Source organism: Vibrio sp. S9_S30, assembly GCF_014694455.1.
GTDB lineage: Bacteria > Pseudomonadota > Gammaproteobacteria > Enterobacterales > Vibrionaceae > Vibrio.
In genome coordinates this window covers 1-57,671 of sequence record NZ_JAAUWT010000002.1, presented here as the reverse complement: position 1 = coordinate 57,671, position 57,671 = coordinate 1, and the positions used below count along the sequence as shown (strand labels likewise).

The following is a 57,671-nucleotide window of genomic DNA, read 5'->3' as shown; positions in this document are numbered from 1 at the left end:
CCAAGGAAATCGTAGGGTAGATGCGCCCAGTGCGCCGTCATAAAATCGATGGTTTCAACTGCACGCAGTGACACAACCCAATCGTACTTACGGCCATCCCCCATCACGCCAACAGAACGAACAGGCAAAAATACCGTAAACGCTTGAGAGACTTTATGGTACAAGTCAGCGGCATGCAGTTCTTCAATGAAGATAGCATCAGCGCGGCGCAGCAAGTCACAGTATTCTTTCTTGATTTCACCAAGAACACGAACACCTAGACCAGGGCCTGGGAATGGGTGGCGATAAAGCATATTGTATGGGAGCCCAAGCTCAAGACCAATCTTGCGAACTTCATCTTTGAAGAGTTCACGCAATGGCTCAACTAAGCCCATTTCCATGTCATCGGGTAATCCACCAACATTATGGTGAGATTTGATGACGTGTGCTTTACCTGTTTTAGAAGCGGCAGATTCAATGACATCTGGGTAGATAGTCCCTTGAGCAAGCCACTTCGCATTTTCCAATTTCTTAGATTCTTCATCGAAAATATCGACGAATACGTGACCAATGATCTTACGTTTGGCTTCTGGATCTTCTTCGCCTTTCAGCGCATCCAAGAAACGGTTTTCTGCATTGACGTGGACAATATTCAGACCGAACTTATTCCCGAACATATCCATCACTTGTTCGGCTTCGTTCAGACGCAGCAAACCGTTATCAACAAATACACACGTCAATTTGTCACCAATCGCTCGGTGAGCCAGCATTGCGACAACCGAAGAATCCACACCACCGGATAAACCGAGGATAACTTCATCGTCACCCACTTGCTCTTTAATTCGAGCAATGGCATCTTCAATGATGGATTCAGAGGTCCATAAACGCTCACAACCACAAACACCAAGAACGAAGTTCTCTAGCATCTGTAGACCGTTTTTCGTATGCGTCACTTCTGGGTGGAACTGAACACCGAAGTATTTCTTCTCATCGTTCGCCATTGCAGCGTAAGGACAAGTCTCTGTCTCACCGACTTTTACGAAACCTTGTGGGATTTCTACAACTTTGTCGCCATGACTCATCCAAACGTCTTGAGTGGTCTCAAGATCTTTAAAGATAGAAGATTCACCAGACACTTCTACAGCTGCGTAACCAAACTCACGCTCGTTCGAAGTCGATACCTTACCACCAAGCTGTTCTGCCATGGTCTGCATGCCGTAACAGATCCCCAATACCGGTACGCCAGAATCGAACACATATTGCGGGGCACGAGGAGAGTTATCTTCTGTTACGCTTTCAGGACCACCAGAAAGAATAATGCCATCTGGGTTGAATTCGCGAATGTCCGCTTCTTCCACATCCCAGCTCCATAGCTCACAATAAACACCAATTTCACGGATGCGTCGAGCAACAAGCTGAGTGTATTGAGAACCAAAATCGAGGATCAAAATCCGTTGGTCATGAATGTTCTTAGTCATTTTCGTCTCTTAAGATCAAATAGGTTAAGCGATGAAGATGCGCCTTTATACGCCTCTTCAAGGTTAATTCTTTAGGGGTAATTACTGACCAGTACGGTAGTTAGGCGCTTCTTTTGTCATCTGCACATCATGGACGTGAGATTCTTTCATACCGGCACCAGAAATACGCACAAATTCGGCTTTAGTGCGCATATCGTTGATCGTTGCACTGCCAGTCAAACCCATGCTTGAACGCAAACCGCCCATTTGCTGGTGAACAATTTCTTTCAAACGACCTTTATAAGCGATACGACCCTCAATGCCTTCTGGAACAAGCTTGTCAGCAGCGTTATCCGATTGGAAATAACGGTCAGAGGAACCTTTAGACATCGCACCCAGAGAGCCCATGCCACGGTAAGATTTGTATGCACGACCTTGGTAAAGTTCAACTTCACCCGGAGCTTCTTCAGTCCCCGCTAACATAGAGCCAACCATCACACAAGATGCACCAGCTGCAATGGCTTTACAGATATCGCCTGAGTAACGAATGCCACCATCAGCAATGACAGGAATGCCGTATTCAGCGGCCGCGTCTGCGGCATCCGAGATCGCCGTGATCTGCGGTACACCCACCCCCGTAACGATACGAGTTGTACAGATAGAACCAGGACCAATACCCACTTTAACCGCACTCACACCGGCTTCAATTAGGGCTTTCGCACCTGATGCTGTTGCAACGTTACCACCAATGATATCAAGGTCAGGGTAAGCCGCGCGAGTTTCGCGAATACGGTTAAGCACACCTTCAGAGTGACCATGAGAAGAATCGATGAGTAAAACGTCTACACCCGCATCAACAAGTGCTTTTACACGCTCTTCATTACCCGCGCCAGCACCAACAGCGGCTCCCACACGTAAACGACCTTGCACGTCTTTACAGGCATTAGGCTTGCGCTCTGCTTTGTGGAAATCTTTCGCTGTGATCATGCCTTTTAGTTGGAACTCTTCGTTCACAACCAAGACTTTCTCCACACGGTGCTCTTGCATCAACTTTTGCACTTCTTCACGAGAAGCACCTTCTTTCACTGTCGCAAGGCGAGCTTTGGGTGTCATTACATCTTCAACTTTCTTAGTAAGATCAGTAACAAAACGCACATCCCGCCCTGTAATGATCCCCACTAATTCATTGTTTTCAGCAACAACAGGGTAACCGGCAAAACCGTTTTCTTCTGTTAGCCCTTTTACATCTTCAATAGTCGCTGTTGGCTCAACAGTAACAGGCGCAGTAACCACACCTGCTTCGAAGATCTTAACAAGATGCACTTGATGAGCTTGTTGCTCAATCGACATGTTTTTGTGGATAAAGCCGATACCACCTTCTTGCGCTAACGCAATGGCTAGGCGAGCTTCCGTTACGGTATCCATAGATGCCGAGATCATTGGGATATTCAAAGTGATGTTTTTAGTCAGCTGAGTGCGAAGATCAGCGGTATTCGGAAGAATAGTGGAGTGTGCTGGGACGAGTAGAACGTCGTCAAAAGTTAAAGCTTCTTTTGCGATTCGTAGCATTTGCAATATCTCACAACAAGGTATTAATAGGAGTAAATCCAAGCTTTATCGTTTCGCATAATAAAGTGATTTGGATTTGATATTGCAGACGGATTATACGCACAGGGCAATCGTTTGACCACACATTTTTTCACTTTTTATTTGCAATCACCCCCTTGATATGTATTATATTGCCGCTAATTTCCATACTCACGCCTTAGAGATTATTTGTGTCTTCTCTGACCAATAATAATATTTTCACCGTTTCTCGCTTAAACTCAGAAGTCCGCCTATTGCTCGAAAATGAAATGGGCGTAGTTTGGCTTGTGGGTGAAATGTCTAATTTCTCTGCCCCCGTGTCCGGTCATTGGTACTTCACACTTAAAGACTCTCGTGCTCAAGTAAAATGTGCGATGTTTCGAGGCAACAACCGCCGAGTCACATTCAAGCCACAAAATGGAAATCAAGTATTAGTCAAAGCTCGCTTGTCTCTTTATGAGCCGAGAGGTGACTACCAACTTATTATTGAAAGTATGCAGCCCGAAGGCGACGGCCGACTTCAGCAAGAATTTGAAGAGCTGAAGATGAAACTTGCCGCTGAAGGTCTGTTTGCTCAAAGTACAAAACAACCTTTACCAGAGAACCCAACTCGAGTGGGTGTGATCACATCCAAGACGGGTGCCGCTCTGCACGATATTCTAGATGTACTAAAGCGCCGTGACCCCACTCTTCCTATTGTTATCTATCCCACCATAGTTCAAGGCGATACTGCCGCTATCTCAATTGCTCAAGCCATTGGCAGAGCAAATGAACGAAACGAGTGTGATGTGCTTATTGTTGGTCGTGGTGGAGGTTCATTAGAGGACTTATGGTGCTTTAACAACGAAATTTTAGCACGTACCATTGCCGCAAGTCAGATCCCCATTGTCTCGGCAGTGGGGCATGAGGTTGATGTGACTATTGCTGATTTTGTGGCAGACATGAGAGCACCAACCCCTTCTGCCGCGGCAGAACTGGTCAGTCGAGATAACCACCACAAAGTATTGTCACTGAAGCAAAAACGCCAACGCTTGCATCAGGTAATGCAGCAATATCTTGCTGAGCATAAATCTGCGCTCAACACGTTAGAAAGAAAGTTGGAAAGAAAGCACCCAAGCTACCAACTTCAACGGCAAAATCAACGTTTAGACGAATTAGAACAACGATTACACATTGCAATCAACAATAAGTTATCAGCCAATCGCGTAGCAATAGTGAACTTGGAGCATAGGCTTGCATTGCACAATCCTCAGCGCAAGCTAAATCAACTTCAAAACCATCTCACCAACAGTCAAACAAAGTTATTTGATTCGATGGATAGACAGTTATTACTGTCACGACACCAGCTAGCACTAGCAGCAGAAAAACTGGATACCGTTAGCCCACTTGCCACCTTAAGACGCGGTTACAGTATTACTCAGCGAGAAAATGGCGACGTCGTCACCGATACGAAAAAAGTAAAAACGGGTGATATCCTTATCACTCGCCTTGCTGATGGGAAAATTCGCTCAACCGTTTCTGACTAACTTCAACTTGGGTTTTAGACCACTTAGCCGGAATGAGCATCAAGCTACATTTGATTGTTTTTTGTAGACGAAAGTCACCCTAGACTTGGATTTTAGCTCGTTACAACTTAGGCAAAAGTAGTTAACCGCTCCACATGCTTGAAGCTTCTCAAGAGATTGTTCGCAGTCGGGGCAGAAAACAAGCTTCTGATACTCTTCAGAACAGAAATCGCAGTGATATAACCCACCATTCCATCTCAACTCGCTGTCACACTGCTTACACACATTACCATTCATTACCTTCCCCTTTTTACCAACGAAGTCCATCTTGATAATGCGTTCATAGTCTAATGCATGCTTTGATCTGCATCAGTTGTTAATCCAAACTGAAATTTTAGAGAGATTGATCTTTTGCGATTAAATGTTTATTCAAGTTATATACGTTTCCATCACAGTGTAAGGTGTGTATTCATGCTATTTTTCAATAAGGTTGCAATGGTCTAACCGCTAGAAGTAGAACAAAGAGACTAATACAGATCTTTCCCGATCTTCTGCACTAGGAGAACTGATCAGCGATCAGCGTCAAAAAGAACATTTATATCACCACACCCCGAAAGCATAAGTTACATATCCTGCATTTGCATTTTACACAGTCAATAGTTTTGATATTACGGATAAAAAAAGTCATTTTTAGAATTTAATATTCGATCTAATTTCAATTGTTTTTCAAATGTAAGTGAACATTACCATGTTTACAATTCCACCTAACTTTTTGTTTTTTCTTATTAAAGCAATACAAGGCATCTTATCGCCCGAAGATCGAATAAATGAAAAAAGGGAAAAACTCAGAATACAAAAAAAACGCCTTTCGGCGTTTTTTAGTTGTTTATATCGATTCTTCGTTATTTCTTTCGATTTTTCATCATCGACATAAGGCGTTTGCGTTTTCGCTCTTGTGATAACGTCAATTTATTAGACTTGCCTTCAAATGGGTTATCACTGCTTTGAAACTGAATTCGAATAGGTGTACCCATAATTTCCAAAGAACGACGATAGTAGTTCATTAAATAGCGCTTATAAGAATCTGGTAATTCATGCACTTGGTTACCATGAACAACGATGATTGGTGGGTTGTAACCGCCTGCGTGCGCGTATTTCAATTTTACACGGCGACCACGTACCATTGGAGGTTGGTGATCATCTTGCGCCATTTTCATGATTCGAGTGAGAACAGATGTACCAACTCGAGTTGTTGCCGATTTGTACGCTTCCTGAACCGATTCAAACAAATGCCCGACACCGGTTCCATGCAGCGCAGAGATGAAATGAATGCGTGCAAAATCGACAAAACCTAGGCGACGATCAAGCTCTTTCTTCACATGTTCTTTGACATCGGTGTCTAGCCCGTCCCATTTATTCACGGCAATGACAATTGAGCGACCGGAATTTAACGCAAAACCCAATAAGCTTAAATCTTGATCCGAAATGTTTTCTCGAGCATCAATAACCAACAATACAACATTAGCATCTTCGACTGCCTTCAGAGTCTTAACAACTGAGAACTTTTCTACCGTCTCATTAATACGAGTACGACGACGCACTCCCGCGGTATCAATCAGAACGTATTCACGTTCATCTCGCTGCATGGGAATGTAAATAGAGTCGCGAGTGGTTCCGGGCATATCGAATACCACGACTCTTTCCTCACCAAGAATACGGTTTGTTAGCGTTGATTTACCTACATTAGGACGACCAATGATCGCCAACTTGATTGGCTGGTCTTGCAAGCGCTTGAATTCGGCTTCAGCTTCTTCTTCTGTGAAGTCCAGTTTTTCTTCTGGGTCTTCAAATTCTGTAAGGTCTTCTAATTCACCTTCGGCATTGGCAATCAGCTCTTCTGCAAATGGATTAAGAGCACGATCAATCAATGTTGCTACACCGCGACCATGAGATGCCGCAATTTGATACATGTTTTCAACACCGAGCTTCCAGAAATCGGCACACGCGGCATCGGCATCAATACCGTCGACTTTGTTTACCACCAACATAGCTGGCTTTTCAATTTTTCGAAGGTGCATCGCAATGGCTTCGTCTGCTGGTGTCAAACCCGCTCGACCATCTACCATGAAGAGAACCACATCGGCTTCATCAATGGCTGCAAGCGATTGCTCTGCCATTTTCGTTTCTACGCCTTCTTCCGTGCCATCAATACCGCCGGTATCGATAACGATGAAGTCATGTTCACCTAACTTTGCTTGACCGTATTTACGATCCCGAGTTAATCCAGGAAAGTCAGCCACTAACGCATCACGCGTTCTAGTCAGACGATTAAAAAGCGTCGACTTACCAACATTAGGGCGCCCTACAAGAGCAACGACAGGAATCATATGTACCTCTACAATCTCATTTCTTAATGTAGCTATAGGTAAGTCATTAGCACTAGAACTTACCTATAACCACACTTGCTTAATTATCAATAAAACGGCTCTTGACTGAGAGCAGCCAAGAGCCGATTGTGAATTATATCACGTTATTTACTGGATCTGCAGTTTCTTTACCGCACCTGAACGTGTCACAACAACGTAACCATCATCAACCACCAAAGGGCCAACAGCAAAGCCACTGTTATCGATTAATTGCTGAGCCACAAACTTACCCGTGTCCTTATCCAGCCAATGGAGATACCCTTCTGTGTCTCCAACGACTATCTTACCGTTGATAATGGAAGGAGCCGTTAATAAACGGTACTCTAACTGTTTATTACTCCAGATCTCTGTTCCACTTCGTGCATCAACGGCGACGAGATGATCTTTATCTGTCACTAAGTAAAGATTGCTGCCATCTGTCACCATATCCGTTGCAGATGAATAAGTTCGTTTCCAAGAAGGCGCACCTGAACGTAAGTCAATCGCCACAAGCTGCCCATTGATACCAACACTGTATAACGTGCCACCAATAATGATTGGGGAGGCATCGGCATCGACTAGGCGATCAATTTCCGTAGATCCTTTAGGGGTTCCCACAGGTTGCTGCCAAATCAGTTGCCCACGAGCAATAATTGCCGCCGCAATTCGACCATTCGCGGTTCCCCAAAAAACACCACCTGAAATAGTGACAGGAGAGCTGTCTCCACGCAGTGTTAAGCTCGGAACTTCAGAACTCACCGTCCACTCTTGAGATCCATCCTCTTGGTTTAGCGCAACCAATATGCCGCGAGAGGTATGAACCAACACAAGATTGGCGTCGGTTGCAGGTGTAGCAAGCACTTCCCCTTCTACTGAAGAACGCCAAAGTACCTCACCATTCTCAGCAGAAAGCGCTATGAGTTCGCCATTTTCACTGCCGATAAACAACTTGCCAAACGCGGCGGCAATACCACCAGATAGGCGAGCCGAGTTTTCCGACTCTACTGTGGTAGACCATTTTGCTATACCCGTATTAGGATCTAGCGCTTTGACCTCTCCATCACGGCTGGCAACAAATACATTGTCGTATGCGTAGACAGGTTTCAGTTTGGAAAAATAATGCCCAACACCATCGCCAATCGAAGTAGACCAATTACTCGATGGTGTGAATTGACTTTCAACTACAGGCAAAGGTGCCATTACGATGGTGTCTTCTTCCCCTGCACATCCAGCTAAGCCAGCGACAGCCAAGGCACACATCACAGCTCGGTTGAGCATTTTCTTCATTCGATATAACCCTTACTTCGCCAGATCGTCCAGCTTCATTTGCAGAGCCTGGCTCGCATCTGACTGCTGCTGTGCTTCTGAGTAGGCGGCATAAGCGCCTTCAGTATTCCCCTGTCGAAGCAAGATATCACCTTTGAGTTCAGCAACACGACCAGCCCAACCCGCTTCTTTTACTGAGTCTAGCTGAGTAAGCGCTTCATCGTATTTCTCTTGTTCTGCGAGTACGCGAGAAGTACGTATTGTTAGCAGAGAAGTGATCGCCGTATCTTTTGTGTTCGTTTTAGCCCAGTTTAACTGCTCCAAAGCTTTGTCCAGCTCTCCGGCTTCAACAAAGGCTTTTGCTAATTGAAGTGAGGCTAATACAGAATATTGGGATTCTTTATTCGCTTCGATAAAAGCTAACGCGTCAGAAGACGACTCGGCACCAGAATTTTGTATTTGAGTCAGTACTTTATCATACGCTTGAGAAGCAGCACTTTGTGCTTCGGCTTGCGAGTCCTGATAAAAACGCCAGCCAAAGATACCGCCTAAGCCAACCACCGCACCTACGATGACCGCTTTACCATTCTCTTTCCACCATTCTTTAATGGCTTCTACCTGTTGTTCTTCAGTATCGTAGAGTTCCACGTCCTGTCCTCTTTAGATCAAATGCTTAAGTTGCTCGGCAACGTCTGCCTGTGCAACTGTTGTTTGTTCGCCGCCAGTTAGGTTTTTGACGACGACAGTGCCTTCCGCGACTTCGTTTTCACCAAGCACCAAGGCAACAACCGCGCCAACTTTGTCAGCACGCTTAAATTGTTTCTTGAAATTACCGCCCCCGAAGTGCGTCATCACACGTAACCCCGGTAATGACTCTCGCAGTTGTTCGGCCAATTTCATGTTCGCCATTAGTGTGCCGTCACCTGCGCTAACCATGTACACATCGACAGCACGACGCGTTTCTGCTAGGTCAAGCTCCTCTAACATAAGCACTAAACGTTCTAGCCCCATCGCAAAACCAACGGCGGGAGTAGACTTACCACCCAGCTGCTCGACCAGCCCGTCGTAACGACCACCACCACACACTGTTCCTTGAGCCCCTAAACTTTCGGTAATCCACTCAAAAACAGTACGATTGTAATAATCCAACCCACGAACAAGGCGCTGGTTAACTTGGTATTCGATACCAGCCGCGTCAAGAAGTTCACACAACCCAGCAAAATGTGCTTTGGATTCTTCGTCAAGGTAATCGGACAACTGTGGTGCATCAACTAGAATCGCTTGAATATCTGCATTTTTGGTATCCAGAACACGTAGCGGGTTCGTATGCATACGGCGTTTACAATCTTCATCCAAAATATCGATGTGCTGCTCAAGGAATTCAATCAATGCTGTACGATAGTTAGCACGGGCGTCTAAGGAACCAATTGAGTTCAACTCTAAACGTACGTGCTTTTCGATACCGAGTTCTCGCCATAGACGCGCCGTCAGCATGATCAGCTCAGCATCAACATCGGGACCATCCAAACCAAAAACTTCCACACCACACTGGTGGAATTGACGATAGCGACCTTTTTGAGGGCGCTCGTGACGGAACATAGGTCCCATATACCATAAGCGCTGCTCTTGATTATAAAGCAAGCCATTTTCAATACCTGAACGAACACAGCCAGCTGTGCCTTCTGGACGCAAAGTCAGGCTGTCACCATTTCGGTCTTCAAAGGTGTACATCTCTTTTTCAACCACATCGGTCACTTCACCAATGGCACGGCTGAATAGATGCGTCATCTCAACGATAGGCATGCGTACTTCACTGTATCCGTACGCACTGATTACATGTTTAACCGCACCCTCCACTTTTTGCCAAAGAGGAGATTGCGTTGGGAGGCAGTCATTCATGCCTCTGATTGCTTGTATCGTTTTTGCCACAGTTATTACCGTCGAGATTATTGTTTATCGATAAAATTGATGTCGATGCGATTGCTTTCATCAAGCATCGACGCTTTTGCACGAATTTTCGCTTCGAGCTTACTAACCAAATCATCATTATCAAAGCGTTCTTTTTGACGTTTACCATCTTCGTAGAAAGCGCTTTTCTTGTGACTTCCAGCTAGCCCTAAATGGGAGACTTCGGCTTCACCAGGTCCATTGACTACGCAGCCAATGATTGAGACATCCATAGGTGTAATAATGTCTTCTAAGCGCTCTTCTAACGCATTAACCGTGTTAATCACATCGAATTCTTGGCGAGAGCAACTTGGACAAGCTATGAAGTTGATACCACGTGAGCGGATACGCAGCGACTTCAAAATATCAAAGCCAACCTTGATTTCTTCGACAGGATCAGCGGCAAGAGAAATACGTAGTGTATCGCCAATGCCTTCCGCTAACAGCATGCCCAAGCCAACAGCCGATTTCACTGAACCTGCACGCGCACCGCCTGCCTCAGTAATACCCAAATGCAGTGGCTGATCAATTTCTTTTGCAAGCAGACGGTATGAGTCTACAGCCAAAAAGACATCGGATGCTTTTACACTGACCTTGAATTGATCAAAATTCAAACGATCAAGATAGTCAACATGTCGCATTGCTGACTCTACAAGCGCTTCAGGAGTGGGTTCCCCGTATTTGACTTGCAGGTCTTTTTCTAAAGAACCGCCATTAACACCAATACGAATAGGGATGTTTTTATCGCGAGCACAGTCAACAACCGATTTTACTCGCGCTTCATTACCGATGTTACCGGGGTTTATTCTCAAACAGTCAACACCATATTCCGCTACTTTTAAAGCAATTCGGTAATCGAAATGAATATCGGCTACTAACGGAACATTGACTTGCTGCTTGATGAGTTTAAAGGCTTCTGCCGCTTCCATGGTTGGAACAGAAATACGTACAATATCAGCACCAACGGTTTCCAGAGACTTAATTTGAGCCACTGTTGCCTCAACATCCGTTGTTCTGGTGTTGGTCATGGACTGCACCGCAATAGGGGCACCGTCACCGATCGGAACATCACCCACATATATGCGGGTCGATGCACGACGTTTAATAGGGGATTCGTGTTGCATAATGGCTTTAGACTTACTCAGCTTCTAGGGTAATTTGAATCTTGCTACTTTGCCCGCAGTATACCCAGAAAGGTCCACGGCTTCACCAGCAAATGTCATCGAGACACCTTCAGGTGCACCTAATATGACGCTATATGGAGCCTTACCACTTACAGTCAGTTGTTGTCCCGCTTTTTTTACGCCAGTGGCAAGTACCTTGCCTTCTGCGTCTTTTATCTGAATCCAACAGTCAGCCGAAAACGACATTGAAACTGAATTAGCAGAAAGCGAACTGCCCGAAGCCTGAGAGTCTGAAGATGCAAGCTCATCACTCTCGGACGACTCAGCGGCAGATGGCGTGTTAGATGAAGAAGGCGAAACATCATTTGTTGCTAAGTCGGCAACTCGGCTCTCAGTCTTTGAGGAATCAACAATCGAAGAATCCGTAACTTCTGCGTTGACTGGTTTCGTTTCTTCAGTTGAAATGGCGACATCAGTAGCTCGCTCTGCCTCTTCGATATGTGGAACAGGCTGCACAGAGGCGGCATTCAGTTCTCTCTGCGCCTCAAGCACAGCTAAATCGGCTTCCGATTCTTGAGAAAGGGTGTCTGATGACGCAGTCAGTTCAGATACAGAAAGTGTGTCTAAGCTTTGATTCTGCCACCACCACACAGAAGATATGCCAACCAGCACAACCAAAACACCCCATGTAATTAGCATGATTCGGCTGTCGTGCTTTTCTCGATTGGTTTTTCTCGAAAAGCTCTGCATGGATTGCTCTTTATGATTGACCTCTTCTTCTAGAAGGGGCAAAACATCATCATCACTCAATCCAACGGCCTTAGCGTAAGATCGCAAATAGCCACGGGTAAAAGTGGCTACTTGATCTGACTTGAAGTTGTTATCTTCAATGTTTTGTATCACCGCCAAGCGGAGACGAAGACGGTCAGCGATGTCTTTTTGCGTTAACCCCAACTTCTCTCGCTGCTGGCGCAGTACATCGCCAGGAAGTGGCAATGTTGAAATAGTCATATTTTCTGCTGTTTGTTCAATACTCATTCGCTATGTACTTCTGATATTGAATCGAGTCTGGGTATTTATCTTTTAGTACGCTTGTGTACTTACTTGCAAGAGTGTTATTGCCTGCTTGTTTTTCTAATTCAATTAACAGACCTAAACTCGAAGCTTTATACCCATATCTATTATGAAATTTTAAAAGTCTAACCCTAGCTTCTCGATACTTTGCTTTTTGTATTTCTATTTGTGTTAGCTGAAGTATAGAAACAATACGATTAGGGTCATGATCCAAAGAACGGGCAAAATAATATTCAGCTTTATCCTGATCGCCGCTTTTCAGCGCACACATAGCCGCATTTTGATAGCTGGCTGCAATCAGGTAGTAATATGGCTGTTCAATAGCACGGTTAAAGAATGCATCGGCTTCATCGTATCGACCGATTTTACAAAGAAACGTACCGTAGTTATTGAGCACATCACCGTTCTTAGGTGACTCCCTAAGTGCCTTTTTATAGGCTTGCTCTGCCTGACCAGTCTCGCCAACTTCTTGATAAAAGTGAGCCATTGCAATCAGTGAGCGATAATAATCGGGTGCGTAGCTTAATGCGGTTTCAAGATTTTCTCTCGCCCGAACCATATCTTTGGACTCAAGATAACTTAAACCTAAGCTTATACGCGCCTCTGCCGCCTTTATCTTATCAAACTGATTATTAGCGGGTTGTTCAGTAACTGTAACACAACCTACTAACAAACTAACCAGAAATATGTTCGCAATTCTCACTAACATCACACTCCCTTACTATCTGGGGTGCCTTTCTGGTCAATTATCAACTCAGATTGACTTCACCTCGATTGGTTCCCCGTGCTGTTTAAGTTTTGTCCGTTTTGTTCGGTCGATCACATCTCCAACTAACTGACCACAAGCTGCGTCAATGTCATCACCACGAGTTTTACGCACAGTGACCGTGTAATCGTATTTCATCAACGTTTTCATAAAACGGTCAATGCGTGAGTTACTCGGCTTGCGGTATGGTGAACCAGGATAAGGGTTAAAAGGAATCAAATTTATCTTCGACGGAGTATCTTTTAACAGTTCTGCGAGTTGTCTAGCATGTTCCATATCATCATTCACGTGATCAAGCAGAACATACTCAATCGTAACTTTGCCACGATTGGCATTGGACGACGCGATATAACGTCTAACTGAATTAAGAAAATCTTGGATGTCCCAACGATCGTTAATGGGCATGATCTCACTTCGAAGTTTATCATTTGGGGCATGCAAAGAAATAGCCAGTGCAACATCAATGTTACCTGTCATTTGATCAAGGCCTGACACCACACCGGAAGTCGAAACGGTCACGCGGCGCTTTGATAGACCAAAGCCCAAGTCGTCGAGCATGATCTCCAGAGACGGAATCAAGTTTTTCATGTTGAGCAACGGCTCACCCATTCCCATCATTACCACATTGGTAATTGGGCGGCGCCCCGTTTCTTTTTGTAATCCAATTTCTCTTGCTGCGCGCCATACTTGACCAATGATTTCCGACACTTTCAGATTACGGTTAAACCCTTGCTGGGCAGTAGAGCAGAATTTACACTCAAGCGCACACCCCACTTGGGAGGAAACACAAAGTGTCGCTCTGTCTTCGTCGGGGATGTACACGGTTTCTACATCCTGATCACCAACTCGCATTGCCCATTTTATCGTACCATCGGAAGAGTACTGTGCATCAGAAACATAAGGCGCACGAATTTCTGCAACACGTATAAGTTTCTCTCGAAGCTTCTTATTGAGATTGGTCATGTTCTCAAAATCGTCTACACCAAAATGGTAGATCCACTTCATGACCTGATCAGCACGAAATCCTTTTTCACCTAATTCATCGGCGAAGTATTTTCGTAGCCCTTTACGGTCAAAATCCAGTAGATTTACTTTTTCGCTGCTCATGTTGCCTCTCGCAGGTGGAACGGTATTTAAGGGCGCGAATTGTACAGCCTTTACCCAGTGACAACAAGGGGGCAAGAGTAAGGTTATTTATAAAGGATTCATTTCAAAGTGATTAAATTTTAAACAGAAAAAGGATAACCAGAATGAAGCTTGATATTGAAGGAGAGCGGGTAAGGACGTGGAAAACATTGCACCTACGAATAACCATAAGTGCAATGATAATCTCATACTCTAAAAAGACTCATCTTCTCTAGGGCAAATTTCAGATGCAGGGAAGAAAAACTCAATTTCGCGCGCTGCGGATTCAGGGCTATCGCTCCCATGTACTGAGTTGTAACGCATGCTGACTGCGTAATCAGCACGGATAGTGCCACACGCAGCTTCTTCAGGGTTTGTTTTCCCCATCAGTTCGCGGTAGCGGGCGATCGCGTTTTCACCTTCAAGCACTTGAACCATGATAGGTCCAGATGTCATGAACTCTTTCAATCCCTCAAAGAAAGGCTTGCCTTCGTGCTCAGCATAGAAACCACTCGCTTGTTCATTGGATAAATGAACCATTTTAGCGGCAATGATCCTCAAGCCCGCTTTTTCGAATCGATGGTAGATTTCACCCACAAGGTTTCGCTTTACTGCATCGGGTTTAATGATGGAAAACGTTCTTTCTAGAGCCATAAGATGTCCTTTGTTCTTTCGTTATAATAGTCGAAAACAGCAAGCGAGTTGCGCCCTCGATTTTTTAAATTGAATTCAATTTATTTTGATTGTTCTGTCAAAATTCGAGCGAGTGTACGCACCCCCATGCCCGTTGCACCGGCAGACCATTTGTCGCTGGCACTCTTACGATACGTGCCTGCGCAGTCGAAATGCAACCAACCTTTCTTGTAATCATTCACAAAGTACGACAAAAAGGCCGCAGCAGTACTCGCACCTGGAGAGTATTGACCGCTGCTGATGTTCGACATATCTGCAAAGTTAGAAGGAAGCATGGAACGGTGGAAATCCGCCAAAGGAAGAGGCCAGAGCCCTTCACGCTCTTCAGCGGCATACCCTATGGCTTTAGATGATAGTTGCTGATCAAATGAAAGAAGTGCGTGGTAATCATTACCTAATGCATTCTTTGCAGCACCAGTGAGGGTGGCGCAATCGATGATGAGCTTGGGATTTTGTTCACTTGCATACAGAAGACCATCCGCAAGAACCAAACGACCTTCTGCATCGGTATTCATGATTTCGACAGTCTTACCATTTTTGTAAGTGATGATATCGCCCAACTTGAAAGCTCGCCCTGAAATCATGTTTTCGGCACAACAAAGAATCAATTTTACGCGTTTGTTAAGCCCACGAAGGATAGCCAACCCAAGACCACCGGCAATCGTGCCCGCCCCTCCCATATCAGCCTTCATGGCGTCCATGAACCCAGAGGGCTTAATACTGTAACCGCCAGAATCGAAGGTAATCCCCTTACCCACTAAACAAGCGAAAACGGGTGCATTTTCATCACCTGTTGGGTTGTAATCCAACTGAAGCATTGCGGAAGTACGTTCTGAACCACGACCAACGGCATAAATCCCTTCCCACCCCTCTGTGAGTAAGTCTTTATCTTTTATGATTCTGTACGTCACATGCTCTGGCGCAAGAGATTTAATGAACTCTCCAGCCATCGTTGCAAGTTGGCGAGGAGCGACTTCTTCTGCACTTTTGTTGATGATATCTCGGACCCAGTTTCCTGCTTTGATGCGAGAACTCAGTTCATGTTGTTCATTCTCTTCGAGATCAGCCCACTCAACAGAATTGGTATTTTTAGGATCACGATAACCTTGGTAAAATGCCCAGATGCTTTCTACATCCCAACCTTCACCTTGCAAAAATACGGATTTGATTCCTTGTCCATCCAGCTTGCGCCCAGCACGCTGAATCACATCAACTAACTCACCATCGGTGTGATGAATCGTTGTACCTTGATCTGTAAAAGATAAAATTGCTTTGTCGCCCCATTGAGGGAGTGCCACTTGTGAGGAAATGAATACTGGCATTTGTGTAGACATGATTTCTCCTTGTCTTATCATCGTAATCTTCGCTGAATTCTATTACGACTTTGTTTCTTTTCACGAGTTAAGGAATGTTAGCATTATGTTCGTAGAAAATATCACTCTCATAAAAAAAACGGGCATCAAAGCCCGCTTTTTTCAGTAAATAATGTCAGACTACGTAAATAAACCAACAGATAACTCAAGTTACTTGATGTGACTTGATCATTACGTTTTCATTCACTTAATCGATCTCATCCATCCAGCAGAGGATGATCGCTTCTAGGATTTTTTCGTTTGAACGGCTCGGCTCATCGTCAAACTCTTCAAGCTCACAAATCCAGCGGTGCAAATCCGTGAAGCGCACCGTTTTAGGATCGGTCTCGGGGAAAAGGTCACATAGCTCAATGGCGATATCTCGCGAGTCTGTCCATTTTAAACTCATTGTTCTTCCTTATTAGTGATCTTCTGCCGCATGATTCAGCGTGTATTTCGGAATTTCGACAACCAAATCTTCGTCGGTGATCACCGCTTGGCAACTTAAACGAGACTCGGGCTCTAGGCCCCATGCTTTATCAAGCATGTCATCTTCAAGTTCTTCACTCTCATCTAATGAATCGAACCCTTCACGTACAATAATATGGCAGGTGGTACAAGCACAGGATTTCTCGCAGGCATGTTCGATTCCGATGCCATTTTGTAAAGCAACATCAAGAACAGTCTGACCAGTTTGTCCTTCTAATACCGCACCTTCTGGGCAAAGGTCTTCATGGGGTAATACAATAATCTTTGGCATTTTAAACTCTCAAACTAATAACTGTTATATGTCATCAACGGATTGACCAGATAGGGCGGTTCGAATCGATTTGTCCATACGGCGAGCGGCAAAATCCTGACTGGCTTTGTCTGTCTCTTTGATGCCTTGCTCAATCGCGTCAGCACTATCTTGGTTACGCAAAGCAATCAAAGCTTCTATTGATTTTAGTAACACTTGCTGTTCTTCTTCGGAAAGCAGCGCATCGCCATCGGCTTGCAAAGCAGAAACCAAACCTTCAATAACGCGATCCGCTTCGACCCTTTGCTCCGCAAGAGCCCTTGCTTGCATGTCCTCTTTTGCGTAAGCCATGGAGTCTTTTAGCATATTTGCGACTTCATCATCACTCAAACCATAAGAAGGTTTCACTTGGATTTCAGCTTGCACACCTGTACTCTTTTCCATCGCAGTGACTGACAGCAAACCATCCGCATCAACCTGATAAGTGACACGTATATGCGCGGCACCCGCAGCCATAGGCGGTATGCCTTTTAGTGAGAACTTGGCTAATGAACGACAGTCGTCAATCATTTCGCGCTCACCTTGCGTAACATGGACGAGCATGCCCGTTTGCCCATCTTTAAACGTCGTAAATTCTTGTGCTTTGGCAACGGGAATTGTGGTGTTTCTTGGGATGATTTTTTCAACCAAACCACCCATGGTTTCAATCCCCAATGAGAGAGGGATCACGTCAAGTAGCAGCATCTCGGAATCTGGCTTATTACCCGCTAAGATATCGGCCTGAATGGCTGCGCCAATAGCAACAACCTCATCCGGATTGATGCTCGTGAGTGGCGTTCGCCCAAAGAACTCACCAACCATGTCACGAACATGGAGTGTGCGCGTCGAACCACCAACCATCACCACTTCTTGTATTTCATCCGCAGAAACCCCAGCATCTTTCAATGCTCGGCGACAAGAAAGCAGCGTTTTTTTAACTAGAGGCTGGATAAGTTCATTGAACGTATCGCGAGACAAAGAGCCAGACCATGCCCCAAACGTTACTTCTGTAGACTCAGTGCTTGATAACTCGATTTTTGCTTGAGTTGCCGTATCCAGTAACACTCGTTGCTGTTCATTAGAAAGCTCAGCCTGAATACCTGATTGTTCTTTGATATAGCTTGCCACTATGTGGTCAAGGTCATCACCACCCAAAGCAGAATCGCCGCCAGTCGCAAGGACTTCAAAAACACCTTTGGATAGACGCAGGATGGAAATATCAAACGTTCCGCCCCCTAAATCATAAACAGCGATCACGCCTTCTTGAGCGGAGTCCAGCCCATAGGCAATCGCTGCTGCCGTTGGTTCATTCAGTAACCGAAGGACCTTCAACCCTGCCAACGTAGCCGCATCTTTCGTACCTGCACGCTGCGCATCGTCAAAGTAGGCAGGAACAGTAATCACTACCCCTGTGAGCTCTCCACCAAGCGACTCTTCTGCACGCTGACCTAATGCTTTCAATATTTCTGAAGACACCTGAATCGGGTTGACGTTACCTTTCGATGTTTCAACTAATGGCAGCCCATTTTCACTTTCGATAAAAGTATAAGGAAGAGAGGGGTATCTGGTTTGAATATCAGCAAGAGAACGACCGATAAGCCGTTTAGCCGAAATGATCGTTTGCTCGGGCTCGGATTGAGCGTGCTCACGCGCTTTTTCTCCGACTAATATCGTGTCAGAACCATAATAGACAACCGATGGCAAAATGCTTTCATTCTGCTCATCGACTAATGGCTTTGCCGTTCCGCTAAGAACAGACGCCACAAGTGAGTTCGTCGTCCCCAAATCAATACCAGCCGCCAAACGATGCTTGTGCGGGGCTGAACTTTGACCCGGTTCTGCAATTTGAAGTAATGCCATTGAAAGTCCTTTATTATCCGAGCAGTTTATCTTCTAACTGCTCTATTTCATTTTGTAATTTGGCAATAAATTTTAGCTTACGAATACCATTCGCAGCGTTTTCCAGTGTGTTGTCAGTTAATGCCTGAACCATGTCGCTCAAATGCGACTGGTACAGTTTACTGACCTTTTTCTCAAAATCGAAGAGTTCAGATTCTGGATCGGATGACGACTCAATGTCTTCTAATGCTTCCCTCAGCTCCATCTGTTCCATTAGAAACATAGGATCTTGCATCGTATTTTGCTCATTCCGAATGTCTACTCCTTTCAGAGAAAGTAGGTATTCAGCACGAGAAATAGGGTGTTTCAGGACTTGGAAAGCATCATTGATTTGTGCCGCTTTTTGCACAGCAAGAAGACGATCTCGCTCGGATGCAGTCGCGAATTTATCAGGATGGAATTGACGCTGAAGCTCTCTGAACTGAGTAGATAACGCAGCAACATCGAGATCAAACTGACAAGATATACCAAACAATTCAAAATGATCCATTTTCTGACTCTCAGTAAAATCTGGGCAAAAAATAAAGATAAAGGGGAAAGTACAAAACGCAGTCTTCACTGCGTTTTAATTCGATGTACTTGTTGAGTCTATTCTGTCAGACGTTGAAGCTTTCTCCACAACCACACTCGCCTTTGACGTTAGGGTTGTTAAACTGGAAACCTTCATTCAAGCCTTCTTTTACGAAGTCCAACTCAGTCCCATCTAAGTAAACTAAGCTTTTAGGATCAATGATAATCTTCACATTGTCCTGCTCAAAAATTTTGTCTTCTTCATTAAGAACATCAACAAATTCGAGAACATAAGCCATTCCAGAACAACCTGTGGTTTTCACCCCAAGCCTTAAACCGATGCCTTTGCCTCGATTATCCAGAAATGATCTAACCCGGCTTGTCGCCGCTTCCGTCATGGTAATGGCCATACTGCAACCTGCAAATCTTTAGTGACATTAAAACGGAAGAAGCATGAGCTCCTTCCATTTACAATTTATAACTCGTGTTTCTTTTTGTAGTCAGAAACAGCGGCTTTAATTGCATCCTCAGCAAGGATTGAACAGTGAACTTTTACTGGCGGCAGTTCTAGTTCTTCTGCAATTTCTGCGTTTTTAATAGCAGCGGCTTCATCGATGCTCTTACCTTTCACCCATTCAGTGACTAAAGAACTGGAAGCAATAGCGCTACCACAGCCATAAGTTTTAAATTTCGCGTCTTCAATGATGCCTTCAGCAGACACTTTGATTTGCAGTTTCATCACATCGCCACATGCTGGCGCACCAACCATACCACTGCCAATAGATGGGTCATCCTTATCGAAGGAGCCAACGTTGCGTGGGTTCTCGTAATGATCAATTACTTTTTCGCTGTATGCCATAATGTTTACCTTGTACCCTCTATACCCTTGAGATTAGTGGTGAGCCCATTCAACTGTGCTCAAATCTACACCTTCTTTATACATATCCCATAGAGGAGACATGTCGCGCAGTTTATCCACTGCAACACGAATCTTTTCAACGGCATAATCAATGTCTTCTTCTGTCGTTAGTCGACCAAAAGAAAAACGAATAGAACTATGTGCCAGCTCGTCATCCAACCCTAAAGCACGTAGAACATACGAAGGCTCAAGGCTTGCTGATGTGCAGGCAGAACCAGAAGAAACAGCCAGGTCTTTCAATGCCATAAGTAGGGACTCCCCCTCTACAAATGCAAAGCTGATGTTAAGGTTGTGTGGCACACGCTGTTCTAGATCACCATTGATCGTCAACGCCTCCATTCCCTCAAGACCTTTCAACATACGCTCGCGCAATGACTTTGCATGCTCGAAATCTTGTTGCATTTCCTCTTTCGCAATACGAAAAGCTTCACCCATCCCAACAATTTGGTGAGTCGCTAACGTACCAGAGCGGAAACCACGCTCGTGACCGCCACCGTGCATTTGTGCTTCTAAGCGAATACGAGGTTTACGACGAACGTACAATGCACCGATACCTTTAGGGCCATATACTTTGTGCGCAGACATAGAGATAAGATCGACTTTCATTTCCTGAACATCCAATGGCACTTTGCCAGCGGATTGAGCAGCATCAACATGAAAGATAATTTTGCGCTCACGGCAAAGCTCACCGATAGAAGAGATATCCTGAATCACACCAATTTCGTTGTTAACGTGCATGATAGATACCAAAACCGTATCTTCACGCATTGCCGCTTGAAGTTTACTTAGATCAATAATGCCATTGGATTCTGGTTCAATATAGGTCACTTCATAACCTTCACGCTCTAGCTGACGGCACGGATCAAGAACCGCTTTGTGTTCGGTTTTACACGTAATAACATGCTTACCTTTTTTGCCGTAAAAGTGCGCTGCGCCTTTTATCGCTAGGTTGTCAGATTCTGTCGCGCCCGAGGTGAAAATAATTTCTCTTGGGTCAGCATTTAATAGTTCGGCAATTTGCTCACGAGCAGTATCGACTGCTTCTTCTGCCTGCCAGCCATAACGATGCGAACGAGATGCAGGATTACCAAACGTCCCATCCATCGTCATGTACTGAACCATTTTTTCAGCAACACGCGCATCAACGGGGCACGTTGCTGAGTAATCAAAATAAATGGGCAGTTTCATTTGTTACTCCAATGTAATATTGTCCGCTTAGGCGGTTATATCGCGACGCTATCTATGAGCGTACATTTACACCGATGGGGGCGGTGCTTGTATTTTTTTGTCCAAACCCATGATTGATCACCAAGTCAATACCTTGACGATCAGATATTTCTAATACTTCGTTGTCCAACATCAACTCACCTAGAGTGATATTGTTTAAGAACTCACTAATTCTTGTGCTCAAATCATGCCATAGTGTGTGAGTTAAGCAGCGCGAGCCGCCTTGACAATCAGCTTTACCATTACATTTCGTTGCATCAACAGATTCATCTACGGCAGCAATCACCATACCAACTGCAATATCATTCGCATCAGTACCAAGGCGGTAACCGCCTCCTGGTCCGCGCACGCTAGCAACTAAACCAGCTTTACGTAGCTTAGAAAATAATTGTTCTAAGTAAGATAAAGAAATACCTTGACGCTCAGAAATGTCAGCCAAAGGCACTGGGCTTTCTTGTGAATGCAGAGCAACATCTAACATTGCTGTTACTGCATATCTTCCTTTAGATGTAAGTCTCATATCACACCGTATCCACAGTAAGTTTGTGGATAGAATTCTTCCATACCCGACTAAATTGGTCAAGTATTTATTTGACTGTTTTAGTCAGGTATTTAACCACTGACTTTAAGTGGTTATTTGTTATTTAGTAATTTCTTTTGCACAGACGTTAAAATCCCTCTAAGAATATTGATTTCTTGAGCTTCAGGACGCGCTCTAGAAAATAAACGCCGTAGCTTATTCATCACCTGACCAGGGTTACTTTCATCTATGAACTGGGTTTGAGTGATGACCTTTTCAAGGTGTTCATAGAACATCTCAAGCTCTTTATGCCTAGGATAATCGTTCTCTTTCTGCTTTGGGTGCTCACTTGTAACTTCATTAAGATGGGCAACTCGTACCTCATAGGCAAGAGTCTGAACAGCCATAGCAAGATTCAAGGAGCTGTACTCTGGGTTAGCGGGGATGCATACATGAAAATGACAGCGTTGTAACTCTTCGTTGGTTAATCCCGTTCTTTCCCGCCCAAATACAAGTGCAACAGGATAATTTTTACCTTCTTGGGCAAACAGCTCTCCACACTCTCTCGGTTCTAACATGGGCCACTCTAACGTCCTAGAGCGCGCACTTGAACCAACAACAAGACCACAATCTTCAACCGCTTCTTCTAACGTATTCACGACTGTTGCGTTAAGAGCAATGTCACTGGCACCAGCCGCTAAAGCAATAGACTGGGAGTCTACCTCACATTGTGGATCCACCAAGACCATGTTGGACAGCCCCATCACTTTCATTGCGCGTGCTGCGCTACCAATATTTCCTGAGTGTGATGTACCGACGAGAACAACTTTGACTTGGTCTAACATGGTGTAATTTTACCGACTATTGAAAAACCGCGAAATAGTATCACAACACTTTAAAAAAGGTTATCCCTCTCCCCAGAACATCAATGGCTTCCTTCACATTGCTGAAAAATGACGACTCACTGGTTCGGTCAAAAACAAGCGATAAGTTCAAAAAATAACCACTTCCCTTTTACTTATACTCTGATATACTCCCCGCCGCTTTATCGTTCTTTAACATCCGTTGGGAAAAACTGTATGCATCCAATGCTTAATATTGCTATTCGCGCTGCGCGAAAAGCAGGCAATCATATTGCGAAATCACTAGAAAACGCTGACAAAATTGAATCCACTCAAAAAGGCAGCAATGACTTTGTTACTAACGTAGACAAAGAAGCAGAAGCTCTGATCATCGATACCATTAAAGCCTCTTACCCAGAGCACTGTATCATTGCTGAAGAAAACGGTCTTATCGAAGGTAAAGATAAAGACGTACAATGGATCATCGACCCACTGGATGGCACTACAAACTTCTTAAAAGGTCTACCTCACTTCTCCGTCTCTATTGCTGTTCGAATGAAGGGCAAAACAGAAGTGGCTTGTGTATATGACCCAATGCAAAATGAATTGTTTACGGCACAGCGCGGCTCTGGCGCTCAACTCAACAATGCTCGTATCCGAGTAACACCACTAAAAGACCTTCAAGGTACTGTTTTAGCGACAGGCTTCCCATTCAAGCAAAAACAGCACTCAGAATCTTACATGAAGATTGTGTCTGGTCTGTTCACTGAATGTGCCGATTTCCGACGCACAGGCAGCGCAGCACTTGATTTGTGTTACCTTGCGGCAGGTCGTGTTGATGGGTTCTTTGAGCTCGGCTTAAAACCTTGGGACATGGCGGCTGGTGAGCTGATTGCTCGTGAAGCAGGTGCCATCCTAACCGACTTTGCAGGCGGCACGAACTACATGCAGTCTGGTAACATTGTTGGCTCTAGCCCACGCGGTGTAAAATCAATCCTAAAACACATCCGCGAAAACGGTAATGAAGCTATCTTGAGGTAATTCCTCACTGTCACAGGCTGAATACCTAAAACACCCAAGCAACCCAAATACTCTCTAGTAGAAAAGTTGCTTGGGTGTTTTTTATTGCCATTCTGAAAGTGCATCACCCCAGAACGTAAAAAAGCCACCTGAGTAAGGTGGCTTTAAGATAGGGCTTACATGTCTGCCGGCTAAGGTAACTCTTCGAGTTCTTCGCCTTCTTTTTCGATCTGAGGTGGCATAAGGTGCTCGCGCGTAATGCCAAGCTTCAGAGCTAATGCAGATGCAACGTAAATAGAAGAGTACGTACCTACAGTAATACCAAGAAGCAACGCAGTCGCGAAGCCATGAATCATCGCTCCACCTTGAGTAAACAACGCGATAACCACAAACAACGTTGTACCCGACGTAATCAACGTTCGGCTCAAAGTCTGAGTTACTGAGCTGTTCATTATCTCAGCAGATTCACCTTTACGCATCTTACGGAAGTTTTCACGGATACGGTCAAATACAACGATGGTATCGTTGAGTGAGTACCCGACAACGGTCAGCAAGGCGGCAACAATGGTCAGATCAACCTCGATTTGCAGTAAAGAGAACACCCCTAAAGTGATGATAACGTCGTGCGCCAATGCCAGTACGGCACCCGCGGCTAAACGCCATTCGAAGCGTATTGATACGTATATCAAAATACAGATAAGTGCTGTCAGTATCGCCAGACCACCAGCTTCTGTTAACTCATCACCTACATTTGGGCCAACAAACTCAATACGGCGCATTTCTAGGTTTTCACCCGTGCCCTCTTTGATTGCATCAAGAATCTGATTACCAAGAGTTTCACCTTTGACTCCATCACGAGGACGGAGACGAACCATTACATCACGAGATGAACCGAAGTTTTGAACGGTCGCATCACCAAAACCTTTCGCTTCTAGTGCCGCACGTACGTCTTCCAAATTTGCAGGCTGTTCAAAACCCACTTCAATCAGCGTACCACCCGTGAAGTCCAGCCCCCAGTTCAACCCTTTACCAACCAGTGTGCCTATTGAACCTACGATAAGTAATATAGAAAGAACAAAAGCGCCTTTTGACCAACGCATAAAGTCGATCATTTTCTCTGTTTTCAATATCTGAAACATGATAATTCCTTAGATCGACAATTTGTTGATGCGCTTGCCGCCATAAAGCAGGTTCACGACACAACGTGTACCAATAATGGCAGTAAACATGGAGGTCAGAATACCGATTGACAGTGTGACCGCAAAACCTTTAATCGCACCTGTACCTACTGCAAATAGAATAATTGCCGTAATGAGAGTCGTGATATTGGCATCGGCAATGGTACTGAACGCATTCGCATAACCTTGATGAATCGCTTGCTGAGGGTTACGACCATCACGCAGTTCCTCTCGAATACGCTCGAAGATAAGAACATTTGCATCCACGGCCATACCAACGGTCAGTACAATACCTGCAATACCCGGAAGCGTCATTGTTGCACCCGGAATCATCGACATCACTCCAATAATCAAGATGATGTTGGCGATAAGTGCTAGGTTGGCAAAAACACCAAACTTACGGTAGTAAACCAGACAGAACAGCATTACAGCAACCAAACCAAAGATACAAGCTTGGATACCCATATCGATGTTTTGCTGCCCCATAGAAGGACCAATGGTACGTTCTTCAACAATGGAAATAGGAGCAATTAGTGCACCAGCGCGAAGCAGCAACGCAAGGTTGTGCGCTTCAGCAGCGGAGTCGATTCCAGTAATGCGGAAGCTTCGACCAAGAGCGGTTTGAATTGTCGCTTGGTTGATAACTTCTTCATACTTATCCAGAATGACTTTACCTTCTGGTGTACGTCGACCACTGTCTTTGTATTCAGCAAATACAGTTGCCATCAACTTACCAACATTCTTTTTAGAGAAGCTGGCCATCTTACTGCCGCCTTCACTGTCTAGGTTAATGTTAACCTGCGGGCGACCGTATTCATCGGCACTAGAGCTGGCATCAGTGATACTTGAACCACCAAGAATAATGCGCTTTTTCAGAACAACCGGACGACCATCACGATCAAGCTTAATTTCACTGCCGGCAGGAGCGCGACCACGTGCTGCGGCTGCCAAATCAGCTTTATCATCCACTTCACGAAATTCTAGTGTTGCGGTTGCGCCTAAGATTTCTTTAGCGCGAGCGGTATCTTGAACACCTGGCAGTTCGACAACAATTCGGCTTGCACCTTGACGTTGAACCAATGGTTCAGCAACACCAAGCTCGTTCACACGATTACGCAAAATGGTAATATTTTGCTCAACCGCATAGTTACGCACTTCCTGTAAACGCTGCTCAGTAAATGTCGCTTTAAGCGAAAAACGGCTGCTTGTGCTGTTGTCGACAAAAATCATGTCTTGATGCGTTCTTTTAAGTACACGCTCAGCTTGTTCGAGCTGTTCTGCGTCTCTTAACACAATTTCAACGGCATCTTTACCTGACTTGCGAATGGCACGGTAGCGAATGCGCTGCTCACGTAATTCACTACGAAATGCTTCTTCTTGCTGACCAACGAGCTTTTCCATCGCAGCGTCCATGTCTACTTCCATAAGGAAGTGCACACCACCACGGAGGTCAAGACCTAGCTTCATTGGTGTCGCACCGATGACATCCAACCATTCTGGTGTCGCAGGAGCAAGGTTAAGAGCCACAATGGCTTCTTTACCTAATGCCGTATTAATGGCATCACGAGCACTGATTTGAGTATCGGTATCTAAAAAGCGAACAAGAATGGAGCCATTTTCTAGTGCAATGGACTTTTTAGGGAGGTTTTCTTTTTCAAGAACTTCGGTAATAGCATCCAGCGTTGACACATCTACTGAGGCACCACGTGCCCCAGTAACTTGAATAGCCGGATCTTCACCATAAATATTCGGAAGTGCATACAATGCGCTGACAAGGATGAGTAACATCACCATCAGGTACTTCCACAAAGGATAACGGTTTAACACAGCGAGGATCCTTTAGCTGTTTTACAGGGATTTCAGTGTACCCTTTGGCAACACTGCTGTAACAAAGTCTCTTTTGATAGTCACTTCGTTGTTGTCGTTCAATGCAATTGCAATGTAGTCATTGTCTTCAGAGATTTTTACAATCTTACCAACAAGACCACCATTGGTTAGCACTTCATCACCTTTCTGCATTCCTGCCATTAGGTTTTTGTGCTCTTTTGAGCGCTTAGCTTGTGGGCGGTAAATCATGAAGTAAAAAATAACCGCAAACATACCCAACATGATGATCATTTCAAAACCACCACCTTGAGGAGCACCTTCACCCGCGGCGTGTGCAACAGAAATCAAACTCATTGAGAAACATCCTCTATATTATTTTATTTAATAGTCAATAAATTGGGTCGTATTACCCGACTTTCAAGAGCCAAGTAATAACGCATAACTATTTATTCAACGGCGGCACTTCGCGATTGCGACGTGCGTAAAAATCTTCAACAAATTGATCGAAGCGATCTTCATCGATGGCAGAACGGATACTTTCCATAATACGTTGGTAGTAACGTAGGTTGTGAATAGTATTCAATCGAGAACCAAGGATTTCATTACAACGGTCTAGATGATGCAAGTACGCCTTTGAATAATTTTGGCAAGTGTAACAGTCACACTCAGGATCCAAAGGGGTTGTATCCGTTTTATGTGCCGCATTGCGGATCTTGATCACACCACCAGTCACAAACAAGTGTCCGTTGCGCGCATTTCGTGTAGGCATCACACAATCGAACATGTCGATACCACGACGCACACCCTCGACTAAATCTTCCGGCTTACCGACACCCATAAGGTATCTTGGCTTATCTTCCGGTAGTTGAGGGCAAGTATGCTCAAGTACTCTGTGCATGTCTTCTTTGGGTTCACCGACCGCTAACCCACCAACCGCGTACCCATCAAAACCGATGTCTGTGAGACCTTTAACCGACACGTCACGCAAATCTTCATAAACGCCACCTTGAACAATACCAAACAATGCATTCTGGTTCTCCAACTTGTCAAAGTGGTCACGGCTACGTTGCGCCCAACGAAGTGACATTTCCATGGATTTTTTCGCTTCATCGTGCGTTGCTGGGTATGGTGTACATTCATCGAAAATCATGACAATGTCGGAACCGAGATCCTTCTGGATTTCCATCGACTTTTCTGCGTCCATGAATATCCGGTCACCATTTACAGGATTGCGAAAATGCACGCCCTCTTCGGTAATTTTTCGAATATCACCAAGACTGAAGACTTGAAAACCACCGGAATCCGTAAGAATAGGACCGTGCCAATTCATGAAATCGTGCAGATCACCATGCATTTTCATGACTTCTTGCCCTGGGCGTAGCCACAGGTGGAACGTATTGCCCAGTAAAATTTCAGCGCCCGTTCCCTTTACTTCTTCAGGAGTCATCCCTTTAACGGTGCCGTAAGTACCTACAGGCATAAATGCCGGAGTTTGAACGGTTCCACGTTCAAAAGTTAGCTGCCCACGGCGAGCATTGCCGTTTGTCTTTTTTAATTCGTATGTAAGTTTCACGAAGCCTCCAATACGCCAGAGAAACAATCTGACTATTTACGTACTTTGCGCCAACCAGCTTTAGCTCATCGCGCTCCTCATACTCATGGGTGAAGTATGACAGGATTATCCTTTCCTAATAGGTTTCACTGGCTCCTTGAGTGAAACAAACGGGAGTATATCGAAATACGCCCGTAGATTGTCTGATTAGCCGCGCTTTTTGGAAATAAACATCGCGTCACCGTAACTAAAAAAGCGATATTTTTCTTTCACTGCGTGCTCGTAGGCTTTCATCACGTTGTCATACCCCGCAAAGGCGCTCACCAACATGATGAGAGTAGACTCAGGCAAGTGGAAGTTGGTAATAAGGCAATCCACCAGCTGGTATTCATAACCTGGGTAAATGAAGATTTCAGTGTCACCGAAGAAAGGAGCCAGCTCAGTTCCGTTTTTGATGGACTCTTGCGCGGCACTCTCTAACGAACGTACCGATGTTGTCCCGACAGCAATGATACGACCGCCACGTGCTTTGGTTGCAACAATCGCATCGACGACATCTTGTGGTACTTCCACATATTCTGCATGCATATGGTGATCGTTGATGTTCTCAACGCGTACAGGTTGGAAGGTACCCGCCCCAACATGTAAAGTGACGTAAGCGAATTCGACACCTTTCACTTTTATTTGTTCCAGCAGCGCTTCATCAAAATGCAAGCCTGCTGTAGGCGCCGCGACGGCTCCGGGCTTTTCGTTATAAACGGTTTGGTAGCGCTCTTTGTCTGCGTCTTCGTCTGGACGGTCAATATACGGCGGAAGCGGCATATGCCCAATATCATTAAGAATATCTAAGACGTTCTTGTCGGACTTAAATTTGATCTCGAACAGCGCATCGTGGCGCGCGACCATTTCCGCAAGATAGTCATCATTTTCACCAAGGAAAAGTTCTGTTCCAGGCTTAGGCGGCTTCGAACAACGGACATGAGCCAAAATAGTATGCTCATCCAGCACTCGCTCCACCAATGCTTCTAACTTACCACCGGAAGCTTTACGACCAAACATACGTGCAGGAATAACACGCGTATTATTAAATACCAGAAGATCGCCAGGTTGCACCTGCTCCAGAACATCTTTGAAAGTACCATCCGTTAACTCACCATTACTGCCTTCTAGTTGAAGCAGTCTACTGGCTGTACGTTCAGGTTGTGGATAACGAGCGATCAGCTCATCAGGAAGCTCAAAATGAAAATCGGATACTTGCATTGCTATTGGTCTTTATAAAAATGACTGAGAATTACGCAGGGGAAGTAGTATAGGCGTCACATAGTCAATAGCAAGTATTGATGATGGCTTTATTGTAAATGGGCGTATCGACTTAACGGTTCAACATATTTAGCACATTTAAGTGCTGCTATCGTCAAAGCACCATTCCGTAGAACGGTGCTCATCAAAGGTCTATTTTCGTCGGAACCAACCCAATATTCCCAGCATAAGTAGGAAGGCGAGGCTCGGCGATGAGGCTCCATCTGGTTCCACAAAATTGCAATTAGCCGTAGATAGGCTGTTATTGCACTGCGCCTCTTTTTTTGCCTGTGCTTCGGCTTCAATCGCTATATTCGGCTTAGTCACCACATTGCTCGGAAGTGTTGTCGACCCCACATAACGATGGATCCAAGAGTAATAGGTGCTGACTTTTGAATAAAAAGCAGGCTTGGTCAATGAACCACAAGTGGGCATAACCAAAGGACCACCACTCACTATCCCTACTTGAATGTCAGAACCATCGGTAGCTTTTGCCATCAGCGGCCCGCCACTATCACCTTTACAAGTATCATTGCCATAAGCCGTTCCTGTTACCTCGTTGAGTACGTATTTTTCCGTCGGTAATGTACAGATTTTGGATTGGTTCGCCCCAGACTCCAGAAGAACAGGCAATCCTTCAATTGAAGCTAATCGAACAAAGCAATCAGCGGTAGGATAAAAAGCAAGTCGAGTGGTGAGGAGCTCGTCTGTTTTTTCTGTTACAGCCGGATCCGTAAATCCCCAACCAAAGGCATCCAAATTACTTGGTCGGCGGTTGTTGCCTCCATTGCCTGTTTCTGTCTGAGCTTCATACCACTCAGCATTGAGCTGGCTTTCAATCTCGGACATGGCTTTTGGTGAGGCAAGGGTTACTGGCGTCACATCGATTACAGGTAGTTGTAGGCGAATCAAAGCCACGTCATTATCAAGGGCTAGACGCTCAACCACCGATGAGCCATCGGCTTTAACAACGATTTTTGCTCTGTCACTATAGCTTGGATGCACAACAACATGACTTGCCATATAAAAATCGCGAGTGGCTGCATCGTTAAGGGATTTGGAGCGCGCGGTTATGGTTAAATTGCTAGGATGGGTCACTTTGTAGAGCCCATTATCTAGTGGAAAAACAACGCAGTGCGCGGCGGTTAATACCCAGTGCGGAGCTAAAAGTGTCCCCCCACAAAATGGGAATTCAGCCATATCACTCGAACGAATCGCAACTCGGTTTCCAGACGTAACATCCGTGACCGCCTTTCCTTCAACAATTGCTGACGCATTGGTATTAACGAGCCCAACCGCCATTGCCATACCCACCAGAATTTTCTTCATAACTTTGCCTTGAGATATCAAACTGCGCACAGTGTGAAAGAATCAAAAAGCACAAAGAACCATCTGCCGGTATTTATGCGATACATTACCTATATTCATGTATCTTCTCAGTTCAGCGTTTTCCCAAAACCAACGGATAAGTCGCAAAAAATTGACCATTGACGTCACAGTCTTTGCTCCCCTGCCAGTTCACTTGTTCTCGCCCAAAGCACTCAACGTCTATCGGATTGGATCCCGTTGCATCACACTGACGAATCAACACTTTTTCTCACCTAAATTGATCTCCGTTATCAAAGGTCGCTTCTTTTGAAAGTATTCGCTCAAAATAGCGATTTACATCTCATTTCATATGCACATAACTGCCTATATTGGAAATAGGATAACAATTAACAGGAGGTCGAGATGATCAAGATTGAAGATATGATGACTCGCAGCCCTCATACTCTTTTGCGGTCTCATTCACTACAAGACGCCAAAAACCTCATGGCTGAGCACGATATTCGCCATGTCCCAATCATCAATACCGACTCAAAACTTCTTGGTATTATTTCTCAGCGGGATATATTGGCAACTCAAGAATCGGTGCTGACTAAAGAAGCAAAAGCCGACTCTTTCACTCTCAAAACGCCAATAGGTAAAGTAATGGTAACAAAAGTCATTACTGTGTCACCCAAGGCGGGGCTGAGAGAAAGCGCGCTATACATGCAAAAGCATAAAATTGGCTGCCTACCCGTGGTTGAGCAAGAGAGTTTGGTTGGCATTATTACGGATACCGACTTTGTTGGTATCGCCATAAATCTACTCGAAATAGAAGAAGATACGGAACCTGAGAAGGTTTATTTTTGAATAAAAACTCAACCAAAATAAAACCCATCACGTTGTGTTTAAAAGAGTATAGGCGCGTAATCGTTGACAGAGAATGCGCGCCCTATTCGTCTTATTCGTCTTATTCGTCTTAAAAACAAGATAAATAATGACACTCCACCCTATATGTCTGCTTTAATATTTCACTTGTGTTATATTGCATTCATGATGAATAAATTAACAATGCGATGCTATCGAATACTGAACTGATGCTCCTGCATCTCCTTCATCAAGATGGAAACATGTCTGGCTACGATATTAATCGTTTGGTTGAGCAACGAGGTTTTCGTGAATGGGCGGAAATCGGTATGACATCCATTTATGTCAGCCTAAATAAACTCGCCAAAAAAGAACTCGTGAGAGCTGAACTAGATACAGCAAAGAAAGGGAAAGGTCCCACGCCGAAGAAATATTTTTTGCTTCCTGTTGGAAGAACCAATCTGAAGCAAGAGGTCAGGAATGGAATACAAGCGCTTAGGCTAAAAGACGCTCGCTTTCGCTTATGCATCTCTGCTCTTTCCATTTTAAGCAAGAAAGAACAGAAAACGCTGTTTGAAGAAAGGTCGATTGCACTAAACCGTCGAAGACACGAACTGGAACACACGACCTACATGGCTCAAGGGGGAGAAACCCTTCCCCAAAACGTGCGTTGGCTGTTTCAATATTCACTGGATACCCTTCAAATGGAAATCAATTTTGCCAATAACGTACTGAAGGATTTGTCGTTAGATAAATAAAGGATCGTGTATGACCCGTATAATTCAACCCTTTGAAACGTTCAATGGTGTCCACTGTGAAACAAACGCCACGGGATGTCTGCTCAAACAAGCTGGCGTTCATCTTTCTGAGCCCATGCTTTTTGGCTTAGGTGAAGGGTTAGGGTTTGTTTATTGGAATATGAAAAGCATGGGGTTCCCTTTCATTGGTGGGCGGCTCAAACCGGGAGGAATTACTCGAAACCTCGCAAAAAACTTACCATTAGAGATTGAATTCAAAGAAACAAGTTCAGTAAAAAAGGCATGGAACAACGTCAAAGAAGCCTTAGATCAAGGCATTGCCGTGGGTTTGCAGCTGGACTGTTACCACTTGGAATATTTTGGTGCGAAAGTGCATTTTGCCGGTCACTTTGCTGCGATGTACGGCTACGACGATGAGTTTGCCTACTTGGTTGATACCTCTCCTTCACATGGTCTGGTTAAATCTAAGCTAAACAATCTTGCGATGGCTAGAAATGAAAAAGGTCCAATGGCAGCCAAAAATTTGATGTACACCATTGTGCCTCCCAAAACACCCGTTGATTTAAATAAAGCGCTAAGAACGTCCATTACAAATAATGCGCATCAGCACATTAACCCTCCAATACAAAACCTTGGCTATAAAGGGATTTTAAAAACCAGCCAAGAGTTAAAGAAATGGTTCAAGGAAAGCAAAAATCTTGAATATGAATTCACGACCATAGCGATGATTATGGAAAAAGCCGGAACAGGCGGTGCCCTATTTCGTAATATGTATCGTGATTTTTTGGAAGAGACCAACTCAATTTTTGGGGAACCAAAGCTTCATCAAGCAAAGACGATGTTCGAGGGGATTGCGAAAGATTGGACTCAAGTGGCTCAATGCATCCATGAAGCAGGGGAAAATTCCGATGAAGTGCGTCTCTTAGAAGCTTGTGCACTTCTAGAAAGCTTGTCCGAAAAAGAGCGCCAAGCGATGAGTCTTCTTGCTGACCACAAGTAACCAACGCTACCCAACGTATTATGAACACCCATCATGATGAATATGTGCAGCACCTTATAGCGCTGCACAGCACATCATTGTAGCTCTAACGCATCATAAAAGCTCTGAAACCAGATCGGCTAATTTATGGAAGCTTTCAAGCCGTGACGAGCTTGGTCGCCAAACTAAACCGATATCTCGATACGCATGCTGACCTGGCGGCTCTATCACCATCAAGTTTTGATTTTCCAGCAGCCCATGCTCTATCGCCATCTGAGGAATAAACGTTGTACCCAATCCGTTTGCCACCATTTGAACCAGCGTGTGAAGGCTCGTTGCCGTAAATGGGTTAATTTTTTCTTTTTTAGTTAACTTACAGGCAGAAACGGCATGCTCGGTCAAACAATGTTCATTCTCCAAAAGAAAAACAAACTCATCCGGTAAATCGTCGTAACGAATCGGCATGCGTATCGTACTGGCATGATTGGCGCTGATGACCATCCTAAATGGATCCTGCCCCACGATTTTGCTATCCATACCACCGATATCAACCGGCAAAGCAAGAATCAGTACATCTAACTCACCATGACGAAGCGCAGCCAACAAATTATTAGTGGTATCTTCTCTCAGGAGCAGATTGAGGTTTGGGAATCGCTGATTCACTTCTTGAACTAGGTCACCCAGTAAAAATGGAGCGATCGTCGGGATGCAGCCGACTCTGAGCTGACCTTGCATGAGCTCCCCTTGGCATAGGCTTCCTAGCTCAACTAGATCTTGCCCTTTAGCCAACAGCTCTCGCCCTTGCTGCACGACTTTATCCCCAACTGGCGTAAAAACCAACGGGCTCTTCTTGTCTTTTTTCTCGTACAAAGGGCAGCCAATCAATTCTTCTAGGTTTTGAATACCTTTACTCAACGTTGATTGGCTAACAAAACACTTCTCTGCCGCATCACCAAAATGGCGTGTTTCAAACAGAGTAATGAGGTAATGCAGCTGTTTTAAACTTGGCCATTTATTCATATGATATTTTTACAATTTTGTGAGGTTTCTATGAATTGGTTACAAAATAAGCTCATCGCTTTTTTCGATTAACTTAATCTATTAATTTCACTTTTTTCTATCCTACTTTATGTACTATAGTTTGTCTCGTTGAAACATGAAGCCAATCCACAATGGTTGGCAATAACTCTATTTTAGGAGCAAAAAAATGGTACTAGTAGGTCGTCAAGCCCCTGATTTTACTGCTGCAGCTGTTCTAGGTAACGGTGAGATCGTTGATAACTTCAACTTCGCAGAATTCACTAAAGGTAAGAAAGCGGTAATTTTCTTCTACCCTCTAGACTTCACATTCGTTTGTCCTTCTGAGCTGATCGCTTTTGATAACCGTATTGAAGATTTCAAAGCGAAAGGCGTTGAAGTAATCGGTGTTTCTATCGATTCTCAGTTCTCTCACAACGCATGGCGTAACACGGCTATCGAAGATGGCGGTATCGGTCAAGTGAAATACCCTCTTGTTGCTGACGTTAAGCACGAAATCTGTAAAGCATACGACGTTGAGCACCCAGAAGCTGGTGTTGCTTTCCGTGGTTCATTCCTAATCGATGCAGACGGTCTTGTACGTCACCAAGTCGTTAACGATCTTCCACTGGGTCGTAACATCGACGAAATGCTACGCATGGTAGACGCGCTAAACTTCCACGAGAAGAATGGCGAAGTTTGTCCTGCACAATGGGAAGAAGGTAAATCAGGTATGGATGCGTCTCCAAAAGGTGTTGCAGCATTCCTATCTGAGCACGCTGACGACCTAAGCAAGTAATCACGACTTAACGCTCACCAAGCTCAACGGTGTGTGACTGAAATAACAGTGTGTGGCTGAAATAACAGTGTGTAGCCAATATAGCAAATAGCACGCAGCCAAAATTAAGTTGAAGTTAGCCTTAGAAAGCTCGAAGATGATTCTTCGAGCTTTTCTTTTTTCTGTACGTGAGCATTACCTCACATAATCAGCTGATTAACTTGTCTATCCTGAATGGACTATTTCTAACTTAGAAAGCCAAACTGTCAATGAGTTATCAACTTGAAGTCTGTGTCGACAACCTAGAGTCCTTACTGAACGCTATCGAAGCTGGAGCCACACGCATAGAGCTATGCTCATCACTCTCTTTGGGTGGGCTAACCCCCAGTCTAGGTTTAATGAAACAAGCCTCGCGTCTATCCAGTATTCCTATCTATGCCATGATACGCCCAAGACAAGGGGATTTTCTGTTCAATGAACATGAGCTTGAGTGCATGCTTGAAGACATTGAAGCAGCAAAAGAAGCTGGGCTAGACGGCATTGTTATCGGTGCTTTAACCCCCGATGGACACATTGATAAAAACATCTGCAAACAACTTATGGCAGCCGCAGATCGTATGAGCGTGACCTTTCACCGAGCCATTGATCAATGCTGCGATGTGGTACAAGCGCTCCAGGATATCCAAGAGTTAGGATGTCAGCGCATATTAACGTCTGGGCAAGCGAGCAATGCACTCTCAGGTGTGAGTACAATTAAGTTGATGAAAGAGCACGCAGGGGAATCAATCAGTATCATGGTTGGCGCTGGCGTAACACCTTCAAACGTAACGCAGATTATGGCAGAAACAGGGGTTAGCGAAGTACACCTATCCGGTAAGACAACACGTCCAAGTCACATGCTGTATGTGTCTGAACAGGCAAAAATGGGCAACAGCGATATCGATGATTTCTCGATTCCTGTGACTGATATGGCGACCATTTGTTCGGTCGCTCAGCAACTGGAACTATTCTGAGTTTTTCGATAAAAGACAACCCCGTTACGCTTACAATTACCTGATAATGTCATCAATATCTTGCTCACGTAGATGGCGTACGTCTTTTCCTTTCACAAAGTAAATAATGTACTCACAAATATTTTGGCAACGATCGCCTATTCGCTCAATTGCCCTTGCCGACCACATGACTTGCAATACTGCGGGTATACAACGTGGATCTTCCATCATATAAGTCATCAGCTGACGGATCACGGCTTCATACTCTGCATCCAGTTTGTCATCTTGCTTATACACTTCCGCAGCCGCATCGACATCCATACGTGCGAAGGCATCCAATACTTGGTGTAACATATTGATTGCCTGACGGCTCAATGGCTCCAGCGAGACTTGCCATGTTCGCACTTTGACGGATTCTGATTCTATCGCGACTCGCGCAATTCTCGTGGCAACATCTCCGATTCGCTCCAAATCTGTGATCGTTTTAATGATCGCCATGATCAGTCGTAAATCTTTCGCTGTCGGCTGGCGTTTGGCAATGATACGCGTACAGGCCTCATCAATGGCCATTTCCATCGAATTGACTTTATGATCTTCTTTGACCACTTTTTTAGCGAGCTCTATGTCTTGCTTATGTAGGGCTTGCATGGCAAAGGTGAGTTGCTGTTCAACAAGCCCTCCCATGGTTAAAACATGGGTACGAATAGATTCAAGCTCCACATTAAACTGACCAGAGATATGGCGACCAAACTGCATAAACTATAGAACCCCTTGTGCGTATATTAAGTAAGTGTATACCCAAGTAACCTCAGGTACTTGGTATATTCATAGGTGACGCTTTCAGCAAGTTACCCATAGCGACCGGTAATGTAATCTTCGGTTTGCTTTTTCTTTGGCGAGGTAAAAATAGAATCCGTATCTCCATACTCAACCAACTTACCCTGATGGATAAAAGCAGTATGATCGCTCACCCTTGCAGCCTGTTGCATGTTATGCGTCACAATAACGACGGTATACTTGGTTTTCAACTCGTTAATCAACTCTTCTATCGTAAGCGTAGAAATAGGATCGAGTGCAGAAGTAGGCTCATCTAACAATAAAACCTCAGGTTCAATCGCAATAGCCCTTGCTATCACCAATCTCTGTTGCTGCCCGCCAGATAAACCAAACGCATTTTCATGTAGGCGACCTTTAACTTCTTCCCATAACGCCGCTGCCGTTAACGCTTGTTCCACTGCGTCATCCAGCGCTCGACTATTACTGATTCCTTGTAATCTTAAGCCGTATACGACATTTTCATAAATCGATTTGGGAAACGGGTTGGGTCTTTGGAATACCATTCCGACACGACGGCGTAACGTAGGGACATCCACTTGTGGGTGATACACATTTTTACCGTGTAATTTCACTTTACCGTTAACAACACATCCCTCTACCAAATCATTCATTCGGTTAATACAGCGTAGCAATGTCGACTTTCCGCACCCAGAAGGGCCTATAAACGCGGTCACCTGACCTTTGGGAATGTTCATCGTCACGTCGTGCAAAGCTTGTTGCGTGCCTTGATAGAACAAATTCAGTGACTCGATCGAAATCGCAATCTGCTCGGGAGTCAGATTGTTCACGTCTATAAGATTTTTCTCATAGCCAAAAGTCGAGTTAATTGAAAACATGATTAGTCTTGTCCTAAGGTGCGATATTTTTCGCGTAAGTTGTTCCGAATAGCAATGGCGGTCAGGTTAAGTCCAACAATCACCGTCACGAGCAAGAATGACGTTGCATAAACCAATGGTCTTGCCGCTTCGATATTAGGTGACTGAAAGCCCACGTCATAAATATGAAAACCAAGATGCATGAACTTCCGCTCTAAATGGATAAATGGGAAATCAGTATCAATTGGCAAGCTAGGTGCGAGTTTTACTACCCCTACCAGCATTAAAGGTGCAACCTCACCTGCTGCGCGGGCAACCGCCAGTATCAACCCTGTCATAATGGCAGGGCTGGCCATCGGCAAAACAATACGCCATAACGTTTCAAATTGAGTCGCTCCCAGAGCAAGGGAACCTTGCCTTAAAGAACCGGGAATACGGGCTAACCCTTCTTCAGTCGCGACGATCACAACGGGCAGCGTTAACAAAGCCAATGTGAGTGCCGACCACAGTAAACCAGGCGTTCCAAACGTCGGAGAAGGTAGGTTTTCAGAGTAAAAGAGGCGATCAATTGAGCCACCAATACTGTAAACGAAAAAACCAAGTCCGAAGACGCCATAAACAATAGAGGGCACACCCGCTAAGTTTATCACGGCAATTCGAATGGTTCTGGTTAGTGCATTGTTTTTGGCGTATTCACTCAAATAGATGGCGGCGATAACACCCAACGGCATCACAACAATAGACATCACAATCACTAAAAATACCGTGCCAAAAATAGCAGGGAACACGCCCCCCTCTGAATTCCCTTCACGAGGATCATCGCTCAAGAATTTTTTCACCTGATTTAACCAATGCCCCACTTTTTCGGGAAAAGACATATCATTGGGGTACCAGATATTCAAAATGCTGGTAAGAGGAATCCGTACGTTTTCGCCATTCATATCTTCAACGATCAACGCTTCATCTGCATGACGTTGTCTTAATTCGGTTAAACGACCCTCTATTTGAAGCAGGCTATTCTCAATACTCTCTTTTCGTTTGGTGAGTTCATTAAGCTTCCCTTCATCCAGCGTACCGTTCAGATCACGTTTTCTCTGCTCTAATCGTATCTGTCCAAGCAAGTCATTGTAATGCTTGAGCTGAGTATGAGTAATGGAAGAAATGTGACCGCGAGTTTGTTTGGCACTTTCAAGTCCGTGTTTTATGAAGTCATCAATCGACGTATCTTGAGGAAGACTATCACTTTGAAAGCCAACAGGTTTACCATAAAAATCCCCTTGTTGAGTTCTCTCTATTACTGCCCAAGAACTCGGCGTGGTAGGTCCACTCAATTCAACATCCAATACCGTGATAAAGTCGAGCTGGTTTCTGTCTCTATTAGCGATCTTAATGCTCAACCTATCGACATTCTCTGCCGTAATATCTTGAGCTTGTGCATTGGAAAGATGCTGACTCAACCGCTCAATCGGGACTGATTCGCGCTGATACAGCTGGCCGACAACTTTACTGCCGTTTGGGAATTGCCATTCATACAACGGCGCAGGCCAGAAGTAACTGAGCCCCTTCCAACCAATCAAAAGCAACACCGCCAATACAGAAATTAAGCTAGCACTGACTGCGCCAGCCGTTAACCATATCCACGGTGCGCCTGATTTAAACCAATTCGACACTAAAAACTCTCACTTAACATACGCCATCATAGTGCGCGGTATTTGTCTCTCAAGCGCTGCCTTACCCACTCAGCCAAAGAGTTCACAAAAAATGTAAATACAAAAAGAATCAAGGCAGCAAGAAACAATAAACGATAATGGGAACTGCCCACATCAGACTCAGGCATTTCAATGGCAATGGTGGCAGACAGACTGCGCATCCCTTCAAAAATATTCCAATCCATTATTGGTGTATTGCCCGTCGCCATTAAAACAATCATGGTTTCACCCACGGCTCGACCAAGTCCCATCATCACAGCGGAAAAAATACCAGGGCTAGCCGTAAGTAATACAACGTACACCAAGGTTTGCCATTTGGTCGCCCCTAATGCCAAGGAACCATCGGATAAATGTTTGGGGACCGAGAAAATCGCATCTTCGGCGATAGTAAATATCGTTGGAATCACCGCAAACCCCATCGCTAACCCAACCACAAGCGCGTTTCTTTGGTCATAGTCGATGCCAATGCTCGCCAAATAAACCCGCACATCACCGCCAAACAAAAAGCGCTCAATTTCATGGCTAAACGAAACGATACCAAACGTCACCAACAACAGCGTGGGCACAAGAATCAACCCATGCAATCCATTCGGCACTTCGGACAACCACTTTGAGGGCAGTTGGTGCCAGAGCCAACCAACGAGAATGGTCGATAAAGGCAATAAGATAATCAAAGCCAAAGTTGAAGGTAAATGCGACTCAATAACGGGAGCCAACCACAATCCAGCCAAGAAGCCAATAATGACTGTTGGCAACGCTTCCATAATCTCTATGGCTGGCTTGACGACTTTTCGCATCGGTGTAGACATAAAATAGGCGGTGTAAATAGCACCTAGCACAGCGATGGGAACGGCGAAAATCATGGCAAACAATGCCGCTTTCAACGTCCCAAATGCAATCGGAGCTAAACTGAATTTTGCTTCAAAATCATCACTCCCCGACGTAGACTGCCACACATACTGTGGCGCTGGATAGCCTTCATACCAAACAGATTGCCATAGCGCAGAAAATGAGATTTCAGGGTATTCGTTATCAACCGAATAAACATCAATGCGATTTTCACCCATCACCAGCAAGCTATCTTCATTACTGGATACCGCAGCAATTTGTACGCCTTCTTGCAATAGCCGAGCAGAGAACGTTTTTTCTTCACTGGTGGTATAAAAATTCTCTACCGTGCCTTTGCTATCAAAAGCATAGAAACCTTTTCGATAGTACTCTGGCAATAATAATTCGGCAGTACCAGACAATGCAAAATCGCGGATAAACGTCAACGTCCGGATGCGATCTTTCAAGACATCAAACCATTGAGCAACGGTATTATCGGTATAACGAATGAGTACCGATTGCGCTCCGGCTAACAATGACATGGATAAAGCACGTTTATCCTCTCCTCGTGTCGCATCCAACATTTCTCGTACGGAAAACCCTTTCTCAGGAATCCACGCCATTACGATGATTTCTTGCGGAGTCAATAGGAATAGCTGTCGTCCATCCGGAGACATTTTAATATCAACAACATTTTCCATCGGTCCGAGTACCGCAGAGTTAAAGGATTCACCATCGCTTTCTCGCCAGCTGAAAAGCTGATTACGGTCATTCAAAACGGCAAAAGTCGCACTTTCATCAGTAATCGCAAAGGCAAACTTAGACACCACTTGAATCTCACTAGCAAAGTCTGCGGGGATCTCATAATTGGCGACATTAACCCTTGGCGTGATAACACGACCTTGAGCATTAAACTGCACCGAAAAGCTGGGTTTAACCGCATTAATGCCCTCCTTTCCCGAAACGAAGGCATGCCACCCCAAACTGGCAGGCATACCTGCGTAAGAAAGAACGTTAGTAGAAATGGGTTGAGACTGAACAAGGCGACCATCGGTCAGATCGATAAAGGCGAGTTCCCCAGCATCAGTAAGGAAATAGCCTAGCTGACCATAATCATCCACACCTGCCGCTATCGGCTTGTTTGAAGTTAAAATTGACGTATTAGAAAATGAAACGGGTATGCTGGAAACACGCTCAATATTCGCTGAAGAAAAGACGGGCAATACCATGAGCAATAAATAGAAAAATATCAACAGCAAGGCGATTAGTACACTGACGCCACCAACTTTCACTACGCATCTCATCAATCGGTCTTTTATCAACCGCTTACGATCGCGTTCTTTTAATGAAAATTCTGTGTGGAGCATCTCTTATGGTCTACCTTTTATTAGAGTCTGTTGACCTTTCTCGGTTAAATTTTATTCGAGTTTTAAGCATTTTAATCGCGGCACAAGGTGTGTAGCTTAGTCCAGTGTCATAATATGTCGATTGGATGACAAAAATATTACAGACTTCCGATAAATCCTTAAGATTTACACGCTCCTGCCTAATGCAATTGCATACTCGAATAAAAATGCATGCTCGAATAAAAACGTTATAAACACAATTTAATTGAATGAATCGTCAACCGATACCTCAATCTGGAAGAATGTATGAGCGCAGAAAAGTTGTATGTTGAAAAAGAACTTAGCTGGCTTTCATTTAATGAGCGAGTATTGCAGGAAACCGCAGACAAAAGTGTCCCGCTCATCGAAAGGGTCCGCTTTCTCGGAATATTCTCTAACAATCTAGATGAATTTTACAAAGTAAGATTTGCCGACGTGAAACGCCGCATTCTTATTAACCAAGAACGAGGAGGAAATGACCAATCCCAGCGTTTACTGAGTAAGATGCAATCCAAAGCACTGAAGCTTAATCAAGATTTTGATGAACGCTACAACGAACTGATTGTGGAAATGGCAAGGTGCCAAATATTCCTCGTCAATGAAACTCAGTTAAATGAACATCAGGAAAAATGGATTAGGCAATACTTCCAGAACGATGTTCTTCCCTACATTACGCCATTGCTGATGACGGATGACATCGACGTACTGCAATTTCTGAAAGACGAATACTCTTACCTGAGCGTGGAAATGCGGGGCAATGCCACACCGTTGTATGCTTTAGTGGAAATTCCAACGGATAATCTACCGCGTTTTGTTGTGATGCCAGAGCAAAAAGGTAAGAAACGCACAACGATTATTCTGATCGACAACATTATCCGGTGTTGCTTGGACGACATATTCCGAGGCTTTTTCGAGTACGATGAGCTCAAGTGCTACGCAATGAAAATGACACGAGACGCCGAATACGATTTGAGCCATGAACTGGAACACAGCTTATTGGAACAAATGTCTGAAGGCTTGAGTCAACGTCTTACAGCAATGCCTGTGCGTTTCATTTATCAGCGAGATATGCCAGAGGGAATGCTCACCTTTTTATGCCAGAAATTACACATCTCCAATTTCGATAGCCTCATTCCTGGCGGACGCTACCACAATTTTAAAGACTTTATTGATTTCCCTAATGTCGGGAGAAGTCACTTAGAGAACAAACCACTACCGCCAATACGATCGACCGATTTTGATCGACACACCAATGCCTTTAAGACCCTACGCGAACAAGATATTCTGCTTCACTACCCGTACCATACATTTGAGCATATCAATGAGTTTGTAAGGCAAGCCTCTTTCGATCCAAAAGTAGTATCCATTAAGATCAATATCTATCGCGTTGGAAAGAACTCGCGCTTGCTCCACTCTTTGATTGATGCGGTGCATAACGGCAAACAAGTCACGGTTGTCATCGAGCTACAAGCTAGATTTGATGAAGAAGTGAATATTGAATGGTCTCGTGTCTTAACGGAAGCGGGTATTCAAGTCGTTTTTGGGGCTCCTGGCCTAAAAATTCACGCTAAATTGCTGCTGATTAGCCGCAGAGAGGAGGAGGAAATAACGCGTTACGCACACATTGGAACCGGTAATTTTCATGAAGAAACGGCTCGGATTTACACCGACTTTTCTTTGCTAACCGCCAAAAAAGAAATCACCAATGAAGTTCGTAACGTCTTTGGTTACATCGAAAACCCATATCGTCCGGTGACGTTTACTGAACTCATTGTATCGCCAAGCAACTCAAGACAAGCATTGTATCGACTTATTGACAACGAAATGGCTCAAGCCCAAGCAGGGAAGCCTGCAAACATAACTTTAAAAATGAACAACTTAGCCGACAAAGGGCTAGTGAACAAACTGTACAGTGCAAACAACGCTGGCGTGAAGATACGGATGGTGATCCGTGGTATGTGTGCTTTAGTGCCCGGCGTTGAAGGCGTCAGTGAGAATATTCAAATAATAAGCATTGTCGACCGATTTTTAGAGCACCCTCGTGTGTTAATTACTGAAAATGGTGGCGATCCTCTCGTTTATATTTCTTCAGCGGATTGGATGACCCGAAATGTCGATCATCGCATTGAAGTTGCCACCCCCATAACCGACCCAAAACTAAAACAAAGAATCATTGATATCGTCAACCTTCACTTTACCGACACGGTAAAAGCCCGACGAATCGATAAAGAAATGAGTAATGCCTACGTACCACGTGGAAATAAAAGAAAAATTCGCTCACAAATTGCTATTTATGAGTATTTGAAGCACATTGAAAAACAGGAAAGGAAAAAAATGGCATGTTCTATTAATCATGACAAACATTGAATCGAGAGATATTGCCGCTATCGACTTGGGATCAAATAGCTTCCATATGGTCGTGGCTAAAGTCGTTGAACAAGATTTGCAGATTGTCAGCCGCCATAAGCAACGAGTCAGATTAGCATCCGGATTAGATGATTTAAACAATATCGACAATGCAGCAATGCAACGTGGATTAGATTGCTTAACCATATTTGCTGAACGCCTACAGGGGTTCGCCCAAAACAATGTGCGTATTGCAGCCACCCACACTCTAAGGCAAGCCAATAACGCACATATATTCATTCAACGAGCTGCCAATATTCTCCCCTTTCCCATAGAAATCATATCCGGTCTTGAAGAAGGTCGCTTAATCTACACAGGTGTCGCTCACACTCAGCCTGAATCTGAGACCAAATTGGTCATTGATATTGGTGGCGGGAGTACTGAAATGATCATTGGAACGGGTTTCGAGCCCACGATGATCAACAGCAAACGGATGGGTTGTGTCAGTTTTACCAACCAATATTTTACGAACGGTAAACTCAATCGCAAGAATTTCAACCGGGCCGAAATTGCGGTTGAACAACGCTTAGAATCTCTGACCAATCAATATAGAAAGCACGGTTGGGATGTCGCCATAGGCTCATCTGGCACAACAAAAGCGGTACGAGAAGTGTTAATCAATATGGGCCACGAAGATGGCATTATTACACTGAAAAGGCTCCAAAAGCTGATTGATGAGTTACTGAAATTTGAATCTATTGATGCCATTTCATTGCCGGGTCTGACGGAAGAAAGGCAACCCGTCTTTGCTGCTGGTGTGGTGATCCTCGAAGGTATTTTTAAAGCCCTTTCTATTGAAAAGCTGCATTTTTCTTCAGGTGCATTACGTGAAGGGTTGCTTTACGAAATGGAAGAACGATTTAAGCGAAGTGATATTCGTATGCGAACAACCGAAAACCTAGCACGAAAACATTTGACCGATTTGGAACATGCAGACAAAGTCCGTAAACAAGCCAATACGTTTCTTAAACAATTAGCCCCTCACATTGGTATCAAAAAATCCAGCGAGTTATTTGATTTACTTGGTTGGGGGGCTTTGTTGCATGAAGTGGGATTAAGTATTAGCTATCAAGGTTTTCATCGCCATTCTGAGTACATTCTAAAAAACACCAATATGCCGGGGTTTAATCAGGAGCAGCAACTGGTATTAGCGACACTGGCACGCTTTCAGCGCAAAGCACTCAAGCTTCATGAGTTACCAGAATTTGTCTTATTTAAAACAAAGCAAATCCTTCCGTTAATACGCATTATGCGGCTGGCGGTGCTGATTAACGGACAAAGGAATGACGCACCTCCACCTAACATTCAAATTGAATTAGTTGAAGAAACATGGTGCTTGAAGTGCAGCGATAAAAACTGGCTAAAAGAAAACAAACTTCTGGAAGCCGACTTAGCTCTCGAAAAAGAAATCTGGAAGACCGCGGATTGGCTTCTAGATTACTAAGAGCCATAAACCTTTCAAAACTTAAATCGGCTAAATCTTAAGTCGGCTAGAGTTCAAATCAGACTAAAAGTCAAAGTCCGACTTTTTCTAACTCGGCTTGTGCCATCTTATATGAAATGGGGACATAGCCATTTTTTGACACAAGCGCTTGCCCTTGTTCAGAAAAAATGTAACGAATGAACTCCGCCTCTAAAGCACCTAACGGCTTTGTCGGGTTCTTATTCACGTAGACGTATAGAAAGCGGGAAAGTGGGTAAACACCTGAAAGAATGTTATCTCGGCTAGCCTCTACAAAATCATTACCTTGATTGGCGATAGGCAGGAGCCGAACCCCAGAGACCAAGTAACCTACCCCTGAGTAACCAATCGAATTAATGGAGGATGCGACCGATTGAACGACCGAAGCACTTCCTGGCTGCTCATTCACGTTTCGTTTGAAATCCCCACCGCACAAGGCGTTTTTCTTGAAGTAACCGTAGGTCCCCGACACAGAGTTACGCCCGAACAGCTGCAAGCGCCTTTTTGCCCACTCTTGCTCAATACCCAATTGTTGCCAGTTTTGAACGGGCTCTTTTGCGCCACAACGCAATGTTGATGAGAAAATACTGTCGATCTGAGTGAAATTAAGACCTCGTATGGTGTTATCACGGTGTACAAAAATACCAATGGCATCAATCGCCACTCTTAACGCTGTCGGCTTATAACCATGCTGACGCTCAAATGCTTCTACTTCACGAACGCGCATAGATCGACTCATTGGTCCAAACTGAGCTGTTTCTTCGACTAAGGCGGGGGTTGCCGTTGATGAACCTGATGCTTGAACTTGCACATTTATATTAGGATAAATATCGTTAAACTCTTCGACCCAAGATGTCATCAGGCTTGCTAATGTATCGGAGCCGACAGAAGATAGGTTTCCGGATATTCCGTTCACTTTTTGGTAAGGCTCCAAAGCCTCCTCTGCATGCATAAGCTGAGAGAAAAGTAATGTGGTGAATAAAAAAACGACATTTCTCATCGGAAGGACTCTACCGACAACTTCTTAGGGAGCACAAAAGAAAAACAACTTCCCTTTCCAACTTCACTTTGAATATCGAGATGCGAGTCATGATGGCTCAACGCATGTTTTACAATAGCCAACCCAAGCCCACTCCCGCCAGTTTCCCTTGAACGCGCCTTATCTATTCGATAGAAACGCTCCGTCAAACGATGAATATGCTGAGGTTCAATACCCTCCCCCGTATCAGACACTTTTAACTCGGGGCCATTGGGTGTATTCCGCCATTGAACCGTAACCTCGGCGCCAGGAGGCGTGTACTTCACTGCGTTATATACCAAATTGGAAATGGCGCTTCGGAGCTGATCCTCATCTCCCAAGACTCTCAGCTTTGGATCTACGTTAAATTTGAGTACATGCTGGTTGTCTCCGCTCAAGGTTAATGCCTCTTTCTCAAGAACTTCAAGCATCGCGGGAACATTCACAACCTCATCCAATTCATGCATGGGTGCCGCTTCAATTTTCGAGAGTGTGAGAAGTTGATCAACCAAACTGTTCATGCGATTAAGCTGCTCAGTCATCACACCATGGGCTTTTCCCCACATTGGTCCCACCAACATTTCTGGGTCTTGAGTCATCTCTAGATACCCCTGAAGCACCGTCATAGGAGTGCGCAGTTCATGGGATACATTCGCAAAGAAATTGCGTCGCATGCCTTCCAGCTGTTTTACCTGAGAAACATCACGTACCACCATCAAGTGTTCACCTTCGGTATAAGGCACGATGCGGAGCTCAAGAATGCGTTCCAAATTTAAAGGCGAACGCATCTCCAACGGTTCTGAAAAATCCTGCTTACTTAAGTACTTGATAAAGTCTGGAGTGCGGATAAGATTCGAAATAGGTTGCCCTGAATCGTCTGGCCATCGAAATCCTAATAGATGCTGAGCAAGTTTATTGCACCATACAATATTGCCTTCTCCTCGGAATACCACCACCGCATCGGGCAGAGATTCCGCACCATTACGGAAGCGGCGAATAAGGTTCGTCAGCTCTTTTCGCTTTTTCCTTTGCCTTTGCTGGATACGATAGATCCCATTAAATAGAGATTCCCACATGCCCGTTCCGGCTGGGGGGGTTAGGCGTTTGTCGTCCCAAATCCATGTAGATAACCGAACTTGGTTATGTAACTGCCACCCAAGCTGAATCGCCGTCGCAGCGAGCAGCAACCACGGCATATGACCAAATATCCAACCTACCACAACCCAAGGTAGGTAAAAAAAAGCCAGCGACCAAACTAGCTTTTTCCACGAAAACCTTTCTACCATTCGCTCTCCGCTTTGTTCCTAAATGCGTGTAGAAAAGCGGTAGCCAGCACCACGCACAGTTTGTACTAGCTTATCATGCCCTGCACCTTCAAGTGCTTTGCGAAGACGGCGAATGTGCACATCTACTGTACGATCCTCAACGTATACGTTGGTACCCCAAACGTTATTAAGCAACTGTTCGCGACTATATACACGCTCTTGGTGAGTCATGAAGAAATGCAGCATTTTAAATTCCGTCGGCCCCATATCCAATGCTTCCTCATTGGCTGTCACTCGGTGTGACACTGGGTCTAGTTTTAGCCCTTGAACATCAATAATGTCTTCAAGCGCAGTAGGTGTAACACGACGGATAACGGCTTTCAATCGAGCGATCAGCTCTTTAGGTGAAAAGGGTTTCGTGATGTAATCATCGGCCCCAACTTCCAGTCCGCGCACCTTGTCCTCTTCTTCACCACGCGCTGTCAGCATGATGACCGGAATATTTTTGGTCAGGTCTTCGCGCTTTAAGTGCTTAATAAAGTTAATGCCTGAGCCACCTGGTAACATCCAATCCAACAGAATCAGGTCTGGGTATGGTTCACATAACTTGCTGATGGCGGTATCGTAATCTTCCGCTTCAACAGCTTGGTACCCTTTTTGTTCAAGTACAAAACACAGCATCTCTCTGATCGGTGCTTCATCTTCAACCACCAGAATCCTTCTAGACATAATTGAATTACCTCTAAATTTAATCAACGTCATGCATTATCATGATTAATTATGACACTTTTGTGACCTTCGAAAACAAATTTTCATATAACTTTCATTATGATTTTTCCTCAGTCTAATAAGACAACGGGGAAAAAATCCCCTATCATCAGCCCTCTAAACAGAAAGAGATGAGATCAGATATGTGGTTTAAGAACTGCCTAGTATATCGCTTCAATCGTGGTATCGAATTTAATGCCGAGAAATTGGAAGAACAGCTGCAAGAATTCCGTTTTACTCCCTGTGGCAGCCAAGATAAACAAAAGTTTGGCTGGACCACTGCCATGGGCAGACATGGGGACATGATGACTCATGTGTCTGATAATCAAATTCTTATCTGTGCTAAGAAAGAAGAAAAGATGCTCCCTGCTTCCGTGATTAAAGACTCTCTCAACACGAAAGTGGAGGCGATGGAGACAGAAGAAGGTCGCCCGCTGAAGAAAAAAGAAAAAGACACGTTAAAAGAAGACATCATTATTGATTTACTTCCACGCGCATTCAGTAAAAGTAACGTTACCTTCGTCCTTATCTTACCGAAAGAAGGCTTTATTCTGGTTGATGCCAGCAGCTATAAAAAAGCGGAAGATGTCCTTGCACTACTTCGTAAAACCATGGGTAGCCTACCTGTTATTCCAGCCATTCCGGAACAAGCCGTTGAATCGACGATGACAGAGTGGGTGAAATCATCTCATGCCGCATCAGGCTTTACCATTTTAGATGAAGCTGAGCTAAAGTCATCTTTAGAAGACGGTGGCGTTATCCGTTGTAAAAAGCAGGAGCTCTCTGCGAATGAGATCTTATCTCATATTGAAGCAGACAAGCTTGTTACGAAGCTTGCACTAAACTGGGAAGATCGAATTGAATTTGTTCTCTCGGAAGACGGCAGTATTAAGCGCTTAAAATTCAGCGATGAATTAAAAGATCAAAATGAAGATATCCCACGAGAGGATCAAGCTGCAAGGTTTGATGCCGATTTCTCACTGATGTGTGGTGAATTCAGTGCATTTCTGCCATCGCTTTATGAAGCCTTGGGTGGATTGCCGCATAGCGAGTGATACTACACTGTTAGGGCACGACTGAGTGCCCTTTATCTTAACCAGTTAACTCCCCCTTATATCTAAACCTCTCATTTAATCCCCTAATATTTATACTGGTAAGAAGCCTCCAGAAAGCGTAAAATTTGCGCCCTCCGATACCACTGGGTGGCATCGGTCTGACTTGATATCAGAAGTAGAGAAGAAGCAATGTTCAAACCAGAATTACTGTCACCAGCAGGAAGCCTCAAAAACATGCGCTACGCATTTGCCTATGGCGCCGATGCGGTGTATGCCGGTCAGCCTCGCTATAGCCTTCGCGTTCGCAATAACGAATTCAATCATGAAAATCTGAAAATAGGCATCGACGAAGCGCATGCTCAAGGTAAAAAGCTCTATGTGGTTTGCAATATTCAACCACACAACTCAAAGCTAAAAACCTTTATTCGCGATCTCAAGCCTGTTGTCGAAATGAAACCGGATGCGCTGATCATGTCCGATCCGGGTTTGATTATGATGGTTCGTGAAACGTTTCCAGAGATGGCAATTCACCTCTCAGTTCAAGCCAATGCCGTTAACTGGGCAACGGTCAAATTCTGGGCTGCGAATGGTGTTGAGCGAGTGATTGTTTCTCGTGAATTGTCGTTAGAAGAAATTGAAGAAATTCGCGAACATTGCCCGGAAACCGAATTAGAAGTTTTTGTTCATGGCGCCTTATGCATGGCCTATTCTGGGCGTTGCCTCCTTTCTGGCTATATGAACAAACGCGATCCAAACCAAGGCACTTGCACGAATGCATGCCGTTGGGAATACAATGTCGAAAAAGGCAAAGAAGACGATGCTGGACAAATTGTAGAGCAGTTCGATCCATCTGAAGTCCAAGCTATCGAAGTAAAAGACGAGCGACCAGACAATACGCTTGGCCTCGGTAAACCCACGGATGAAGTCGTCTTGCTCTCAGAAAGCCACCGCCCTGATGAAAAAATGGCCGCCTTTGAAGATGAGCATGGCACTTACATTATGAACTCGAAAGATCTTCGAGCCATTCAGCATGTTGAGCGCTTAACAAAAATGGGGGTCCATTCTCTTAAAATTGAAGGGCGTACCAAATCATTTTATTACTGTGCTCGCACTGCGCAGGTATATCGCAAGGCCATAGATGATGCCGTAGCAGGTAAGCCATTCGATGAATCTTTAATGGGCACACTAGAAAGCCTCGCGCACAGAGGTTACACCGAAGGTTTCCTTCGTCGTCATACCCATGATGCCTACCAAAACTATGATTACGGCTACTCAATATCCGATTCACAACAATTTGTAGGTGAGTTTACGGGTAAACGACGTGGGGCTCTTGCTGAAGTTGAAGTGAAAAATAAGTTCCTGTTAGGTGACAGTCTTGAACTGATGACACCAAATGGCAATGTGATATTCACACTTGAAGCGATGGAAAATAGAAAATCTCAACCCGTTGATGATGCAAAAGGCAACGGTCACTTCGTATTTATCCCAGTGCCTGAAGACATGGATCTTAGTTATGCTCTGCTTATGCGCAACTTAACCTCAGGACAGGACACACGTAACGCCACAGGTAAATAAGAAATGGCACTGCTGATTAAAGACAGCTGTATCAATTGCGACATGTGCGATCCCGAATGCCCCAATGGAGCAATCACAATGGGAGACAGTATTTATGAAATTGACCCTAATTTATGTACTGAATGTAAGGGGCATTATGAAAAGCCGACGTGTCAGTCTGTATGCCCAATAACGAAATGCATCGTCACGGATCCAAACCATATTGAAACCGATGAGCAACTGCTAGAAAAGTTTGTCATTATTCAGGGACTCGCATAAAAAAGTCCTGGGAGATCCCAGGACTTTTCCAATCCACTCTAGCTTAATAATGCGCGCCATTGTCGTAGTATTGATTCTCTGTTAATACTGTAAATATGACCGCTACATCCACTTCCTTTCCAACAGCCTTGCGAACTTGATCGGTTAGTATCAGCGCCACTTTATCTTGAATCTCCTGACCTCGATTGAACCACAAAACCTCAATAAATGGATAGGCTGGGTCGACATTTCCACTGTGAAAAAATGTGGTGTAGAGATACTCAAATGTGAAGTCTTCTTTTGGGCAGTTCATTAAAGGCTGAAGCTCTTCTATCAATGATTCTGATAATAATTGGACTGTTTGTGGCTCTACTGCCCTAAAACGCAGATGTGGCATGACATGCTTCCTTTTGTAATTTGAATGAAAGCATATCACGCTTTATAGCGTTTGTTAGGAGGAAACCTTATGGCTCAAATAGCTTATCCACCCTTTAGCAGAACTGGATGGGACTTTTTCATCGAGCCGTTTGGCTTCAGCTAATGCGTCTTGGTAACGATTCAGTTTGTATAACAAACGTATTTTTGCCAACGAAAAATCATTTCGATTAGTGTAGGGTTTGGCTTTATCGATAATGCCCAACGCTTGTTTATAACGAGACTGCTGAATCAAAAGCTGAGCAAGGCGCCAATGGTATTTTGGGTTCATACTGGCTACACGTTGCCACCCATCAATCGCTTTATTCCACTCTTTTGCTACTTGCCAGTAGTTCGCCTGTAGGCTTAAGTATTTTTCGTTTTGGGATTTCGGGTATTGATCAAACATCTCTTTGAGTATACGCGCTGCTTTTTCTGGCATTTTATGCTGCCCATAAAGCTGTGCCAAAACAACATACTCGTCTGGTGTTAGCGTTATTCCTTGTAGTTTACTTAATGAATAGCTCTCCAAGGCACTACGTTGCTTTCCTTGTTGAAGTTGAGTGGAAATGAGTTGCTGCCACCACGATTTTTGATTTGGTTCAAAACGAATGATTCGACTAACCGTTTTTTCTGCATCTTTCCATTTTTCAAGCTGAAGCTCTGATACAACACGTATTTTAAGCGCTTGTAGTGTTTCCTGATTATTACTTGGCTGATATCGTTTTATACGGCTAAGTGAAGAGATCCAGTTTTGTTGCTGATAATAAGCCATGGACATACGAAGCTGAATGTCATTTTTATCTTTAGCTAACTGATTTTCCTCTTTATTGTCAGAGGTGGAATAATCATTTTCTAATAGCGTTAAATAATGTCTATTGGCGTCATGAAATTTTTGCTCGGAAAACTGTATATCAGCGAGCATTTGCCTCGTTTTCCACTGCTCTTTGGGTGGCAGTGCTTTTGCATCAACGGATTTATTAAGTGCGACCATTGCTTTGCTTGCCTTTTCAGACTGCCAATAGTAAATACCTAGAATTCTATTGACGAACGCTTTGTCATAATCAGACTTTAAATTCATCGTTTCAATCAGAGATATGGCTTCATCCAACCTATTTTCCTGCTGAAGCTGGCTGGCTTCATACAGTTTTTCCCCTGCGTATCGAGACAACTTGTTCGCGTGAGCATTCATGTTCACGACAAGTAACAGAACGGCTAACAATATTGAAAAAATACGATTCATCGTTATTTGCTCATTTTGAATTCGATCTTCACTTTTTGGTTCAACTGCTTAACCGCTTTGCCATCCTCTAGCTTTGGCTGATACTTCCACCGTTTAAGCGCATTCATCGCTTCACGAGCAAAAATTTTGTTTGGATAAACTTCTACCAAATTAATATCTTCTGGACGTCCTTGTTCATCAATCGTGAAGCTCAATATGACGTATCCTTCCATACGACGTTTCTGAGCTCTAGGTGGGTACCTAGGCTCTACACGATAAAGAGGTAAAGCTTGTCGGTCTTGACCAAAACCATCAAGAGAAGGCATAGAAATCGCGACACCCAAGTTAGCCAAAGCCAACTTAGGAGCAGACAGTACTTGAGGCATTTGTGCTGGAGTGACATTGGGTGTTGACGTTGGCAATGGCTTAGGTTGATCAGGCAACTTCGGTGGATCGGGTAATTGCCTCTGTCGGCGTTGAACATTTGATTCGGGTTCCTGCATGACCAAATCAAACATCACCGCTGATTTCGATTCTTCAATTTTACCCTTTTGACTGCCGACCATCCAAGCCATAAAGTAGAATAACGAAGAAGCAATAACAAACGCTAACGGTAAGGCAAGCAACAGTCTTCTCATGAATATGCTTACCTTTTGTCTTCAGTAGCCAACGCGATCTTATCTACACCAGCGCCCTTCGCGGCATCCATGACCTCAACAACCGTACCGTTGTATGAATGTTTGTCTGCCTGAATCACCAAGCTGGCATCCGGCTTATCTAATAACAGCGATTCTAGAACAGCTTGGACCCTTTCCACATCAACACGTCGTTTGTCTATGTAAACGTCATTGGAGGCGGTAATAGCGATAAATATCCCTGCGTCTTTCTGGCTGCTTGCATAAGCCGCTTGTGGTCGATTCACCTCAACACCAGACTCTTTCACAAACGAACTTGTCACGATAAAAAAGATAAGCATGATGAATACAATGTCCAACATTGACGTCAAATCGACCGTTGCGTCTTCCTTTGCTTTTGCAGGACGAACTAACCTCATCCGCCGCTCCTTAACTGTTGTTCGAGTTTTAATGCCTTTTTATTTGCCATTTTAACCAGCCTTGAGTGAGCAAACATGCCTGCTAGCGCTGCGACCATGCCCGCCATTGTTGGCAGTGTCGCCATCGATATACCGGATGCCATTAATTTGGGTTCACTGCTTCCAGACAGCGCCATCAAATCAAAGACAGCTATCATCCCTGTTACAGTGCCAAGTAACCCCAACATTGGACATAAGCTAACCAAAGCCTTAATCAAGTCTAAATGCTGATTCAACTGCAAACTTGCTTGTTGCATGACACCATTTTTTTGCGCCAATGCATACCACGACTGGTGGTCTTCACGCATGTTCCATGCTTCTATCCAACTTATCTTTCGCTTTCCGAAGCTAAAGCTGAAAAAAATAATGCGTTCTACAATAAGTACCCAACATAAAAAAACCACACCAGCTAACCACCAGAGTACTTGCCCACCCTTCGACATGAATTCCGCTAATGTATTGACTTCTGTTTGCTGGTATACCAATGCTAAGTGTTCAACCATTTTATGCAGCCTTAGCCATTTTCTCAGACTCGGCACGTTGGGCGACTATACTTACACCTTGTTTTTCAAGGGTTCCCTTAATTGCTTCCGCTCTGCTTGAAAGGAAGTTATGCGCAAGTAGCAGAGGCATCGCAGCAACTAGCCCCATAACGGTGGTAACCAGCGCCATGGAGATACCGCCCGCCATCACTTTCGGATCGCTATTGCCAAACTGCGTTATCACTTGGAATGTTTCAATCATACCCGTTACAGTCCCTAGGAGCCCCAGCATCGGGGCTAACGCTGCCATTAACTTAAGCATTGAAAGCCCTTTCTCTAACCCATGCTGCTCATCAAGTATTCTTTCTAGTAATCGAAGTTCTATGGCGTCAATTGATTGCTGTTTGTCATTGTCAAATGCCTGCAAAATTCTCCCCATCGGGTTATTTCCTGGCTGCTCTGGTTTTTTAAGCTGTTGAGAAATTCGTGCTTGAGTGATCAGTAAAACTGTACCTCGAAACAAAGCAATCAATAAGCCCGCCACCAAAAGCGCGATGATGATTTTACCCACGACACCACCTTGCTCAATTCTCTGTGTCAGGGTCGGTTGGTTTGCATATTGTTCAAGCAACAAGCCACGAGTAGGATCTAAAAGAATATCAGCACCAGCAACAACATCAGTGATTGTTGATGCCCCTTTAGGAAGCACTTGATATGCCGTTGCAAATTGATTGCTTGAGTCCCACTGTAGGTAACTCAATTCAGAAATCAAAGCCATATCCCCGATCCGAATAGCGGCTTGCTCGGAATAACTACCATCCCCTTTAACAAACGGAACCGTAATCTTGCTTAGTTGCCCACTAGCTTGAATTTTAAATGATGCTGATAGCCACAAGTCTTCCAACATTTTCAAGGAAGGTAGTGCGTCAGTGCTGATGACTCTCTCCACAAGGATCAACTGTTCATCAGCCTTGGTAATGAATGAACTTTGGTAATCTTGCTTTACTTCTTTAGCAGACTGCCTTACGACACCAAACAACTCACCTAAGCTACCTGTTTCAATTTGCAGTTGTTTCTCTTTTTCCGAGAGCAATTGTTCATTGGTACTGAACCGCTCACTAAGTTGAATATTTTCTTTCTCTAATTTGGCTAGTGCTTTCTCTAATATTGCTTTCTTTTTGGCTAATTCTGCCTTTTGCTCTTTTGTTAACTGAACACGCTTAGCATTGTGTGCACGTTCATCTTGATAAGCTTGATTTGCACTATTGTCAATTTGAGAAAGGCTTTGTTCTGCAAATGAAGAGAAGGTAGAAAAAGTAACAATAATACCTAATACCTTTATGAAATATTTCATACTACAACCCCTTCTCCACATGACTAATTGATAGGGGCAGAGTGACAATTGAGGGAGCTTGCTGTTTTGCTGCCATTGCAAAAGCTTTGTTTATCTCTCCCCCTTTGTTTTTAGATAGCTCATTCCAAGTCTTACTTTCCTGGCGCCATACCCAAAATTGCTGATGGTCGAGACTTCTTGCAACAAGACTTACTCTGCCGAAGTACAGTTGTTCCACTTGGCGTGAGTTGCCAGCAAATTGTATTTCTGCTGAATACGCACCTAGCTTAGTCCCATAATCTATTTCGATTTGATAGGCTTCAAGAATTCTTCTGTACTTCTCAGCCTCCGCTACATCAGCCCTCCCCATCAAAAGTTTAATATCATCCAACCTTTTCTGGCGTGTCACTTTTCGCAAAGGAATATCTTGACTAATAATAGAATCTAATCCGTCGATCATTCGATACATGAGAGGGACAATACCTTGACGAGTATCTTCAATGTCATTTAACTGTTGTTCCAAACTTATTAATTCAGAGTTTTGGCTAGAAACTAATTGAGTTAAGTGATCCCTATAAAGAGTCAGATTGTCTATCTGAGACTCTAGTTGCTCGATTTCGGACTGAAGAGTAAACGATGCTTCGACGTTAGCGTCTATATCCAATTGAGCCTTTTGAATAACCTCATTAGTCTTCTTTTCAATTGCTCTGGCTGCGTCCAAATCATCTGCATACAAAGCATTAGGCATATTCACAGTTGCTAATATTGCAACTAGAGTTTTTATCCCTTTAGAAACTATCTCTTTCATTAGTAATTCTCAGGCGAATCCATATCGCCAAGCGCATGTGGTATGAATGAACAGCACTTCGAAACTAGATGACCTCATACGGTCATTTAGTTTCGAAATCGGTGTATAACAGTTAAGGCGAATATTAAATCAAAGATGGGAATAATTTTCATTAACTTTCTTATCTTTTACATTTGATAAGATGGTAACAGTAAATGATCGAGATACTTAGCATTTGGGGTTAGAAAGAAATGTTGCCGAGCAGTGTTATCAACAGATAGTCTTGATACCATCAGTGGTAAGCGCCCCATGAACTCACGGGGCGACATAACTAATGCTTGAAGTTCCATGGCAGCAGTGCATCGATATCAGGCTCAGCTTTCGCCAACTCCTTCATGCACTTGATCATGTAGTCGTAGAGGATAAGACCGTT

The 57,671-nt window shown here is 44.3% G+C and carries 56 protein-coding genes (1 of these 56 running past the window's edge); 12 read left to right on the top strand and 44 right to left on the bottom strand.

Going from position 1 to position 57,671, the window contains the following annotated elements; translation table 11 throughout:
* Together guaA and guaB are read right to left on the bottom strand one after the other, a co-directional pair.
* Positions 1-1,457, bottom strand: the 5' portion of a protein-coding gene (gene guaA, locus HC752_RS02400) for a glutamine-hydrolyzing GMP synthase (RefSeq protein WP_190333496.1). Its footprint begins 97 nt before the window's first position; only the first 1,457 of its 1,554 coding nucleotides appear in the window; the start codon lies at positions 1,455-1,457; its stop codon lies beyond the left edge, outside the window.
* A gap of 81 nt (positions 1,458-1,538) precedes the next feature.
* Positions 1,539-3,005 (bottom strand): IMP dehydrogenase, encoded by a 1,467-nt coding sequence (gene guaB, locus HC752_RS02395; protein WP_190333495.1) that lies wholly within the window; start codon positions 3,003-3,005, stop codon positions 1,539-1,541.
* A 209-nt stretch (positions 3,006-3,214) separates the two neighbouring features.
* Between guaB and xseA the strand changes: the two genes are divergently transcribed.
* Positions 3,215-4,549 (top strand): exodeoxyribonuclease VII large subunit, encoded by a 1,335-nt coding sequence (gene xseA, locus HC752_RS02390; protein ID WP_190333494.1) that lies wholly within the window; start codon positions 3,215-3,217, stop codon positions 4,547-4,549.
* Positions 4,550-4,588: 39 nt separating this feature from the next.
* On the opposite strand, the gene HC752_RS02385 is transcribed toward xseA, so the two are convergent.
* The 20 genes from HC752_RS02385 to trmJ form a co-directional block, all read right to left on the bottom strand.
* A complete protein-coding gene (locus HC752_RS02385) occupies positions 4,589-4,825 on the bottom strand; it encodes a zinc ribbon domain-containing protein (RefSeq protein WP_190333493.1) in 237 nt (78 codons plus the stop codon).
* Between the two features lie 605 nt (positions 4,826-5,430).
* Positions 5,431-6,915, bottom strand: coding sequence for a ribosome biogenesis GTPase Der (gene der, locus HC752_RS02380; RefSeq protein ID WP_190333492.1), 1,485 nt, complete (start codon positions 6,913-6,915; stop codon positions 5,431-5,433).
* A gap of 147 nt (positions 6,916-7,062) precedes the next feature.
* A complete protein-coding gene (bamB, locus tag HC752_RS02375) occupies positions 7,063-8,220 on the bottom strand; it encodes an outer membrane protein assembly factor BamB (protein WP_190333491.1) in 1,158 nt (385 codons plus the stop codon).
* A 12-nt stretch (positions 8,221-8,232) separates the two neighbouring features.
* Positions 8,233-8,847, bottom strand: coding sequence for a tetratricopeptide repeat protein (locus tag HC752_RS02370; RefSeq protein ID WP_190333490.1), 615 nt, complete (start codon positions 8,845-8,847; stop codon positions 8,233-8,235).
* Positions 8,848-8,859: 12 nt separating this feature from the next.
* Positions 8,860-10,128 carry a histidine--tRNA ligase gene (gene hisS / locus HC752_RS02365; RefSeq protein WP_190333489.1) on the bottom strand — a complete coding sequence of 423 codons (1,269 nt, stop codon included), beginning with the start codon at positions 10,126-10,128 and terminating at the stop codon, positions 8,860-8,862.
* A 17-nt stretch (positions 10,129-10,145) separates the two neighbouring features.
* Entirely contained in the window at positions 10,146-11,270 is a 1,125-nt protein-coding gene (gene ispG / locus HC752_RS02360) for a flavodoxin-dependent (E)-4-hydroxy-3-methylbut-2-enyl-diphosphate synthase (RefSeq protein ID WP_190333488.1), read from the bottom strand.
* Between the two features lie 24 nt (positions 11,271-11,294).
* Positions 11,295-12,281: a cytoskeleton protein RodZ gene (rodZ, locus tag HC752_RS02355; RefSeq protein ID WP_342029447.1), complete on the bottom strand. Its 987-nt coding sequence runs from the start codon at positions 12,279-12,281 to the stop codon at positions 11,295-11,297.
* Between the two features lie 16 nt (positions 12,282-12,297).
* The gene (gene pilW, locus HC752_RS02350; protein WP_190333486.1) at positions 12,298-13,053 is read right to left on the bottom strand and encodes a type IV pilus biogenesis/stability protein PilW; all 756 of its coding nucleotides are present in this window, start codon (positions 13,051-13,053) and stop codon (positions 12,298-12,300) included.
* A gap of 45 nt (positions 13,054-13,098) precedes the next feature.
* The gene (locus HC752_RS02345) at positions 13,099-14,217 is read right to left on the bottom strand and encodes a bifunctional tRNA (adenosine(37)-C2)-methyltransferase TrmG/ribosomal RNA large subunit methyltransferase RlmN (protein ID WP_190333485.1); all 1,119 of its coding nucleotides are present in this window, start codon (positions 14,215-14,217) and stop codon (positions 13,099-13,101) included.
* A 231-nt stretch (positions 14,218-14,448) separates the two neighbouring features.
* Positions 14,449-14,889 (bottom strand): nucleoside-diphosphate kinase, encoded by a 441-nt coding sequence (ndk, locus tag HC752_RS02340; RefSeq protein WP_190333484.1) that lies wholly within the window; start codon positions 14,887-14,889, stop codon positions 14,449-14,451.
* 80 nt (positions 14,890-14,969) lie between these two features.
* Positions 14,970-16,262, bottom strand: a complete 1,293-nt coding sequence (pepB, locus tag HC752_RS02335) for an aminopeptidase PepB (RefSeq protein WP_190333483.1) — start codon at positions 16,260-16,262, stop codon at positions 14,970-14,972.
* Between the two features lie 226 nt (positions 16,263-16,488).
* Complete coding sequence (iscX, locus tag HC752_RS02330; protein WP_190333482.1) at positions 16,489-16,689, bottom strand: Fe-S cluster assembly protein IscX; 201 nt, start codon at positions 16,687-16,689, stop codon at positions 16,489-16,491.
* Positions 16,690-16,701: 12 nt separating this feature from the next.
* A complete protein-coding gene (gene fdx / locus HC752_RS02325) occupies positions 16,702-17,040 on the bottom strand; it encodes an ISC system 2Fe-2S type ferredoxin (RefSeq protein ID WP_190333481.1) in 339 nt (112 codons plus the stop codon).
* Between the two features lie 24 nt (positions 17,041-17,064).
* Positions 17,065-18,918 (bottom strand): Fe-S protein assembly chaperone HscA, encoded by a 1,854-nt coding sequence (gene hscA, locus HC752_RS02320; RefSeq protein WP_190333480.1) that lies wholly within the window; start codon positions 18,916-18,918, stop codon positions 17,065-17,067.
* Between the two features lie 13 nt (positions 18,919-18,931).
* On the bottom strand, positions 18,932-19,447 hold the full coding sequence (gene hscB / locus HC752_RS02315; protein ID WP_190333479.1) for a co-chaperone HscB: 516 nt from the start codon (positions 19,445-19,447) through the stop codon (positions 18,932-18,934).
* Positions 19,448-19,553: 106 nt separating this feature from the next.
* The gene (iscA, locus tag HC752_RS02310; protein ID WP_190333478.1) at positions 19,554-19,877 is read right to left on the bottom strand and encodes an iron-sulfur cluster assembly protein IscA; all 324 of its coding nucleotides are present in this window, start codon (positions 19,875-19,877) and stop codon (positions 19,554-19,556) included.
* Between the two features lie 65 nt (positions 19,878-19,942).
* Positions 19,943-20,326, bottom strand: coding sequence for a Fe-S cluster assembly scaffold IscU (gene iscU, locus HC752_RS02305; protein ID WP_190333477.1), 384 nt, complete (start codon positions 20,324-20,326; stop codon positions 19,943-19,945).
* Between the two features lie 33 nt (positions 20,327-20,359).
* A complete protein-coding gene (locus HC752_RS02300; protein WP_190333476.1) occupies positions 20,360-21,574 on the bottom strand; it encodes an IscS subfamily cysteine desulfurase in 1,215 nt (404 codons plus the stop codon).
* A gap of 52 nt (positions 21,575-21,626) precedes the next feature.
* Positions 21,627-22,133: a Fe-S cluster assembly transcriptional regulator IscR gene (iscR, locus tag HC752_RS02295; RefSeq protein WP_190333475.1), complete on the bottom strand. Its 507-nt coding sequence runs from the start codon at positions 22,131-22,133 to the stop codon at positions 21,627-21,629.
* Between the two features lie 113 nt (positions 22,134-22,246).
* The gene (trmJ, locus tag HC752_RS02290) at positions 22,247-22,978 is read right to left on the bottom strand and encodes a tRNA (cytosine(32)/uridine(32)-2'-O)-methyltransferase TrmJ (RefSeq protein ID WP_190333474.1); all 732 of its coding nucleotides are present in this window, start codon (positions 22,976-22,978) and stop codon (positions 22,247-22,249) included.
* 234 nt (positions 22,979-23,212) lie between these two features.
* On the opposite strand from trmJ, the gene suhB reads away from it, so the two are divergent.
* Entirely contained in the window at positions 23,213-24,016 is an 804-nt protein-coding gene (suhB, locus tag HC752_RS02285; RefSeq protein ID WP_190333473.1) for an inositol-1-monophosphatase, read from the top strand.
* A 170-nt stretch (positions 24,017-24,186) separates the two neighbouring features.
* Here the strand turns inward: suhB and secF are convergent, their stop codons facing one another.
* The 7 genes from secF to HC752_RS02250 all read right to left on the bottom strand — a co-directional run bounded on the left by secF (position 24,187) and on the right by HC752_RS02250 (position 31,442).
* Entirely contained in the window at positions 24,187-25,134 is a 948-nt protein-coding gene (gene secF / locus HC752_RS02280; RefSeq protein WP_190333472.1) for a protein translocase subunit SecF, read from the bottom strand.
* 9 nt (positions 25,135-25,143) lie between these two features.
* Positions 25,144-27,000 carry a protein translocase subunit SecD gene (gene secD / locus HC752_RS02275; protein WP_190333471.1) on the bottom strand — a complete coding sequence of 619 codons (1,857 nt, stop codon included), beginning with the start codon at positions 26,998-27,000 and terminating at the stop codon, positions 25,144-25,146.
* 21 nt (positions 27,001-27,021) lie between these two features.
* Positions 27,022-27,354, bottom strand: a complete 333-nt coding sequence (gene yajC, locus HC752_RS02270) for a preprotein translocase subunit YajC (protein ID WP_190333470.1) — start codon at positions 27,352-27,354, stop codon at positions 27,022-27,024.
* A gap of 88 nt (positions 27,355-27,442) precedes the next feature.
* On the bottom strand, positions 27,443-28,573 hold the full coding sequence (gene tgt / locus HC752_RS02265; protein ID WP_190333469.1) for a tRNA guanosine(34) transglycosylase Tgt: 1,131 nt from the start codon (positions 28,571-28,573) through the stop codon (positions 27,443-27,445).
* A 186-nt stretch (positions 28,574-28,759) separates the two neighbouring features.
* Positions 28,760-29,812, bottom strand: coding sequence for a tRNA preQ1(34) S-adenosylmethionine ribosyltransferase-isomerase QueA (gene queA, locus HC752_RS02260; protein ID WP_190333468.1), 1,053 nt, complete (start codon positions 29,810-29,812; stop codon positions 28,760-28,762).
* A 192-nt stretch (positions 29,813-30,004) separates the two neighbouring features.
* On the bottom strand, positions 30,005-31,180 hold the full coding sequence (locus HC752_RS02255; RefSeq protein ID WP_190333467.1) for a S1 family peptidase: 1,176 nt from the start codon (positions 31,178-31,180) through the stop codon (positions 30,005-30,007).
* A 112-nt stretch (positions 31,181-31,292) separates the two neighbouring features.
* Positions 31,293-31,442, bottom strand: a complete 150-nt coding sequence (locus tag HC752_RS02250; protein WP_190333466.1) for a hypothetical protein — start codon at positions 31,440-31,442, stop codon at positions 31,293-31,295.
* Between the two features lie 140 nt (positions 31,443-31,582).
* Between HC752_RS02250 and HC752_RS02245 the strand changes: the two genes are divergently transcribed.
* The 3 genes from HC752_RS02245 to HC752_RS02235 all read left to right on the top strand — a co-directional run bounded on the left by HC752_RS02245 (position 31,583) and on the right by HC752_RS02235 (position 33,781).
* Positions 31,583-32,026: a CBS domain-containing protein gene (locus HC752_RS02245; protein ID WP_190333465.1), complete on the top strand. Its 444-nt coding sequence runs from the start codon at positions 31,583-31,585 to the stop codon at positions 32,024-32,026.
* 206 nt (positions 32,027-32,232) lie between these two features.
* The gene (locus tag HC752_RS02240) at positions 32,233-32,781 is read left to right on the top strand and encodes a PadR family transcriptional regulator (RefSeq protein ID WP_238930399.1); all 549 of its coding nucleotides are present in this window, start codon (positions 32,233-32,235) and stop codon (positions 32,779-32,781) included.
* A gap of 10 nt (positions 32,782-32,791) precedes the next feature.
* Positions 32,792-33,781: a BtrH N-terminal domain-containing protein gene (locus tag HC752_RS02235; RefSeq protein ID WP_190333463.1), complete on the top strand. Its 990-nt coding sequence runs from the start codon at positions 32,792-32,794 to the stop codon at positions 33,779-33,781.
* 93 nt (positions 33,782-33,874) lie between these two features.
* Here HC752_RS02235 and HC752_RS02230 read toward each other — a convergent pair whose 3' ends face one another.
* The gene (locus HC752_RS02230; RefSeq protein WP_190333462.1) at positions 33,875-34,780 is read right to left on the bottom strand and encodes a hydrogen peroxide-inducible genes activator; all 906 of its coding nucleotides are present in this window, start codon (positions 34,778-34,780) and stop codon (positions 33,875-33,877) included.
* A gap of 187 nt (positions 34,781-34,967) precedes the next feature.
* Here HC752_RS02230 and HC752_RS02225 point away from each other — a divergent pair, with 187 nt between their 5' ends.
* The gene (locus HC752_RS02225; RefSeq protein ID WP_190333461.1) at positions 34,968-35,576 is read left to right on the top strand and encodes a peroxiredoxin C; all 609 of its coding nucleotides are present in this window, start codon (positions 34,968-34,970) and stop codon (positions 35,574-35,576) included.
* Between the two features lie 248 nt (positions 35,577-35,824).
* Entirely contained in the window at positions 35,825-36,568 is a 744-nt protein-coding gene (locus HC752_RS02220) for a copper homeostasis protein CutC (RefSeq protein WP_190333460.1), read from the top strand.
* Between the two features lie 36 nt (positions 36,569-36,604).
* Here HC752_RS02220 and phoU read toward each other — a convergent pair whose 3' ends face one another.
* From phoU to HC752_RS02200, 4 genes are all read right to left on the bottom strand, one after another.
* On the bottom strand, positions 36,605-37,303 hold the full coding sequence (gene phoU / locus HC752_RS02215) for a phosphate signaling complex protein PhoU (RefSeq protein WP_190333459.1): 699 nt from the start codon (positions 37,301-37,303) through the stop codon (positions 36,605-36,607).
* Between the two features lie 92 nt (positions 37,304-37,395).
* The gene (gene pstB, locus HC752_RS02210) at positions 37,396-38,220 is read right to left on the bottom strand and encodes a phosphate ABC transporter ATP-binding protein PstB (protein WP_190333458.1); all 825 of its coding nucleotides are present in this window, start codon (positions 38,218-38,220) and stop codon (positions 37,396-37,398) included.
* 2 nt (positions 38,221-38,222) lie between these two features.
* A complete protein-coding gene (gene pstA / locus HC752_RS02205; protein WP_190333457.1) occupies positions 38,223-39,869 on the bottom strand; it encodes a phosphate ABC transporter permease PstA in 1,647 nt (548 codons plus the stop codon).
* A 26-nt stretch (positions 39,870-39,895) separates the two neighbouring features.
* Complete coding sequence (locus HC752_RS02200; RefSeq protein WP_190333456.1) at positions 39,896-42,103, bottom strand: ABC transporter permease subunit; 2,208 nt, start codon at positions 42,101-42,103, stop codon at positions 39,896-39,898.
* Between the two features lie 285 nt (positions 42,104-42,388).
* Between HC752_RS02200 and ppk1 the strand changes: the two genes are divergently transcribed.
* Both ppk1 and ppx read left to right on the top strand, forming a co-directional pair.
* Positions 42,389-44,488: a polyphosphate kinase 1 gene (gene ppk1 / locus HC752_RS02195; RefSeq protein WP_190333455.1), complete on the top strand. Its 2,100-nt coding sequence runs from the start codon at positions 42,389-42,391 to the stop codon at positions 44,486-44,488.
* Positions 44,475-45,971, top strand: coding sequence for an exopolyphosphatase (gene ppx, locus HC752_RS02190; RefSeq protein ID WP_190333454.1), 1,497 nt, complete (start codon positions 44,475-44,477; stop codon positions 45,969-45,971). The genes ppk1 and ppx overlap by 14 nt, the downstream gene beginning before the upstream one ends.
* Positions 45,972-46,041: 70 nt before the next feature.
* Here the strand turns inward: ppx and HC752_RS02185 are convergent, their stop codons facing one another.
* The 3 genes from HC752_RS02185 to phoB are packed head-to-tail and all read right to left on the bottom strand — an operon-like array spanning position 46,042 to position 49,001.
* A complete protein-coding gene (locus HC752_RS02185; protein ID WP_446751419.1) occupies positions 46,042-46,941 on the bottom strand; it encodes a PstS family phosphate ABC transporter substrate-binding protein in 900 nt (299 codons plus the stop codon).
* A 44-nt stretch (positions 46,942-46,985) separates the two neighbouring features.
* Complete coding sequence (phoR, locus tag HC752_RS02180; protein WP_190333452.1) at positions 46,986-48,293, bottom strand: phosphate regulon sensor histidine kinase PhoR; 1,308 nt, start codon at positions 48,291-48,293, stop codon at positions 46,986-46,988.
* A gap of 18 nt (positions 48,294-48,311) precedes the next feature.
* Positions 48,312-49,001, bottom strand: a complete 690-nt coding sequence (phoB, locus tag HC752_RS02175; protein ID WP_190333451.1) for a phosphate regulon transcriptional regulator PhoB — start codon at positions 48,999-49,001, stop codon at positions 48,312-48,314.
* Between the two features lie 182 nt (positions 49,002-49,183).
* Here phoB and rdgC point away from each other — a divergent pair, with 182 nt between their 5' ends.
* The 3 genes from rdgC (at position 49,184) to HC752_RS02160 (ending at position 51,928) form a co-directional block, all read left to right on the top strand.
* Positions 49,184-50,095 (top strand): recombination-associated protein RdgC, encoded by a 912-nt coding sequence (gene rdgC / locus HC752_RS02170; RefSeq protein ID WP_190333450.1) that lies wholly within the window; start codon positions 49,184-49,186, stop codon positions 50,093-50,095.
* A gap of 189 nt (positions 50,096-50,284) precedes the next feature.
* Positions 50,285-51,670, top strand: a complete 1,386-nt coding sequence (trhP, locus tag HC752_RS02165) for a prephenate-dependent tRNA uridine(34) hydroxylase TrhP (RefSeq protein ID WP_190333449.1) — start codon at positions 50,285-50,287, stop codon at positions 51,668-51,670.
* 3 nt (positions 51,671-51,673) lie between these two features.
* Positions 51,674-51,928, top strand: coding sequence for a YfhL family 4Fe-4S dicluster ferredoxin (locus HC752_RS02160; protein WP_190333448.1), 255 nt, complete (start codon positions 51,674-51,676; stop codon positions 51,926-51,928).
* Positions 51,929-51,971: 43 nt separating this feature from the next.
* On the opposite strand, the gene HC752_RS02155 is transcribed toward HC752_RS02160, so the two are convergent.
* From HC752_RS02155 to HC752_RS02125, 7 genes are read right to left on the bottom strand one after another with little or no spacing between them, the layout of a single operon-like run.
* Entirely contained in the window at positions 51,972-52,304 is a 333-nt protein-coding gene (locus tag HC752_RS02155) for a DUF1904 domain-containing protein (protein ID WP_190333447.1), read from the bottom strand.
* A gap of 54 nt (positions 52,305-52,358) precedes the next feature.
* Positions 52,359-53,564, bottom strand: coding sequence for a tetratricopeptide repeat protein (locus HC752_RS02150; RefSeq protein WP_190333446.1), 1,206 nt, complete (start codon positions 53,562-53,564; stop codon positions 52,359-52,361).
* A gap of 2 nt (positions 53,565-53,566) precedes the next feature.
* Complete coding sequence (locus tag HC752_RS02145; RefSeq protein ID WP_190333445.1) at positions 53,567-54,181, bottom strand: energy transducer TonB; 615 nt, start codon at positions 54,179-54,181, stop codon at positions 53,567-53,569.
* Positions 54,182-54,189: 8 nt separating this feature from the next.
* The gene (locus tag HC752_RS02140; RefSeq protein WP_190333444.1) at positions 54,190-54,597 is read right to left on the bottom strand and encodes an ExbD/TolR family protein; all 408 of its coding nucleotides are present in this window, start codon (positions 54,595-54,597) and stop codon (positions 54,190-54,192) included.
* On the bottom strand, positions 54,594-55,139 hold the full coding sequence (locus HC752_RS02135; RefSeq protein WP_190333443.1) for a MotA/TolQ/ExbB proton channel family protein: 546 nt from the start codon (positions 55,137-55,139) through the stop codon (positions 54,594-54,596). The genes HC752_RS02140 and HC752_RS02135 overlap by 4 nt, the downstream gene beginning before the upstream one ends.
* A gap of 1 nt (position 55,140) precedes the next feature.
* On the bottom strand, positions 55,141-56,472 hold the full coding sequence (locus HC752_RS02130) for a MotA/TolQ/ExbB proton channel family protein (RefSeq protein ID WP_190333442.1): 1,332 nt from the start codon (positions 56,470-56,472) through the stop codon (positions 55,141-55,143).
* 1 nt (position 56,473) lies between these two features.
* Positions 56,474-57,259, bottom strand: coding sequence for a DUF3450 domain-containing protein (locus HC752_RS02125; protein ID WP_190333441.1), 786 nt, complete (start codon positions 57,257-57,259; stop codon positions 56,474-56,476).
* Positions 57,260-57,671 lie beyond the last annotated feature (412 nt).

Coding starts and splice junctions, on each gene's coding strand:
- guaB (WP_190333495.1), bottom strand. CDS start 3,005: ATGCTACGAATCGCAAAAGAAGCTTTAACTTTTGACGACGTTCTACTC.
- HC752_RS02385 (WP_190333493.1), bottom strand. CDS start 4,825: ATGAATGGTAATGTGTGTAAGCAGTGTGACAGCGAGTTGAGATGGAAT.
- der (WP_190333492.1), bottom strand. CDS start 6,915: ATGATTCCTGTCGTTGCTCTTGTAGGGCGCCCTAATGTTGGTAAGTCG.
- bamB (WP_190333491.1), bottom strand. CDS start 8,220: ATGAAGAAAATGCTCAACCGAGCTGTGATGTGTGCCTTGGCTGTCGCT.
- ispG (WP_190333488.1), bottom strand. CDS start 11,270: ATGCAACACGAATCCCCTATTAAACGTCGTGCATCGACCCGCATATAT.
- rodZ (WP_342029447.1), bottom strand. CDS start 12,281: ATGACTATTTCAACATTGCCACTTCCTGGCGATGTACTGCGCCAGCAG.
- pilW (WP_190333486.1), bottom strand. CDS start 13,053: ATGTTAGTGAGAATTGCGAACATATTTCTGGTTAGTTTGTTAGTAGGT.
- HC752_RS02345 (WP_190333485.1), bottom strand. CDS start 14,217: ATGAGCAGCGAAAAAGTAAATCTACTGGATTTTGACCGTAAAGGGCTA.
- ndk (WP_190333484.1), bottom strand. CDS start 14,889: ATGGCTCTAGAAAGAACGTTTTCCATCATTAAACCCGATGCAGTAAAG.
- pepB (WP_190333483.1), bottom strand. CDS start 16,262: ATGTCTACACAAATGCCAGTATTCATTTCCTCACAAGTGGCACTCCCT.
- iscX (WP_190333482.1), bottom strand. CDS start 16,689: ATGAGTTTAAAATGGACAGACTCGCGAGATATCGCCATTGAGCTATGT.
- fdx (WP_190333481.1), bottom strand. CDS start 17,040: ATGCCAAAGATTATTGTATTACCCCATGAAGACCTTTGCCCAGAAGGT.
- hscA (WP_190333480.1), bottom strand. CDS start 18,918: ATGGCATTACTTCAAATTGCAGAACCGGGTCAAAGTTCAGCCCCGCAC.
- hscB (WP_190333479.1), bottom strand. CDS start 19,447: ATGGATCATTTTGAATTGTTTGGTATATCTTGTCAGTTTGATCTCGAT.
- iscA (WP_190333478.1), bottom strand. CDS start 19,877: ATGGCCATTACCATGACGGAAGCGGCGACAAGCCGGGTTAGATCATTT.
- iscU (WP_190333477.1), bottom strand. CDS start 20,326: ATGGCATACAGCGAAAAAGTAATTGATCATTACGAGAACCCACGCAAC.
- HC752_RS02300 (WP_190333476.1), bottom strand. CDS start 21,574: ATGAAACTGCCCATTTATTTTGATTACTCAGCAACGTGCCCCGTTGAT.
- iscR (WP_190333475.1), bottom strand. CDS start 22,133: ATGAGACTTACATCTAAAGGAAGATATGCAGTAACAGCAATGTTAGAT.
- trmJ (WP_190333474.1), bottom strand. CDS start 22,978: ATGTTAGACCAAGTCAAAGTTGTTCTCGTCGGTACATCACACTCAGGA.
- suhB (WP_190333473.1), top strand. CDS start 23,213: ATGCATCCAATGCTTAATATTGCTATTCGCGCTGCGCGAAAAGCAGGC.
- secF (WP_190333472.1), bottom strand. CDS start 25,134: ATGTTTCAGATATTGAAAACAGAGAAAATGATCGACTTTATGCGTTGG.
- yajC (WP_190333470.1), bottom strand. CDS start 27,354: ATGAGTTTGATTTCTGTTGCACACGCCGCGGGTGAAGGTGCTCCTCAA.
- queA (WP_190333468.1), bottom strand. CDS start 29,812: ATGCAAGTATCCGATTTTCATTTTGAGCTTCCTGATGAGCTGATCGCT.
- HC752_RS02255 (WP_190333467.1), bottom strand. CDS start 31,180: ATGAAGAAAATTCTGGTGGGTATGGCAATGGCGGTTGGGCTCGTTAAT.
- HC752_RS02245 (WP_190333465.1), top strand. CDS start 31,583: ATGATCAAGATTGAAGATATGATGACTCGCAGCCCTCATACTCTTTTG.
- HC752_RS02240 (WP_238930399.1), top strand. CDS start 32,233: ATGCTATCGAATACTGAACTGATGCTCCTGCATCTCCTTCATCAAGAT.
- HC752_RS02235 (WP_190333463.1), top strand. CDS start 32,792: ATGACCCGTATAATTCAACCCTTTGAAACGTTCAATGGTGTCCACTGT.
- HC752_RS02230 (WP_190333462.1), bottom strand. CDS start 34,780: ATGAATAAATGGCCAAGTTTAAAACAGCTGCATTACCTCATTACTCTG.
- HC752_RS02225 (WP_190333461.1), top strand. CDS start 34,968: ATGGTACTAGTAGGTCGTCAAGCCCCTGATTTTACTGCTGCAGCTGTT.
- HC752_RS02220 (WP_190333460.1), top strand. CDS start 35,825: ATGAGTTATCAACTTGAAGTCTGTGTCGACAACCTAGAGTCCTTACTG.
- phoU (WP_190333459.1), bottom strand. CDS start 37,303: ATGCAGTTTGGTCGCCATATCTCTGGTCAGTTTAATGTGGAGCTTGAA.
- pstB (WP_190333458.1), bottom strand. CDS start 38,220: ATGTTTTCAATTAACTCGACTTTTGGCTATGAGAAAAATCTTATAGAC.
- HC752_RS02200 (WP_190333456.1), bottom strand. CDS start 42,103: ATGCTCCACACAGAATTTTCATTAAAAGAACGCGATCGTAAGCGGTTG.
- ppk1 (WP_190333455.1), top strand. CDS start 42,389: ATGAGCGCAGAAAAGTTGTATGTTGAAAAAGAACTTAGCTGGCTTTCA.
- ppx (WP_190333454.1), top strand. CDS start 44,475: ATGACAAACATTGAATCGAGAGATATTGCCGCTATCGACTTGGGATCA.
- HC752_RS02185 (WP_446751419.1), bottom strand. CDS start 46,941: ATGCATGCAGAGGAGGCTTTGGAGCCTTACCAAAAAGTGAACGGAATA.
- phoR (WP_190333452.1), bottom strand. CDS start 48,293: ATGGTAGAAAGGTTTTCGTGGAAAAAGCTAGTTTGGTCGCTGGCTTTT.
- phoB (WP_190333451.1), bottom strand. CDS start 49,001: ATGTCTAGAAGGATTCTGGTGGTTGAAGATGAAGCACCGATCAGAGAG.
- rdgC (WP_190333450.1), top strand. CDS start 49,184: ATGTGGTTTAAGAACTGCCTAGTATATCGCTTCAATCGTGGTATCGAA.
- trhP (WP_190333449.1), top strand. CDS start 50,285: ATGTTCAAACCAGAATTACTGTCACCAGCAGGAAGCCTCAAAAACATG.
- HC752_RS02160 (WP_190333448.1), top strand. CDS start 51,674: ATGGCACTGCTGATTAAAGACAGCTGTATCAATTGCGACATGTGCGAT.
- HC752_RS02155 (WP_190333447.1), bottom strand. CDS start 52,304: ATGCCACATCTGCGTTTTAGGGCAGTAGAGCCACAAACAGTCCAATTA.
- HC752_RS02150 (WP_190333446.1), bottom strand. CDS start 53,564: ATGAATCGTATTTTTTCAATATTGTTAGCCGTTCTGTTACTTGTCGTG.
- HC752_RS02145 (WP_190333445.1), bottom strand. CDS start 54,181: ATGAGAAGACTGTTGCTTGCCTTACCGTTAGCGTTTGTTATTGCTTCT.
- HC752_RS02140 (WP_190333444.1), bottom strand. CDS start 54,597: ATGAGGTTAGTTCGTCCTGCAAAAGCAAAGGAAGACGCAACGGTCGAT.
- HC752_RS02135 (WP_190333443.1), bottom strand. CDS start 55,139: ATGGTTGAACACTTAGCATTGGTATACCAGCAAACAGAAGTCAATACA.
- HC752_RS02130 (WP_190333442.1), bottom strand. CDS start 56,472: ATGAAATATTTCATAAAGGTATTAGGTATTATTGTTACTTTTTCTACC.
- HC752_RS02125 (WP_190333441.1), bottom strand. CDS start 57,259: ATGAAAGAGATAGTTTCTAAAGGGATAAAAACTCTAGTTGCAATATTA.